The 55871-nt window shown below is 68.0% G+C and carries 66 protein-coding genes (1 of these 66 running past the window's edge); 51 read left to right on the top strand and 15 right to left on the bottom strand.

Going from position 1 to position 55871, the window contains the following annotated elements; translation table 11 throughout:
* Positions 1-399: the end of a phage major capsid protein gene (locus tag AC5P1B_RS32375; protein ID WP_493891565.1), read on the top strand. It extends 684 nt beyond the left edge of the window; the window shows 399 of its 1083 coding nt (coding positions 685-1083); its start codon lies beyond the left edge, outside the window; its stop codon occupies positions 397-399.
* An 85-nt stretch (positions 400-484) separates the two neighbouring features.
* Here AC5P1B_RS32375 and AC5P1B_RS32370 read toward each other — a convergent pair whose 3' ends face one another.
* Complete coding sequence (locus tag AC5P1B_RS32370) at positions 485-1039, bottom strand: hypothetical protein (protein ID WP_493891564.1); 555 nt, start codon at positions 1037-1039, stop codon at positions 485-487.
* A 134-nt stretch (positions 1040-1173) separates the two neighbouring features.
* Here AC5P1B_RS32370 and AC5P1B_RS32365 point away from each other — a divergent pair, with 134 nt between their 5' ends.
* The 18 genes from AC5P1B_RS32365 to AC5P1B_RS32280 all read left to right on the top strand — a co-directional run bounded on the left by AC5P1B_RS32365 (position 1174) and on the right by AC5P1B_RS32280 (position 15865).
* On the top strand, positions 1174-1632 hold the full coding sequence (locus AC5P1B_RS32365; RefSeq protein WP_493891563.1) for a hypothetical protein: 459 nt from the start codon (positions 1174-1176) through the stop codon (positions 1630-1632).
* Entirely contained in the window at positions 1629-1964 is a 336-nt protein-coding gene (locus tag AC5P1B_RS32360) for a phage head completion protein (protein WP_493891562.1), read from the top strand. The genes AC5P1B_RS32365 and AC5P1B_RS32360 overlap by 4 nt, the downstream gene beginning before the upstream one ends.
* Positions 1964-2347, top strand: coding sequence for a DUF5403 family protein (locus tag AC5P1B_RS32355; RefSeq protein ID WP_493891561.1), 384 nt, complete (start codon positions 1964-1966; stop codon positions 2345-2347). The genes AC5P1B_RS32360 and AC5P1B_RS32355 overlap by 1 nt, the downstream gene beginning before the upstream one ends.
* A 137-nt stretch (positions 2348-2484) precedes the next feature.
* Positions 2485-2847: a hypothetical protein gene (locus tag AC5P1B_RS32350; protein WP_493891560.1), complete on the top strand. Its 363-nt coding sequence runs from the start codon at positions 2485-2487 to the stop codon at positions 2845-2847.
* Positions 2848-2924: 77 nt separating this feature from the next.
* Positions 2925-3665, top strand: coding sequence for a phage tail tube protein (locus AC5P1B_RS32345; protein WP_493891559.1), 741 nt, complete (start codon positions 2925-2927; stop codon positions 3663-3665).
* Positions 3666-3767: 102 nt separating this feature from the next.
* Positions 3768-4106, top strand: a complete 339-nt coding sequence (locus AC5P1B_RS32340) for a phage tail assembly protein (protein ID WP_493891558.1) — start codon at positions 3768-3770, stop codon at positions 4104-4106.
* A gap of 65 nt (positions 4107-4171) precedes the next feature.
* Entirely contained in the window at positions 4172-4483 is a 312-nt protein-coding gene (locus tag AC5P1B_RS32335; RefSeq protein ID WP_493891557.1) for a hypothetical protein, read from the top strand.
* 3 nt (positions 4484-4486) lie between these two features.
* Positions 4487-8581: a phage tail protein gene (locus AC5P1B_RS32330; RefSeq protein ID WP_493891556.1), complete on the top strand. Its 4095-nt coding sequence runs from the start codon at positions 4487-4489 to the stop codon at positions 8579-8581.
* 4 nt (positions 8582-8585) lie between these two features.
* Positions 8586-9434: a phage distal tail protein gene (locus AC5P1B_RS32325; RefSeq protein ID WP_493891555.1), complete on the top strand. Its 849-nt coding sequence runs from the start codon at positions 8586-8588 to the stop codon at positions 9432-9434.
* Entirely contained in the window at positions 9435-10640 is a 1206-nt protein-coding gene (locus AC5P1B_RS32320; protein ID WP_493891574.1) for a siphovirus ReqiPepy6 Gp37-like family protein, read from the top strand.
* On the top strand, positions 10640-10945 hold the full coding sequence (locus AC5P1B_RS32315) for a hypothetical protein (RefSeq protein WP_493891554.1): 306 nt from the start codon (positions 10640-10642) through the stop codon (positions 10943-10945). The genes AC5P1B_RS32320 and AC5P1B_RS32315 overlap by 1 nt, the downstream gene beginning before the upstream one ends.
* The gene (locus AC5P1B_RS32310; protein WP_493891553.1) at positions 10945-11847 is read left to right on the top strand and encodes a hypothetical protein; all 903 of its coding nucleotides are present in this window, start codon (positions 10945-10947) and stop codon (positions 11845-11847) included. Before AC5P1B_RS32315 ends, AC5P1B_RS32310 begins: the two co-directional genes overlap by 1 nt.
* A 13-nt stretch (positions 11848-11860) precedes the next feature.
* Entirely contained in the window at positions 11861-12091 is a 231-nt protein-coding gene (locus AC5P1B_RS32305; RefSeq protein WP_493891552.1) for a hypothetical protein, read from the top strand.
* Positions 12092-12172: 81 nt separating this feature from the next.
* Positions 12173-13435, top strand: coding sequence for a tail fiber domain-containing protein (locus tag AC5P1B_RS32300; protein WP_493891551.1), 1263 nt, complete (start codon positions 12173-12175; stop codon positions 13433-13435).
* Positions 13432-13755 (top strand): DUF2746 domain-containing protein, encoded by a 324-nt coding sequence (locus AC5P1B_RS32295; RefSeq protein ID WP_493891550.1) that lies wholly within the window; start codon positions 13432-13434, stop codon positions 13753-13755. Before AC5P1B_RS32300 ends, AC5P1B_RS32295 begins: the two co-directional genes overlap by 4 nt.
* 66 nt (positions 13756-13821) lie before the next feature.
* Positions 13822-14697 (top strand): peptidoglycan recognition protein family protein, encoded by an 876-nt coding sequence (locus tag AC5P1B_RS32290; protein ID WP_493891549.1) that lies wholly within the window; start codon positions 13822-13824, stop codon positions 14695-14697.
* Positions 14694-14921, top strand: coding sequence for a DUF7439 family protein (locus AC5P1B_RS32285; protein ID WP_493891548.1), 228 nt, complete (start codon positions 14694-14696; stop codon positions 14919-14921). The genes AC5P1B_RS32290 and AC5P1B_RS32285 overlap by 4 nt, the downstream gene beginning before the upstream one ends.
* Positions 14922-15391: 470 nt before the next feature.
* A complete protein-coding gene (locus AC5P1B_RS32280) occupies positions 15392-15865 on the top strand; it encodes a hypothetical protein (protein WP_493891547.1) in 474 nt (157 codons plus the stop codon).
* An 83-nt stretch (positions 15866-15948) separates the two neighbouring features.
* Here AC5P1B_RS32280 and AC5P1B_RS32275 read toward each other — a convergent pair whose 3' ends face one another.
* Both AC5P1B_RS32275 and AC5P1B_RS32270 read right to left on the bottom strand, forming a co-directional pair.
* On the bottom strand, positions 15949-16737 hold the full coding sequence (locus AC5P1B_RS32275) for an IclR family transcriptional regulator (protein ID WP_493891546.1): 789 nt from the start codon (positions 16735-16737) through the stop codon (positions 15949-15951).
* 104 nt (positions 16738-16841) lie between these two features.
* Positions 16842-17789 (bottom strand): quinone oxidoreductase family protein, encoded by a 948-nt coding sequence (locus AC5P1B_RS32270; RefSeq protein ID WP_493891545.1) that lies wholly within the window; start codon positions 17787-17789, stop codon positions 16842-16844.
* A gap of 296 nt (positions 17790-18085) precedes the next feature.
* Between AC5P1B_RS32270 and AC5P1B_RS32265 the strand changes: the two genes are divergently transcribed.
* The 21 genes from AC5P1B_RS32265 to AC5P1B_RS32165 all read left to right on the top strand — a co-directional run bounded on the left by AC5P1B_RS32265 (position 18086) and on the right by AC5P1B_RS32165 (position 30810).
* Positions 18086-18352, top strand: coding sequence for a hypothetical protein (locus AC5P1B_RS32265; protein WP_493891544.1), 267 nt, complete (start codon positions 18086-18088; stop codon positions 18350-18352).
* 15 nt (positions 18353-18367) lie between these two features.
* Positions 18368-19291, top strand: coding sequence for a hypothetical protein (locus tag AC5P1B_RS32260; RefSeq protein ID WP_493891543.1), 924 nt, complete (start codon positions 18368-18370; stop codon positions 19289-19291).
* A 182-nt stretch (positions 19292-19473) separates the two neighbouring features.
* Positions 19474-19773 (top strand): hypothetical protein, encoded by a 300-nt coding sequence (locus tag AC5P1B_RS32255; protein ID WP_493891542.1) that lies wholly within the window; start codon positions 19474-19476, stop codon positions 19771-19773.
* A 118-nt stretch (positions 19774-19891) separates the two neighbouring features.
* Positions 19892-20329 carry a hypothetical protein gene (locus AC5P1B_RS32250; RefSeq protein ID WP_493891541.1) on the top strand — a complete coding sequence of 146 codons (438 nt, stop codon included), beginning with the start codon at positions 19892-19894 and terminating at the stop codon, positions 20327-20329.
* Positions 20330-20407: 78 nt separating this feature from the next.
* Complete coding sequence (locus tag AC5P1B_RS32245; RefSeq protein WP_493891540.1) at positions 20408-21277, top strand: AAA family ATPase; 870 nt, start codon at positions 20408-20410, stop codon at positions 21275-21277.
* A 12-nt stretch (positions 21278-21289) separates the two neighbouring features.
* Positions 21290-21667 (top strand): hypothetical protein, encoded by a 378-nt coding sequence (locus AC5P1B_RS32240; protein ID WP_493891539.1) that lies wholly within the window; start codon positions 21290-21292, stop codon positions 21665-21667.
* Positions 21664-21810, top strand: coding sequence for a hypothetical protein (locus AC5P1B_RS32235; RefSeq protein ID WP_493891538.1), 147 nt, complete (start codon positions 21664-21666; stop codon positions 21808-21810). The genes AC5P1B_RS32240 and AC5P1B_RS32235 overlap by 4 nt, the downstream gene beginning before the upstream one ends.
* Positions 21807-22229, top strand: coding sequence for a CHC2 zinc finger domain-containing protein (locus tag AC5P1B_RS32230; protein ID WP_493891537.1), 423 nt, complete (start codon positions 21807-21809; stop codon positions 22227-22229). The genes AC5P1B_RS32235 and AC5P1B_RS32230 overlap by 4 nt, the downstream gene beginning before the upstream one ends.
* Positions 22111-22722, top strand: a complete 612-nt coding sequence (locus tag AC5P1B_RS32225) for a toprim domain-containing protein (protein WP_493891573.1) — start codon at positions 22111-22113, stop codon at positions 22720-22722. The genes AC5P1B_RS32230 and AC5P1B_RS32225 overlap by 119 nt, the downstream gene beginning before the upstream one ends.
* Complete coding sequence (locus AC5P1B_RS32220; protein ID WP_493891536.1) at positions 22719-22949, top strand: hypothetical protein; 231 nt, start codon at positions 22719-22721, stop codon at positions 22947-22949. The genes AC5P1B_RS32225 and AC5P1B_RS32220 overlap by 4 nt, the downstream gene beginning before the upstream one ends.
* Positions 22946-24142 (top strand): hypothetical protein, encoded by a 1197-nt coding sequence (locus AC5P1B_RS32215; RefSeq protein ID WP_493891535.1) that lies wholly within the window; start codon positions 22946-22948, stop codon positions 24140-24142. The genes AC5P1B_RS32220 and AC5P1B_RS32215 overlap by 4 nt, the downstream gene beginning before the upstream one ends.
* On the top strand, positions 24139-24486 hold the full coding sequence (locus AC5P1B_RS32210; protein WP_493891534.1) for a hypothetical protein: 348 nt from the start codon (positions 24139-24141) through the stop codon (positions 24484-24486). Before AC5P1B_RS32215 ends, AC5P1B_RS32210 begins: the two co-directional genes overlap by 4 nt.
* On the top strand, positions 24483-24866 hold the full coding sequence (locus AC5P1B_RS32205) for a hypothetical protein (protein ID WP_493891533.1): 384 nt from the start codon (positions 24483-24485) through the stop codon (positions 24864-24866). The genes AC5P1B_RS32210 and AC5P1B_RS32205 overlap by 4 nt, the downstream gene beginning before the upstream one ends.
* A 139-nt stretch (positions 24867-25005) precedes the next feature.
* Positions 25006-26250 carry a helix-turn-helix domain-containing protein gene (locus tag AC5P1B_RS32200; protein ID WP_493891532.1) on the top strand — a complete coding sequence of 415 codons (1245 nt, stop codon included), beginning with the start codon at positions 25006-25008 and terminating at the stop codon, positions 26248-26250.
* Between the two features lie 154 nt (positions 26251-26404).
* A complete protein-coding gene (locus AC5P1B_RS32195; protein ID WP_493891531.1) occupies positions 26405-26842 on the top strand; it encodes a hypothetical protein in 438 nt (145 codons plus the stop codon).
* A 110-nt stretch (positions 26843-26952) separates the two neighbouring features.
* Positions 26953-27342 (top strand): ATP-binding protein, encoded by a 390-nt coding sequence (locus AC5P1B_RS32190; RefSeq protein ID WP_493891530.1) that lies wholly within the window; start codon positions 26953-26955, stop codon positions 27340-27342.
* Between the two features lie 140 nt (positions 27343-27482).
* Complete coding sequence (locus AC5P1B_RS32185) at positions 27483-27887, top strand: DUF6415 family natural product biosynthesis protein (RefSeq protein ID WP_493891529.1); 405 nt, start codon at positions 27483-27485, stop codon at positions 27885-27887.
* Positions 27884-28570, top strand: a complete 687-nt coding sequence (locus tag AC5P1B_RS32180; protein ID WP_493891528.1) for a hypothetical protein — start codon at positions 27884-27886, stop codon at positions 28568-28570. Before AC5P1B_RS32185 ends, AC5P1B_RS32180 begins: the two co-directional genes overlap by 4 nt.
* Positions 28571-28677: 107 nt before the next feature.
* Entirely contained in the window at positions 28678-28947 is a 270-nt protein-coding gene (locus AC5P1B_RS32175) for a hypothetical protein (protein ID WP_493891527.1), read from the top strand.
* Positions 28948-29071: 124 nt separating this feature from the next.
* Positions 29072-29983 (top strand): radical SAM/SPASM domain-containing protein, encoded by a 912-nt coding sequence (locus AC5P1B_RS32170; RefSeq protein WP_493891526.1) that lies wholly within the window; start codon positions 29072-29074, stop codon positions 29981-29983.
* A gap of 20 nt (positions 29984-30003) precedes the next feature.
* Positions 30004-30810 carry a protein kinase gene (locus tag AC5P1B_RS32165; protein ID WP_493891525.1) on the top strand — a complete coding sequence of 269 codons (807 nt, stop codon included), beginning with the start codon at positions 30004-30006 and terminating at the stop codon, positions 30808-30810.
* A 440-nt stretch (positions 30811-31250) separates the two neighbouring features.
* Here the strand turns inward: AC5P1B_RS32165 and AC5P1B_RS32160 are convergent, their stop codons facing one another.
* The gene (locus AC5P1B_RS32160; protein ID WP_493891572.1) at positions 31251-33095 is read right to left on the bottom strand and encodes a beta-N-acetylhexosaminidase; all 1845 of its coding nucleotides are present in this window, start codon (positions 33093-33095) and stop codon (positions 31251-31253) included.
* Between the two features lie 520 nt (positions 33096-33615).
* Between AC5P1B_RS32160 and AC5P1B_RS32155 the strand changes: the two genes are divergently transcribed.
* The 5 genes from AC5P1B_RS32155 (at position 33616) to AC5P1B_RS32135 (ending at position 37927) form a co-directional block, all read left to right on the top strand.
* Complete coding sequence (locus AC5P1B_RS32155; protein ID WP_493891571.1) at positions 33616-34266, top strand: 2-oxo-4-hydroxy-4-carboxy-5-ureidoimidazoline decarboxylase; 651 nt, start codon at positions 33616-33618, stop codon at positions 34264-34266.
* A gap of 262 nt (positions 34267-34528) precedes the next feature.
* Positions 34529-34909, top strand: a complete 381-nt coding sequence (gene sdhC / locus AC5P1B_RS32150; RefSeq protein ID WP_493891524.1) for a succinate dehydrogenase, cytochrome b556 subunit — start codon at positions 34529-34531, stop codon at positions 34907-34909.
* A 2-nt stretch (positions 34910-34911) separates the two neighbouring features.
* Positions 34912-35379 (top strand): succinate dehydrogenase hydrophobic membrane anchor subunit, encoded by a 468-nt coding sequence (locus AC5P1B_RS32145; protein WP_493891523.1) that lies wholly within the window; start codon positions 34912-34914, stop codon positions 35377-35379.
* Positions 35380-35396: 17 nt separating this feature from the next.
* Positions 35397-37151, top strand: a complete 1755-nt coding sequence (gene sdhA, locus AC5P1B_RS32140) for a succinate dehydrogenase flavoprotein subunit (protein ID WP_493891522.1) — start codon at positions 35397-35399, stop codon at positions 37149-37151.
* Positions 37151-37927 (top strand): succinate dehydrogenase iron-sulfur subunit, encoded by a 777-nt coding sequence (locus tag AC5P1B_RS32135; RefSeq protein ID WP_493891521.1) that lies wholly within the window; start codon positions 37151-37153, stop codon positions 37925-37927. The genes sdhA and AC5P1B_RS32135 overlap by 1 nt, the downstream gene beginning before the upstream one ends.
* 152 nt (positions 37928-38079) lie before the next feature.
* On the opposite strand, the gene AC5P1B_RS32130 is transcribed toward AC5P1B_RS32135, so the two are convergent.
* The gene (locus AC5P1B_RS32130) at positions 38080-38508 is read right to left on the bottom strand and encodes a MerR family transcriptional regulator (protein ID WP_493891520.1); all 429 of its coding nucleotides are present in this window, start codon (positions 38506-38508) and stop codon (positions 38080-38082) included.
* A gap of 203 nt (positions 38509-38711) precedes the next feature.
* Here AC5P1B_RS32130 and AC5P1B_RS32125 point away from each other — a divergent pair, with 203 nt between their 5' ends.
* Positions 38712-39509 carry an alpha/beta fold hydrolase gene (locus tag AC5P1B_RS32125; RefSeq protein ID WP_493891519.1) on the top strand — a complete coding sequence of 266 codons (798 nt, stop codon included), beginning with the start codon at positions 38712-38714 and terminating at the stop codon, positions 39507-39509.
* Positions 39510-39623: 114 nt separating this feature from the next.
* Here the strand turns inward: AC5P1B_RS32125 and AC5P1B_RS32120 are convergent, their stop codons facing one another.
* Complete coding sequence (locus AC5P1B_RS32120) at positions 39624-41195, bottom strand: ABC transporter substrate-binding protein (protein ID WP_493891518.1); 1572 nt, start codon at positions 41193-41195, stop codon at positions 39624-39626.
* 265 nt (positions 41196-41460) lie between these two features.
* Between AC5P1B_RS32120 and AC5P1B_RS32115 the strand changes: the two genes are divergently transcribed.
* Positions 41461-42441: a helix-turn-helix domain-containing protein gene (locus AC5P1B_RS32115; RefSeq protein WP_493891517.1), complete on the top strand. Its 981-nt coding sequence runs from the start codon at positions 41461-41463 to the stop codon at positions 42439-42441.
* Here the strand turns inward: AC5P1B_RS32115 and AC5P1B_RS32110 are convergent.
* From AC5P1B_RS32110 to AC5P1B_RS32100, 3 genes are all read right to left on the bottom strand, one after another.
* Positions 42402-42905, bottom strand: a complete 504-nt coding sequence (locus AC5P1B_RS32110; RefSeq protein WP_493891516.1) for an ATP-binding protein — start codon at positions 42903-42905, stop codon at positions 42402-42404. The genes AC5P1B_RS32115 and AC5P1B_RS32110 overlap by 40 nt on opposite strands.
* Before the next feature lie 349 nt (positions 42906-43254).
* Entirely contained in the window at positions 43255-44682 is a 1428-nt protein-coding gene (locus AC5P1B_RS32105) for a metallophosphoesterase (protein ID WP_493891515.1), read from the bottom strand.
* 15 nt (positions 44683-44697) lie between these two features.
* Positions 44698-44949 (bottom strand): SCO4848 family membrane protein, encoded by a 252-nt coding sequence (locus AC5P1B_RS32100; RefSeq protein WP_493891514.1) that lies wholly within the window; start codon positions 44947-44949, stop codon positions 44698-44700.
* Between AC5P1B_RS32100 and AC5P1B_RS32095 the strand changes: the two genes are divergently transcribed.
* Positions 44948-46402, top strand: a complete 1455-nt coding sequence (locus AC5P1B_RS32095) for a D-alanyl-D-alanine carboxypeptidase family protein (protein ID WP_493891513.1) — start codon at positions 44948-44950, stop codon at positions 46400-46402. The genes AC5P1B_RS32100 and AC5P1B_RS32095 overlap by 2 nt on opposite strands.
* On the opposite strand, the gene AC5P1B_RS32090 is transcribed toward AC5P1B_RS32095, so the two are convergent.
* The 4 genes from AC5P1B_RS32090 to trpS form a co-directional block, all read right to left on the bottom strand.
* Complete coding sequence (locus tag AC5P1B_RS32090; protein WP_493891512.1) at positions 46305-47360, bottom strand: YihY/virulence factor BrkB family protein; 1056 nt, start codon at positions 47358-47360, stop codon at positions 46305-46307. The two genes, AC5P1B_RS32095 and AC5P1B_RS32090, sit on opposite strands and share 98 nt — an antisense overlap.
* Before the next feature lie 157 nt (positions 47361-47517).
* Positions 47518-48219 carry a TetR/AcrR family transcriptional regulator gene (locus AC5P1B_RS32085; protein WP_493891511.1) on the bottom strand — a complete coding sequence of 234 codons (702 nt, stop codon included), beginning with the start codon at positions 48217-48219 and terminating at the stop codon, positions 47518-47520.
* A 55-nt stretch (positions 48220-48274) separates the two neighbouring features.
* Entirely contained in the window at positions 48275-48886 is a 612-nt protein-coding gene (locus tag AC5P1B_RS32080; RefSeq protein ID WP_493891510.1) for a 2'-5' RNA ligase family protein, read from the bottom strand.
* Positions 48887-49142: 256 nt separating this feature from the next.
* Positions 49143-50156, bottom strand: coding sequence for a tryptophan--tRNA ligase (gene trpS / locus AC5P1B_RS32075; protein WP_493891509.1), 1014 nt, complete (start codon positions 50154-50156; stop codon positions 49143-49145).
* A gap of 359 nt (positions 50157-50515) precedes the next feature.
* On the opposite strand from trpS, the gene rocD reads away from it, so the two are divergent.
* On the top strand, positions 50516-51718 hold the full coding sequence (rocD, locus tag AC5P1B_RS32070; RefSeq protein WP_493891570.1) for an ornithine--oxo-acid transaminase: 1203 nt from the start codon (positions 50516-50518) through the stop codon (positions 51716-51718).
* Positions 51719-51951: 233 nt separating this feature from the next.
* On the opposite strand, the gene AC5P1B_RS32065 is transcribed toward rocD, so the two are convergent.
* Both AC5P1B_RS32065 and pdxR read right to left on the bottom strand, forming a co-directional pair.
* Positions 51952-52803 carry a carbon-nitrogen hydrolase family protein gene (locus AC5P1B_RS32065; protein ID WP_493891508.1) on the bottom strand — a complete coding sequence of 284 codons (852 nt, stop codon included), beginning with the start codon at positions 52801-52803 and terminating at the stop codon, positions 51952-51954.
* Between the two features lie 84 nt (positions 52804-52887).
* On the bottom strand, positions 52888-54384 hold the full coding sequence (gene pdxR / locus AC5P1B_RS32060) for a MocR-like pyridoxine biosynthesis transcription factor PdxR (protein ID WP_493891507.1): 1497 nt from the start codon (positions 54382-54384) through the stop codon (positions 52888-52890).
* A gap of 47 nt (positions 54385-54431) precedes the next feature.
* Between pdxR and AC5P1B_RS32055 the strand changes: the two genes are divergently transcribed.
* Together AC5P1B_RS32055 and AC5P1B_RS32050 are read left to right on the top strand one after the other, a co-directional pair.
* Positions 54432-54917 (top strand): carboxymuconolactone decarboxylase family protein, encoded by a 486-nt coding sequence (locus AC5P1B_RS32055; protein WP_493891506.1) that lies wholly within the window; start codon positions 54432-54434, stop codon positions 54915-54917.
* On the top strand, positions 54917-55675 hold the full coding sequence (locus AC5P1B_RS32050) for an isocitrate lyase/PEP mutase family protein (protein WP_493891505.1): 759 nt from the start codon (positions 54917-54919) through the stop codon (positions 55673-55675). The genes AC5P1B_RS32055 and AC5P1B_RS32050 overlap by 1 nt, the downstream gene beginning before the upstream one ends.
* Positions 55676-55871: the final 196 nt, after the last annotated feature.

Genomic DNA, 55871 nt, shown 5'->3' with positions numbered 1-55871 from the left:
GACGCGGCCTACGCGTTCGCGCAGTCCGGCTTCATCTTCGCCTCGGCGGCACCGTCCGTGCCGCAGTCCGTCCCGTTCGGCGCCACCACGAGCTTCGAGGGCCTGGCCCTTCGCTGGCTGCGGGACTACGACAGCGAATACTTCCAGGACCGCAGCATCGTCAACTGTTATCAGGGCTTCCGCTCGGTGTCTGACGTGCTGGTCGGCTGGGACCCCGTCAAGGAGAAGGAAGTGATCTCCACTCAGGAGCACTTCGTGCGCGGCATCAAGCTCCAGCTCGACGGCAAGAGCGACTATCCCGAGGCTGCCTCCGAGCTCGCGAAGATCACGGGCGTCTCGGACGCGAAGGTCTGGACTCCGGTCGGCCTGAAGCCGGAGGACGACCCGGCCAACGCCTGATCGTGACACGGCGGGCCGCGTGACCTGGGATAGACCAGGAGCGCGGCCCGTTGCACCCTGCCGGAGCATGAAAGGCGAAGTTTCTTCATCGCCCCCTTGTCATGATGATGCGCCACACTTCCTGCGCTGCAATGAGCGCAGGAGCGGCGGGCGGCATCTCGTCCTGTCGCTGCCATGCACCCACACACTCCAGGGCGTGCTTGATAATTTGCCGCATGTAGTAACGGTCCATGATCGCCGCCTTTTGATGGTTCAGCAAAATCCACTTTTCAAGCAGTTCGAGGATTCCTAGCTCACGGCGCCGAACATCTTCATCGCGCAGGATACGTGCGGCAACTTCAGCGGGCACAATGAGGTTTTCCAGCGTCGCATGCCACTCACTCTGAATAGCCTCCACGAAAACTTGGGTGGCTGCTGTTGAGTCTTCATTTTGTCGGTTAACCAATGCATCTGGCAATGCGTCCACATGTTGGCGAACCCGAATCAATTCGGCGGCCAGGGTGGCTGCCGCCGACTTCTCAGCAGCATTCTTTTCTGCCTCTGTCGACTTGTGCTGTTGCCAAGCAGCCCCCAGAATCGAAGCTCCAGCACCAAGAATCGCTCCGACCAGGCCGAAGGCGGCTGTAATCCATTCAGTCACCTCTCCATTATCAGCCAACGGGGCCCTTTCAAACGCACGGCTGGGCGAGTGTCGGTTTCTCCGCTGTGCGACCTGCCGCCTGCTGCATGTAGTCAATTGCCGCCCACACCTAACAACGAAAGGGAGGTCGAGGCTTGGCCTATGCCACCCTCGACGAGCTGAAGGCCCGTCTCGACTGGGAACTCGACGACGACGAGCTGCGCATCGCGGCCGGGGCCCTGGAGGACGCGTCTGACCTGGCTGCCGCCTACGGCCGCGACTGGCCGGAGGAGCGCCCGCCCCGGCTGGTACGCACGCTCGTGCTCAAGGCCGCGGGTCGCTATGTCCGCAACCCTCACGGCTACACCCAGTCGAGAGCCGGTGACGAGACGCTGGCCTGGTCGGACGCTCACGGCCGCGACGCCGGTTCTGTGTATTTCGCCCGCGAGGAGATCAAGCTCCTCGAAGGACTGGCCGGCACCCGGCCGACCCTTACGAGCGTGGTCGTCTCCGCCTGGGGGTCGCGCGATCGCCCCGTGGGCGCGGGCCTCGTGCCAGTGGACTACGGCGGTGCCCCGTTCCCGTTGTTCTCCGATGGCGGAGGGCCGTGGTGAGCGTGCAACGCAGGCGCGGCCAAAGGGCCCGGGTCTGGAAGACCGTCGAGGTCACCGACTCGCGCGGGAACACCGTGACCATGGCCGACCCGGCGGGCCCGATCGAAGTCCGGGCCGCATTCATCCCCCAGCGCAGCGCCAGAGCCGAAGTCCCAGGCCAGCAGCAGATCAACGTCACCAGAATGGTCGTGGACGCACACCTCGACGGCGTCTCTCTCTGGTCCCGCGTGGAGTACGCGGGCCGACAGTGGGACGTGGTCAGCCCTCCCGCGTACCACCACGGGGACAGGCGCACCCGACATTGGTCGGTCGACATTCGGGAGCGGCCCTGATGGCAAAGGTGTACCGAAGCGTCGGCGGGCGAAAGCTCACCAAGGTCCTGGCCCGACTTGACGTCGTGCAGGCCGTATTGGAGGCACGTACCTTCGAGATCGCTGTTCGCGCTGAAGAGATTCTCCAGCAGCACCGCGCGGACGGGCACGCGGAGATCATCGTCGAAGAGGGCGGAGTGGACAAGTACGTCGTCCTCTCGGACGATCGTGGCCAGCGGGCCGCAATGTCTATTGAGTACGGCCGCCAGGCGTCCGTCGTTGTCCGTGAGGACAAGCACGGTAACGAATACCTCGACGTGATCCCGGAAATGGACGGCCTCTACGTGCTCGCCACCGCGTCGAATCTGCCCAAGAAGAGAAAGGGCAAGGTAAAGCTCGACTAGTGGCCGGTATACCTCCTCACATCAAGGCCCTGGCCGAACTTTCCCCCGTCGAGGACCTGCTGCTCGCGATCCTGCGAAAGCGGCTTCCGGGGGTACGCGTCAAATCCCTCATTGATCGGCACGAGAGATTCCCTCTGGTGCTCGTTCGCCGAGACCCGACTTTTGGCGCGTGGACTGCGGACCCGCGCTTCACGGACGCGGCGCGCGTCGTCGTGAACTGCTTCGCGGAGGACCCGGACGGCGACTCCGACGCTGCAATCCTCTCTGAAGCCGTGCGCGTAGTCCTGCGGGACTCCTGGCTCAACCACGAAGTCATCCCAGGCCGGGGCCACATCACCCGCGTCGACATGAACTCCTCACCGCGCCGGGCCTCGGACTGGGCGACCGCCACCGGGCCCGTGCAGTACGCGGATCTGCCCACGGGCGTATGGCGCTACGAGTCGATCTACGACATCCAGATCCGCAAACCGCGGCAGCGCCCCTTTCCCCTCCCCCACTAAGCACCGCAGACGAAAGGCCCGACCCCTTTCGGGGTGCGGGCCCTTTTTTATGCCCGGATGAAGGAACGTTTCTCTTCTTGGCGCTCAACGACAATGCAACTCTTGTCGTCGGCTCCGGCAATTACCTGACCGCCCCGGTCGGTACCGCCATGCCCGACGACCTCCTTGTGCCTACCTCTCCGTGGCAGAACGTCGGCCACACCAGCCTGGAAGACGTCTTCGGAATCACCTCCGAAGGCGGCGAGGCGACCACGATCGGCACGCTACAGAACAAGAGCCTCCGGACGAAATACTCGGCCCGCACGGAGACGATGACTTTCACCTTGCAGCAGTTTGATACCGCTGCGCTGCGGCTCTACTTCGGCGCCAACGCCCCGATTCTTCCGGACGGTTCTATTGGTGTCCCGGCTGACCCGCAGCCCACCCAGTCGGCATTCCTCGCCATTTTCATCGACGGCGAGTCGCATTTCGCGTTCTACGCGCCGAAGACTGAAATCTACCGCGCGGACGACATGGCGATTGCCGACACCGAGAGCCTCGCCGGTCTGCCCCTCGGCGTGAAGCCCATGGTCCACGGCAACAACACCTGGACCTACGCCGTGACCCCGCTCGGCGGAACGGTCGCGACCGGCGCCAGCGCGGGAACGCCCGGCTCCTTCACCCCTGCCGGCGCCGTGGCCCCGGCCGAACTCGCCGCGCTCGCCTCCGTGATCGCCACCCCCACCGCGAAGTGGGCGGCGGGCGAGCACGTCGCCCTCGGCGACAGCTCGAAGGCGGCCTGGGACGGCACCAAGTGGGTCGCCGGTACGGCCGTCTGACCTGCCCCCCCTCTTCCCGGCGCGAGCGCGCGGACCCGCTCGCGCCGGGCCTTCCCTCTGGGTCCGCCCCCCTTGCACTTCAACCCGGAGGTTCACACCCCCTTGGCTTCTTTCTCCCTCGACGCCATCCGCACCGCCGCCGAGGCGAAGTACGGCTCCACCGACATTGAGCTGGGCGACGGAACGACTCGCCTGCTCAACCCGCTCCGCCTGCCCAAGGCGACGCGGACCGAGCTGTCCCAGCTTCAGGACCGCATGGGCGGCGACGACGCCGACCAGGAGGAGCTGCTGTCCGAGGCGATCCGTCTGGTGGCCGAGCACCCGAAGGCGGCCGACAAGCTCCTGACTGCCGTGAACGGCGACCTGGCCGTACTCGCCGAGATCTTCGACCGCTACGGCAAGGGCACGCAGGCGGGGGAAGCCTCGGCCTCGCGCGACTGACCGACGACTTCGGCGAGGGCCTGTACGCGGACCTGCGGTACTACTACGGCGTTGATCTCGCCGAGGTGATCGCAGGCCGCGGGCCCTCGCCCGCGCTCGTCCTCCTCCTCGTCGCGAGGCTGCCTGACACTTCCCTGACTGTCGCCCTCGCGTCCGGCGGCCGGGACCACTTCGGCTGGGGCCAGGACCGCCACCTGGCGGCCGATCTCTACGACGCGATCAACAGCAACACCCGGGCCACAGGCCAGTGGGGCAAGGGCAAAGCTCCCAAGATCCCCTCCTTCCCCCGACCGCAGTCCAAGGCCAAGGCGAAGAAGAAGGTCGGCAAGCGACCCGCCACAGTCGCCGCGCTCTACCAGCAGCTCTCTCGGAGGTAGCCCTTGTCAGCGGGCCAGATCATCGGCCGCGTCGCCGTCAAGGTACTGCCGGACACGTCGGACTTCCGCAAGCGCGCGGAGACAGAGCTGAAACGGATCGAGTCACAGCTCTCGATCCGGGTGTCGACGAAGATCGACATGTCGGGTGTCTCAGCGGCTGCCCTCGAAGAGATACGGAAGATCAACAAGCGGAACCGGCAGGTTGACGCCCGCAAGATCCGCTTCTACACGACCATCTCAACCGACGGCATGGCGAACGCAGTGCGGAATGCCGCCCGCGAGCTCCAGCACCGGGCCAACAGCCAGAAGGTTGACTTCAAGGTCGACGACCTCAAGGCCACGGGCCTGGTCGAGCTGGAGCTCGACGAGCAGTCCGCAGACCGGGTGAAGCGCAAGCTCAGGGACTGGGCCGACGACATCAGCCCTCTCAAGATCCAGGTCGAGCCGGACATCGCGAACGGCTCCGGAGCTGCACTGTCCGCGCGGCTCCAGATGCTGACGCGCCCGCGTACGGTGCCGATCGTCCCCGAGCTGGACAACACCGCCGTCACGAAGGTCGCCACCGCGCTCGCCGCGCTCAGTGGCGCGCGGGTGCTGAACAACATCTTCGAGAAGCTCGGCAACACCCTCAAGAACCTCGACAAGTCCGTCCCCGTCATCGGCTCGCTGGCCCTGGCCATCGCGGGCCTGGCCGGGTGGGGCCTATCGGCGGCCTCGAATCTGGCCGCCCTGTCCTCGTCGATAGCGTCCATCGGCGCCACCGCACTGCTCCTGCCGGGCCTGCTCGGCGGCATGGCGGTCGGCCTCGGCGTCACGATCGCCGCGTTCAAGGACTTCAACAAGGTTCTGCCCGAGGTCAAGACGGCGCTGTCGGGTCTTCAGGACACGATCAGCGAGAACTTCTGGGCCAAGGCCGCCGAGCCCATCCGCACGATGGTCGACGAGCTCCTCCCGGAGTTCACGGCCGGTGTCTCCAAGACCGCCACCCAGCTTGGCGGCTTCTTCGGCGGTCTCGCCAAGTCGCTTCAGGGCGCGCTCGATCCGGCCCTGAACCAGATGTTCACCGACCTCTCGTCGTCGATCGACATCGCGACGACGGGCACGGGCGCCTTCGCGAACATCATTGCCGTCCTCGGCAAGGTCGGCACCAGCTACCTGCCGTCGCTGGCTCAGTGGTTCGTCGACATCAGCGAGCGGTTCTCCGACTTCCTCACCAAGAGCGAGGGGAACGGCAAGCTCAAGGGCTGGATCGGCGAGGGAATCCAGTCCCTGAAGGATCTGGGCTCGGTCCTCTACAACGTCGGCGGCATCTTCGCCGGCATCTCTCGCGCGGCCGAGGCCGCGGGCGGCTCCTCCCTGGGGATGCTGGCCGACACCCTCGAACAGGTCCACAGGACCGTGGACAGCGAGGGCTTCCAGACCGGCCTGACCAACGTCTTCACCGCCGCCCACACGGCGATGAACGCCATCGCTACCCAGTCGGGCCCGGCGGTCAAGAACCTGTTCACGGAGCTGGGTCAGCTCCTGACCGATGTTCTGCCGCAGGTCGGCGAGATCATCGGCACCGCCCTGGATGCGGTCGCATCGGCGCTCGCGCAGCCCGCCGTGACCGAGGGCGTCAAGGCCATGTTCGACGGCATCCAGACCGCCGTCACCGCCCTCGCCCCGGCGATGGCACCGCTCGGCCGGGCGCTCGGCGCGCTCATGCAGGTCATCGCAGCGTTCGCCGCCATGCTCGGCCCGCTGATCGCAGCCACGCTCGTACCGCTGGCGAACGCCTTCACCGCACTCGCGCCTTCGATCACGCCGATCATCAAGCTCCTCGGCGGTGCGCTGACTCAGGCGATCCAAACGATCGCCCCGATCTTGGCGCAGCTCGTCCCCGTGGTCGGCCAGGCGCTCAATAGCGCCTTCCAGTCGCTGAGCAGCGTTCTGCCGACGATCAGTGAGGCGTTCGGCCAGATCGTCACCGCGCTGGCGCCGGTCATCGCGCAGCTTGTCGGGGCGCTCGCTCCGATCTTGCCGATCATCGCCCAGCTCTTCGCTCAGATCTTCTCCGCACTGGCACCGCTGGTCACCACGCTGGCGTCCGCCCTGGCGCCGATCCTGCCGGTGCTCTCGGCAGCTCTGCAACAGGTACTCACGGCGCTCCAGCCGATCATCCAGGTCGCGCTTCAGATCATCACGGCGGTCATTCAGCCGCTTCTGCCGATGCTGAGCGAGGTCATCCAGTCGGTTCTTCCCCCGCTGGCTGACGCGATTCAGCGACTGCTCGAAGCGATCCTGCCAGTGCTTGACGCGTTGCTGAAGGTCGTCAACGTGCTGATGCCGGTGCTGGTGCCGGTCATCCAGTTCATCGTCGAGCTGCTGGCTAACACGCTGGTCGATGCGATCAACGGCGTCGCGCTCACCTTCGAGGGCCTCGTCGAGATCGTGAAGGGCGTCTGGGACACGATCGTCGGTGTCCTGAAGATCGCCTGGGGCTTGATCAAGGGCATCTTTACGGGCAACTGCGACACGCTCAAGAAGGGCTGGACTCAGTTCTGGTCCGGCCTGTGGAGCTTCGTCAAGGGCATCTGGGACACGATCCTCGGCGCCTTCAAGACGTTCCTGAGCGTCGGCATTCTCGGCGCGGCCACCAAGGGACTGAAGGCCATCGGCGGCGCCTTCAAGTCCGGGTGGCAGGCGGTCAAGGGTTTCGGCGAGAGCGCCTGGAACGCCATCAAGTCGGGCTTCAGCTCGTTCGGCTCGTATCTCGCGGGCCTGGGCCGGTCAATGATGTCCGGGCTCGGCTCGCTCTTCTCAGCAGGCTGGCGCGCGATCACCACGGCTGCGGGCAACGCGATGCGGGCCCTTGGCCGTGCGATCTCGACCGGCATCACCGAGGCGATCAGGGCCGTCAAGGAACTGCCCGGCAAGGCCAAGGAAGCCCTGAGCAACCTCGGTTCAACGCTCGTCAGCGCCGGTAAGGCATTGATCGGCGGCCTCATTGACGGCATCAAGTCCAAGTTCGGTGCGGTCAAGAGCAAGCTGGGCGAGCTGACCTCGAAACTGACCGACTGGAAGGGCCCGCCGAAGAAAGACGCGGTCCTCCTGTACGACGCCGGACGGCTCATCATCCGCAGCCTCATCAAGGGCCTGGAGAGCCAGTTCGACAACGTGAAGGCGGCACTGACCGGCCTGACGGCAAAGATCCCGAGGGACGCCAGCAAGGGACTGAAGGACCGGGTCAACCGGGACCGCACCGCGCTGCTGAAGCTCGCGGCCCAGTGGGACACCGGGTCGAAAAGACTCGAAGCAGCGCGGGACAAGCTCGACAAGCTGCGGGATCAGGCCAGCGATTACGCAGGCCGGGTCGCGGACCGGATCGTCGACACAGGCGACGTGACCAAGGCCAAGGACACCTCCTTCGCCGGGATCGTCGCCGATCTCACTCAGGCAGTCGATCAGGCGAAACGATTCGCTGCGGCGCTCGCGACGCTGAAGGCCAAGGGCCTGGGCCAGACAGCGATCGACCAGATCGCCAGCGCGGGCCCGGAAGCAGGGCTAGCTGCGGCCGAGTCGATCGCGGCGGCTGGCAAGGACGGCATCGCCCAGGTCAACAAGCTCCAAGACGAGCTGGCCAAGTATGCCAAGCAGGCAGGCAAGACGGCCTCTGTCGCAATGTACGCCAACGGCATCCACATGGCCGAGGGCTTGGTCCGGGGCCTGGAGCTGAAGCAGAAGCTCATCGAGAAGCAGATGTTGACGATCGCTGACGCCATGGTGGCGGCGATTAAGCGAAGCCTCGGCATCCGGTCGCCCAGCAGGGTGTTTGCCCAACTCGGCAGCTACGTCGGCCAGGGCTTTGCTCAGGGCATCGAGGGCGAGTCGGGCCGGGTGGCCAAGGTGGTCGATGCCATCACCGCACGCCCCCGTGCCGCCGACTACACGAGTGCTGCGCGGTCGGCGTCGGCCGCCATCACGAGTGGTCTTGGCCCAGCCGGAAGTGGCGGGGTGACGAAGGTTCTCAATTACTACGCGGCCCCCGGGGCGTCGATCAGCTCCCATGAGGAGCTGTTCGCGGCGGCCCACCGCGCACGAATGGTGGGGTGGTGAGTGAGTGACTGCACTCCTGTTGGAGACCGAGCGTGATGCGCTCGACCTCAACGGGGTGGCAGCCGACGGGTTCGGATACCAGGCCACGGCCGGGGCAACCGGCTTCGGCCTGCCGTCCGTGAACGCACAGTGGCTGGAGGGCGCCGGAGACGGCTCCCGATGGCGCGGGCAGCGAGTCCTGTCCCGCGAGATCGACATGCCGCTGGACATCGTGGGCCGGGACCGGCAGCACCTCAGTCAGCTCGTGTCCCGGCTCGCTCGGGCCGTGGCGGGCGAGATGCGCCTCGTCCTGGTAGACGACTCCGGTCGGCGCTGGTCCACGCTGGTCTACCGGACAGGCGGCGGTGAGATCGACCTCGGGTCTGGAGGCTCGGACATTCAGACCGTCCTCTCCCTTCGGGCGCCGGACCCGTACTTCACCGCATCGGGGGTCTCCTCACAGACGGTCGGAGGCGATCCGGGAACCACTCCGTTCCTGTCGTCCCTGGCCTCGATACCTCTCGCGGCATCACAGGCCATCGGCGAGATGACGCTGACCAACAACGGTGATGCCGACGCCTATCCCGTGTGGGAGGTGCACGGGCCCGGCCAGGACCTCACGGTGAAGTCGCCGACTGGTGAGACGCTGCGCTGGACCGGCTCTCTCACCGCCTCGGAGTGCCTGATCATCGACACCCGCAACGGGTCGGTGACGGACGCCACGGGAGCCAACCGGTACGCCCAGCTCGCACCGGCACCCCGCTTCTGGACGATTCCACCGGGCGTCTCGACTGCTGACGTGACCTTGATCGACACCACCGCGGCTTCCCGCATCGTCTGCTCCTGGCGCCCACGCCGATGGATGGTGATCTAGCTGAAGCTCACTGATCTCACCGTCGAGGTACGGGACCGGACACTGACTCGCGTCGGACTGATCCGCCCCGAGGATCTATCACTGGAGCTGGAAGACACCTTCAACAACGTCGGTACCTGGAAGGCGACGCTCCCCAGCGAGCACCCCCTCGCGGACGAGCTACGCCTTCCCGGTGCCGGCCTGATCATCACCGGCCCCGGCGACGTGCTGATGTCCGGCCCGGTTACCTCGTCCGAGTACGCGGCCACACCGGAGGACCGCCACGGAAGCATCGTCTTCGAAGGCGTCTCCGACTCGGTGACCCTCCTCGACATGCTCGCCTGGCCCGAGCCGTCGAACCCGGACGTGACCACGCAGTCGACCGGCCACGACGAGCGCACCGGCCCGGCCGAGACCCTGATGCACGCGTACGTCAACGCGAACTGCGGGCCGGGCGCCCCAGCACCCCGACGCCGCGTGGGCCTGGTCATGGGCCCCAACGGCGCGCGTGGCCCCGTGCTCTCGAAAAGTGCCCGCTTCCCCACCCTGGGCGAGCTGCTGACTGCCATCGCGGTCGTTGCCGACCTCGGCTTCCGGATCGTGCAGCGCGGCAACCAGCTCGTCTTCGAAACCTTCCAGGTCGCCTCCCGCACGCGGGAGGTACGCCTCGACGTACTGGCCGGCACGCTCGCCGGTCAGCGCGTTTCGGTCTCCACGCCCGGCGCGACCCGGGTCATCGTCGCAGGCCAGGGGGAGCAGGAGGCCCGCACCTTCGTCCCCGTCGACAGCCCGGCCTCTGTCGAGGCCGAGGGGGACTGGGGTCGCCGCATCGAGCGCTTCGTCGACCAGCGCAACACCAACGATGCCAAGGAGCTCAGGCAGGCGGGCGACGAACTGCTGGCAGACACCGGATTCACTAAGACCGCTGTGCAGGCCGTACCGGTCGAGGACAGCGCGATGGAGTTCGGCGTCGACTGGGGGCTGGGCGACCGGGTGAGCGTCGTCACGGGCGGCCAGGAGCTCACCGCGCCCGTTACCGGTCTGGTTCTCAAGGCGGGCGACCAGGGCTTCCAGGTCGGCACCCTCCTCGGCGACCCGACCGGCTTCGACCCCAGGGCCGCAGCCGCCCAGCGTTCGCAGATCACCGAGCGCCGCGTCTCCGCCCTGGAACGCAATGCAGAAGGAGGCGGGGCAGATCCCGTCATGAGTCTCATGGGAGCGTGGTAGTGGCCAGTACGCCGAAGGCTTTCTTCCGGGCGGCGGCGCCCGCCGGGATGGCGACGGTCTACACCGTCCCCGCTGCGGGGCTCGCAGTCGTGACGAACATCGTCGCCACGAACCCTTCGTCCACGACGAGCGCGAGCGTCACCGTCCGGATCGGCGGCGTGCCTCTGCTCTCGGGCGTCGGCATAGCGCCGAGCGGTGTCCTCACCCTCGACCTCCGGCAGGTGCTGACCGATGGCGACACGATCGAGATCCAGGGCAGCGGCGCCCAGGCCCACATCCATATCAGCGGCGTGGAGGTGGTCTGATGAGTCTGAGCGTCTGGCCCGCTCCAGAGGACAAGGGCATCGTCGGCCCCACTGGCGCCCAGGGGCCGATAGGTGGCACCGGTGCCACCGGGCCGCAGGGCCCCAAGGGAGACGCCGGGCCCACCGGCCCCGCCGGACCAACCGGACCGCAGGGAGCGGCCGGACCGCTGGGCCCGGCGGGGGCGGCGGGGGTCGTTCAGTCCGTGTGCGGCATCAGTGCCGCCTCCATCACGCTCACTGCGGCCAACGTCGGCGCGCTTGCCGCCTCGGCGCGCGGGGCCGCGAACGGCGTCGCGGCGCTGGATGCCTCCGGCCGTGTGCCGGCCGCCCAGCTCACGGAAGTAAACGAGTGGCGGCCCGAAGACCACCAGCTCATCACCTGGGCTTTCGACCCCGCAGTGGCCAACTCCACCGGTCTGTACCCCGGTGCGGGCCCGATCCGCGTCACAGCCGTACGCCTCCGCCAGTCCGCGCAGGTGAGCCGCATCGTCTGGCACGCCACCGGCTACGCGGGCGGGCTGACCTCCGGCTCCTGGGCCGCGATCTACGACGCGAACGGCAACCGCGTGGGAGCCACGGGGGACATGTCGACGGCGACGTATGAACCAGCGGAGGTACACAACGCGGGTGGCGCGGCCATCAGCTCGCCCCTCACCTCCGCCACCGCGCTCGCCGCCGGGACGTATTACGTCGCCTGGCGCATGCAGTACAACACGTCGACCGGCGATGGCCCGGTGCTCTTGGCCGCCGAGTCGAGCGCAGGTGCCCCACCGAACTTCTTCGGCCTCAACGGGCTGCGGCGCTTCGGCTACTACGCCTCCGGGGGCACCACCGCCCCTCCGTCCATCTCCGTCACCTCCATGCTCAACGGCGCAAACCGCTTCTGGGTGGCCGTGGCATGACGAAAGGCCCTGCGTGAAAGCGATTTCTGCCACCGTCCCCTTCCACCGGACGGGCGAGTTCCAGAAGGTGTACGGCTCGGTGGAGGTCGTGATTGGCGAACCGCTCGCCTCGTACCCCGATCTGACTCCCGACGAGCGGGAAACGATCCTGCGGGTCGCCGTCGCTGCGGTCCGCAGTGCTCTGCCGAGGGACCTGGAGTCGATGTTCCCCTCGCTGCGCTTCGCCGAGGACACGAGTATCTGACTCTGACCCGCCCCCCTGACCTCCGGCCTCCTCCGCGACATGCGCGGGGGCCTTTCCACTGCCACAGGAAGGACCCGTTCAGTGGCGAAGAGCTCGTATCCCTTCGATGGGCAGGCTGCGACCGAGTCTCAGTACAGCCGCCTCTTTCGCGAATTTCAGGACTCGGGAGTCGTCGGCACGGCTGACGGCCTAGACCTCAAGGTCTCCGCGGACGGGTCCGGCATGAAGGTCTTCGTGCGGCCGGGCTTCGCGATCCTGCGCGGGCACGCCTTCTTCTCAACGGCGGTCGAGACGCTGAGCGTTGCGGCGGCCGACAGCGCCGAACGCCGCGACCGTGTGGTACTGCGGCTGGACCCCACAGCGAACAGCATCAGCCTGGCCATCCTGAAGGGGGTGGCCGGTGGTGATGCGATCGACGTGACGCAGACCGATACCGACATCTTCGAGCTGCCCCTCGCGCTGGTCCGGGTGTCACCCGGCGTCACGAACATCGACGCGGACGCGGCGACCGATGTACGGCGCTACTCCGGTTCGCGTGTCGGGACGTGGACGACGAACACTCGGCCGACCGCGCCGCGCATCGCCCAGCTCGGCCTTAATCGCAGCACGAAGGCGTGGGAATACTGGGACGGCGCGGCCTGGGCGGATCTGGCACCCACCGTCACGTGGTCGAACATCTCCGGCCGTCCGGCCACGTTCGCACCGGCCGCCCACACTCACGCTTGGGCCGAGGTCACCGGCAAGCCGACAACTTTCCCTCCATCCAGCCACACACACGACTGGGGATCGATTTCGGGCAGGCCCTCGACATTCACCCCGGCCACGCACTCTCACACGTGGTCGTCGATCACGAGCAAGCCCTCGACGTTTCCGCCGTCCTCGCACTCCCACTCCTCCTATCTGGAGGCCGGGGACACGATCGCCTGGGCCAACGGCTCGAAGCAGCCCCACAACAACAGCGCTTCCGGCTCGGGGACCTGGTACGCGGTGTGGGTTGAAGGGAACGGGCGGTTCTGCCGCAACACGTCGAGCATCCGGTTCAAGGAGAACGTCCGCGACTACGGGGTCCGGCCGGAAGACGTACTGGCCCTGCGGCCGGTGATCTACGACCGCAAGGCGACCGAGGAGCGGCCCAATCCGCGGAAGGGTGAGGTCGGCCTGATCGCGGAAGAGGTCGAGGAGACCCTCCCGTGGCTCGTGAACTACTTGGACGGCGAGGTCGACGGCCTCCGCTATGACTTGCTCGGCGTGGCGCTCCTGCCGGTCGTGCAGGACCAGGAGGCGCGGATCAACGCTCTCGAAGAGCGCGTGTCAGCCCTCGAAGGTCAGGTGAGCGGCACGTGAGCACCTCGACCTCGGCTGCTCTGATCTCGGCCGCTGGAACGGTGGCCGTGACCTTCATCGGTGCGCTCGTCGAGCTGCTGCGACGCCAGCACCGCGTCATGGGCGAAGTCCGCGATCAGGTCTCCAACACTCACTCCACCAACCTCCGCGACGACGTGGATCGCGTGATCACCGGCCTCGGCCAAGTGCTCGACGGCCAGGCGCAGCACACGCGGGAGATGGCCGGCATCCGCGATGACCTGACCCACGAGCGGACCGAGCGCCTGGCGGTGGCCGAACGTCTTGACCGCCATGTCTCCGCCACGCCCGAACACAACTGACCCAACCCCCTTCAAGCCCCGCTCAATCCGGCGGGGCCTTTGTCATGCCCAAGGAGGCAGCACTTCTTGACCGCGCACATCTACCCGAAGGCCGACCCCAGCTCGCAGTGGTACGGCAAGACGTACCCCGGCGACACGATGCCGCACCCGAACGTGATCGTCCTGCACACCACCGAGGGCAACTCGTTCCCAACGTACGGCGGCGGCGGCTCGGCGCCGAACTTCACGATCAAGGGCGGCGTCGTTCGCCAGCACTTCTACGCCAACCACAGCGCGCGGGCCCTGGTGAACAAGTCGGGTGGAGTCCAGACCAACACCTTGAACTGTGTTCAGATCGAACTCGTGGGCACGTGCGACAAGGGCGGCCCCGGCCTGTACTGGCCGAACGCGTCGGACGCTGACCTCGCGGCCCTGGTCGACCTGGTGAAGTGGCTGACCGACACCTACCCGATCCCGCTGGTCTCCACTTCGAAGCCGTGGCTGTCCTACCCCAGCTCGTACGCCTCGCGGAGCGGTCAGCGCATGTCGTTCGCCGAGTGGAACGACTTCCGGGGCATCGCTGGTCACCAGCACGTTCCCGAGAACGATCACGGCGATCCGGGCAACTTCCCGATCAAGCGCCTGATCGAGCTGGTGAAGGCGAAGAAGGCCGGCACGCAGCCCGAGCCGTCGCAGCCCGCGTCCTCGATCATCGCCCTGAAGTCGGGGGTGAAGCCGGGTGCCACCCATGGCCAGGTCGCTGACCTTCAGCAGCTCCTCATCAAGGCCGGGTGCGGACCGATCCACGGTGCCGTCACCAACCTGTACGGCCCGGAGACGCAGCGGGCGGTGGCCCGATTCCACGACGCCAATCCGCGGTACCGCTCGGCGGGCGTGGCCCACGATCCGAACATCGGCCCGTCCGGATTCGTCGCACTCCAGAAGCTGGCGGGCCGTCGATGAGCAAGATGAAGACGCCCGGCTTCAAGCCGATCAGCCTCGTCGCCCTACTGCCTGTGCGCTACCGCTCCCGCGTCGGTGCGTTCCTCGCCGCGCTGGGTGTGGTGGTCTCCATCGCGTCCATCGTCTACGCCGACAGTCCGGAGGTGGCCGTGATCGTGCAGATCCTCACCGCCCTCGGCGTGGTCGCCCCGAGCGACGACGACCCTGGAGAGGAGCCCCAGTAACCGAGTCCCCCCGCTGGCCCGTGTGGTCGGCGGGGGGCTTTCCGCGTTTCAGGACCTTTCTTTCGCCTTCGCCTTGTTGATCTCGTCGACCGTCGTCACCCGCGTACGCCTGCGGGGACGACCGGTTGACTTCTCAGACTGGGAGGCCGGGCTCGGGCGCTCGGTTGCCGGGTCGGCGTTATCGCTGGAGGGCCCCGGCGTGTCCTGGGTCAGCGCCGCCTCAAAGGGCTCGGCATGGTCGCCGCAGCGGTCGGTTTCCGCTCTGCGGCCGTCCTCCGTCGTAATGGTGTACCTGACTACGGGCACACCGAGGCGCTGGCACACGTCACAGACCTTTGCTTCAACTAGCACAACCCTTGGCCCCTTCTGATCGTCTTGACTGGTTCAACCATTACATGCCACTGTAGTGGTGCGCGTGCGACGACGGGGCCGCACGCCATAAAGGAGGACGAAGCGAGGGAAGGGCCGCCATGCCGCCGAGGAGCAAAGTACAGAATCACGACGAAGCTAAGCGCTGGCTCCTGGAAGGCAAGTCCTACGACTGGATGGTCCAGAAGTACCGGGAAAAGTACAACATCACGACCACTCCTGGGTACTGGGCCACGTACGCCAATCGAGCTGACCTCCCCCTCCGCCTCACCCGCGACACCGAGCTCATTCCCTGGAAGATCGCCGAGCAGCACCGCTGGGACTACAACCTTGTAATGCTGCGCTGCGAGGCACGCAAGCGTGCGGGGAAAGAGCTGAATGACGAGGAAGCCTCCAAGCTGGAAAGCTGGAAGAGCTGGCTCAAGGAAGAGAACCTCGTCATCTACTACGACCCCGAGACCGATGACGGGTTCTTCGCGGTCCCCCGAGAAGAGCGGGACACAGATCTCGTGCGGGTGCCGGAAAATCCGGCGCTCCTTCGCAGCAAGACGACACGCACCAAGAGCGCCAAGTAGCCTGTCCGCTCTGCTGGATGCCACGTGTTCGGAGATACAGAAAGGCCGCTTCCCCTTAGCTGTGGGAAGCGGCCTTTTGCTTATTAGGCCACCGATGCCGGAGACCACGGCATCGAGGCGAGGCGGCTCAGCATTTCTGCGGCCGTCATCGCCATGGCTACGAGCTGGCTCGGGTCCTCGGGCATTTTGTCGACATGCTTCCACAGCAGAAGCGAGCCGTGAATCATGTCGTCCCACATGACGGGAACGGCCACTGAGTCCCAGCCGGTCATGCATTCCTGCCGCCCGATGGCGAACCCCATCGCGCGGATGTCCGTGAGGGACTCGATCAAATCTTCGTTATCGCGGATCACCCCGGGGCCAACGCCGTCAGGCACAGGTTCGGCCAGAACCCGCTCCTGGATGGACACCGGCATGTGGGCGAGGATCACCCGGCCAGACGCCCCCGTGCGCAGGGAACGGCTGTACCGGACCAACTCGAAGGGGTCGATGCCGATGCTGCGGGGATCGAAATCTCCGATCGCATACTCGGTGCAGATCCGGCGAGCGCCGACGACGGCGTAGTACGCCACCAGACCGCCCGTCGCGCGCTGCAACCGTTCGAGGACCGCCTGAGTGGCGTCGGGGTCGGGGGTCTGCGAGAGCGCCTGCATGGAGAGTCGGAGGGCTCCCGGCCCCAGCCGGTACCGGCCGCTACCGACCTGCACGAACGTCCGGTCGGCCAGGCCGTCCTGGAGAATGCGGTAGACAGTGGCTACATCAAGATCTATTTGTTTGGCGATTGCTGTGGGGCCGTGACTATCCCCCTCAAGATCAGCGAATGCACGCTGAACCAAGAAGACCCTTTTGCCGTGCGCCGTTCCCTTGGTCATAAGCTTCCCTGAACCATCCGCCGTACCGCCAAGCGGCGGCACAGCCGGAATCCCATTTCTTAGCTACGCACGCTTCCCCGCAGGCGTGACCGAAAGAGAGGTTACTACCGAGTTACCTTGATCGTTACCTTGCCTACCGTCTTGCGGCTTTTAAGATCGAAATGAGCCTGTGCGGCGTTGCTCAGCGCATAGCACGGCCCTATGACGGGCTGAAGATCGCCCCGCACCGTGGCCTCGAACAGGGCTTTCATCGAATCCCTCAGCGCGTACCGCACTCCATAGAGGTTGGGCAGCCAGAAGCCCGACACCATCTTCGAGGACTGCATGAGCTGCTCCACGGGCACCTCACGCCGGTCACCCGAAACGCAGCCGTAGACGGCCATGCGCCCCCGAGAAGCGAGCGCCTTCAGCGTGGCGTCGAACACCTCGCCGCCAGTCATCTCCAGTGCTGCGGAGACCGGGCCCTCGTTGGCGTCGAGGATGCGTGCGGTCAGATCGCTCGTGGTGGACGAGTCGAGGACGGCGTCAGCGCCTAGGCTGCGAACGAGCTCCGCCTTCTCTGGACTGCCGGCCATCGCGATCACGCGAGCTCCCACGCTCTTGGCGAGCTGCACGGCGAGTGAGCCCACACCGCCTGCTGCGGCAGGGATCAGGATCGAGTCGCCCTTCGTGAGCTGGAGCACCGTATGCAGCAGGTGCCAAGCCGAGTTGCCCTGGAGGGTCAGAGCAACTGCCTGCTCGTCGCTGACCTCATCGGGCACATCCCACGTCAGGGCGCGGTGCACCAGGGCCTGTTCGGCATATCCGCCGCCGCGGCTGAGGGCGACGACTCGGCGGCCGTCCGCGAGCGTCCCCATCACCTCATTGCCAGGCGTAACGGGGTACTCCACGGGTGCCAAATAGCCATTCTCCCGGAGGTGCACGTCCGCGTAATTCACTCCAGCTCTTGAGACCTTCACCACATGGTGTCCGGCGATGGGGGCCGGCTCCGGCACTTCCTGAGCCTGGAGCACCTCCGGGCCGCCGGGCCGGGCTATCACAATCGCGCGCATGATCAATTCCTTGAAAGGTTGCGTGGATGCACCACTCTAGATCTCCCAGGACACCTCTCCGCACCTCTTTTCACCTCGCGAAATGATCAGGAATGGCTGGAGTGAACCGGCAGATCAGGCACCGTTTCGCGGCCATTTCGCGACGCGAAATCTGACCAAGTGGGCCCTGTTACTCCGGATACGGTTTGAAAGGGTTGACCCGCCGATACACGCCAGGCAAGATCCTGGAGGTATTCGTACTGACGTTCTGTCGACTGGCGCAAGGGGTGCCGGTCCGGGGAGAGGGGAGCCGGTGCATGTCGCACGGCCAGCGGGTGGCCACCATCGATGACGAGCCGATCAAGACGGTGGAGCTCGTCACGCTGCCGGGGGTGATGCTGTATGTGGACCACGGCGAGTGGGACTACCACATCACAGTGAGCCCCGAGCACACTCCTGGTCACCTCCGGCGGATTCTGGAGGCTGCGGAGCTCCGTGGCCTTGATCTGCTCGACCAGGACGCGTGCGTACCCACTCTTCTCGCTGACGATTCGGTCCGCCTCTACCTTCAGTCCGTCGCCTGACCTATGGAGTCTTGCTTGCCCATCAACCTCGTCGACCTGCCCGCCTCAATCCCTGCCGTGCCCCGGGATCGCTGGGGGCGCCCGCTCGTTGTCCCGCAGGGTGGCGGTAAGCCCCGGGGGCTGACCCGGACCACCACCTTCATCGATTGCATCGAGGACAAGAGCGCTTTGACCGCCTGGGGGAAGCGCATGACGCTGCTCGGCGCGGCGCGTGAGCCCTCGCTGCTGAACCACTTGAAATACTTGAACCCTGAAACGCGGGAAGGCAAGGCGGCCCTCAACGAACTTGCGGAGCGGGCGGTTACCGCCGCTGGAGCCCACGTTAAGCGGGAGCGAGGGACGCACCTACACGCGCTGTCGGAGCTAGTCGACGACGCCAGGGAACTGCCGCCGGGCACAACATCAGCGGATGCTGCGGATATGGCGGCATACGCAGCCGCGACCGCGGATTTCGACGTGGTGGCGATGGAGCAGTTCGTCGTGGTCGACGAGCTGAGCGTCGGGGGAACCTTCGACCGACTGCTGCGGTATGCCGGCCCCGGCCCGGACGGGCGACACATTGAAGGGCTGATGATCGGCGACCTGAAGACCGGCTCCGTGCAGTACGGCGGCCTCAAGATGGCGTCTCAGCTTGCCGTATACGCACACGGCGAGTTGTACGACCACACCAAGTTCCCGGTTGACGGAGCGGATGCCAAGGAACTGGCGGCCTGGAAGCGGCGGGAAGTGCCAGCGGGCGTCGCCGCGGCTGCATACTCCCGAACCCCTGGGGTGAACCAGGACTGGGGGTTGATCATCCATTTGCCTGCGGGTTCAGCCCGCTGCACCCTCTACTGGGCTGACCTCCGCGTCGGCTGGGAGGCTGCGCGACTGGCGCTGGACATCCGCCGCGCAAGGGCCACCAAGGGCGCACTGGTTCCGTTCCACCGAAACGATTGATATAGTGGTACCAACGTTGGACAGGACACCCATTGCACCGAAAGAAGGGGTTCACATTGACCGGCGAAGTCGCTATCGCCATACCGCCCGAAGAGCCGCAGGTCACCTTTCGTGGGGCGGTTGGCGAGGTTCGCGAAGAGATCGTCACCTCGCTCGGATTCGATCGTAAGAGTGTATCTGGATTGACTCTGTACGAGCTCGCCGCAGAAGCCAGCCGACATGCACGGAGCACCTCGACCGTCATGCGCGGCTTCCCCGGCGCCCGCATCGTCCCGCAGGGCGAGCACGGGAGCGAGAACGCCGAGGGCAGCACCCCTCCGGCAGTTCAGCAGGACCCGTCGAATTCGCTCCCCGAACAGATCGCGGCGTGCATCACCGCCGAGGAGCTTCGTCGCCTGTGGGCCACCAACCAGGACGCCTTCTCCGACCCCGTGGTCATGGAGGCGTGGAAGGCCCGGGGCCGGGCCCTGGCGGGTTCGTGATGAAGAACCGCCTTCTCGGCGCGGCCCTCGCCGTAGCCATCGCAGCGGGCTCCCTCAAGGGCCGCGCCCCAGTCCACCGCACCCCGTACACCGTTCACCGACAGAGTGGAGATCAGTAGTGCCGCTTAACCTCAAGGACATTCCTACCGCCAACGGCGGATGGTTCAAGCCCGTGGAAGCCGCCAGTGCCGTGGCGATCCTCGTGGAGGTCAAGGACTGGGAGCGCCAGAGGCCCACGCCCAACGGCCCCAAGGACAGCGCGCTGTGCGATGTCACCGTCTTCAAGACCCCGGAGAAGCTTGACCGGCTCACGCCCGAGGTCTCGAAGGGGCAGCGCATCGAACAGACGGTCCTGGCCCGGGACCTGGCGACCCTCGTAGGCGACGCCGTCCTCGTCACCGTGACCCAGGTCCCCGCGACCAAGCCCGGCGCCCACCCGGCATGGGTGTGGAAGCAGGTCACCGACATGGGCATCCGCAACAAGGTCATCGCGTACGCCGAGCAGCGTGACGCGGCAGTCGACGCGGCCGTGGCTGCCGCCCCGTCCTTCGACTGACCGTTACCCGACCTCCGCTTGACGGGGGCGGCCATAGCGGTCGCCCCCGTCCGGCGGGTGATGAGGAGGAACTCACGCTTGCTCACCCCCGCACGATCTCTGACCCTGCACGCGGAGTCCGGCAAGGAACTGCCCCGGATTGACGCCTTCGAGTCCCTCTACAACCTCGGTTGCCGTCCCCGGCACGGCGAAGTCGTGATGATTGCCGGCAGATCGGGGACGCAGAAGAGTGGCCTGGCCTTGTACTGGATCGCCCAGATGAACCTGCCCACCTTGTACTTCAGCGCGGACATGTCCGCCTTCACGGCGTCGAGCCGGTTGGCGAGCATGATGACCGGCGACACCACAACGATGGTGGAGGCCGGCATGACCGCTGGCGGTCGGTACCGCGAGGAGTACCTAGACGCACTCTCCGGCTTGAACCTCACCTTCTCCTTCGGCTCCCCGATCACCTGGAAGGCGGTCGACGAGGAGCTCGAAGCGTGGGTGGAGCTGTGGGACGAGTACCCGGCCGTGATCGTCGTCGACAACCTCATGGATTTCGAGAACGCCGAATCGGAATACACCGAGCAGATGGCCGTGATGTCCGGTCTTACCGAGTTGGCCCGTGCAACCGGGGCGACCGTGATAGTCCTGCACCACGCGAGCGACAAGAGCTGGGAAGCCAAGAGCGATCCATGGTCGCCGCCTTCCCGCGACCAGGTCAAGGGCGGGCTCAGCGAGAAGCCGGAGTTGTCGCTGTCCGTCGCACTGGACCCCACGTCGATGGAGTTCAGGATCGCGGTGATCAAGCAGCGGATGGGGCCGTGTGATCCGACCGCGAAGCGGTACGCGACGCTGCGGTGCCACCCGGAGTACACCAGGTTCACCAAGCTCGAACCCCGTATCTCCCCTCTCCCCCAGCCCGCGCCACGGCAGTGGTCGCCGCTCGATGCCCTGAAGCAGTGAGGATTGTAAGAGTTGAACGATATTGCGGCGCGGAACCGCAGGAACAAGCGGCGAGGAGCCGACTGGGAGACCGAACTCCGCGATGAACTGCGAGGCTCCGGCCTCGACGTTGAGCGCCTCCGCCTCACCGGCAAGGACGACGAGGGAGACCTCGTGATCCGCCGGGGCGACGGCCGCTTCCTGATCGTCGAAGCGAAGAACGCGAAGTTCGAGCCGGGGACCTTCATCGGCGAGGCCGAGAAGGAGCGCGCCAACTTCGCGCAGCACCGGGGACTTGACCCCGCTGCGGTCGACTCGGTGGTCATCGTGCGGCGCAGGGGCGCGAGCTGGCGCCGGGCGTACGTCCTGACCACGGTCGAGGCGTTCTTCGAGCTGGAGGCCGCCCCGTGAGGCAGTACGAGGAGGCGCAAGAGCACGAGCGGCTCGCGTGCGAGCTGAGCGAGTTGTTCGACGACACGGCGGAGCCGCAGGGACTCAGCGCCCTCGGATACGACGCGCGCGCCCGCCATTTCAGGGGACGGAGGATCGCGTGATCTTCGGCGCAGTCGTCCGACATGACTTCGACGACGCCGTACGCGAGAAACCCGCCCTGGAGGCCGTGCTCGATCACTACGGCGCCAACGTTGACTGCCACCGGGCCACGGGGATGACCCGCTGCCCACTCCACGAAGACAACACTCCGTCGCTCTCCTACAACACGGACCGGCAGGTCTGGAAGTGCCACTCCTGCGGTCGGGGCGGCGACTCATTCACTTTGATCATGGAAAAGGAAGGCACCGACTTTGCCGGAGCGCGAGCCTTTGCGGCCTCTGTCGCCCTCACAACGCGAGATGTTGGAGGAGGCCACGACCACCTATCAGGCAGCGCTTACGGGTCACGCCGCACGGTATCTCCTCGATCGCGGGATCGGGCCCGACGAGGTGGATACATTCCGGCTTGGCGTCGTCAATGACCCCTTGCCAGGCCACGAGCGCTACCGAGGGATGCTCGCCATCCCCTACCTCGGCCACAGGCGCCAACCGCTCACCATCCGATTCCGCTGCATCGAGGAGCACGACCACCGCGCCCTCGGACACGGGAAGTACAACACCGTCGCGGGCGACATCCCCCGGATGTACGGCGTCGACTCCGCCCACGCGGCCAGCGACGAAATCCACCTCACAGAGGGCGAGTTCGATTGCATCATCCACCGGAAGATCGGCTGGCACTCGGTCGCCGTTCCAGGGGTCGAGATGTGGTTCGCCCGCCACCGCCGGATGCTCGCGGGCTTCTCTCGCGTCTGGATCTGGAGCGACCCGGACGAGGCCGGAAGCAAGCTCACGACGACGGTCTGCCGCTCGCTGCGGTCAGCCAAGCCGGTCCGCCTCCGGGCTGGCGATGTCACCGAGACCTACATGGCCGGAGGCGCACAAGCCCTTCTCGACGCGAAGGAGGCCGCGGCTTGACCGGCGGAGTCAGCAACACCCTGCCGGGCAACCCCGGCCCACGCCTTCAAGCAATCTGGGAAGCCCTCGACGAACGCGAGCGTGAAGCATTCGAGCGGCACCTCCTCCAGGACACAGCGGCGGAAGACCTGGTCTGGATCTTGGGCCGCTTCGGGCACCGGGTCTCCGCCTCCACCATCCGCACGTACCGGCGCCGCCTGCGCCAGGAAGAGAGCGTCAGCCCTTGACCGATTCACTGCTCGACGAGCTCCTGTCCAAACCCGTGGGCCCCTCCATACCGGCCCGGCAGACTGATCCGGACCGCGACTTCACCCGCCAAATCGAAGTCTCCGGAGACGCCGCCGAGGTAACCGTGCGCGGCCCTGCCGAGGCTGTGGACGAGGACGCGGCGACCGCGTACCTGCGGGCACAGGGCCTCGACCCTGCGGAGTGGTCGGCGAAGGGTTTCCGCTCCTCGGAGTGGACCATGCCGAACGGTGAGACGGGCCTTTCGACGCGCTTCACCTTCGCCCGCAAGGCCGCCACCGTGGAGGCACAGCGGCCGGATCTCTCCGAGCTGCTGGCGGCCGTCGAGGCATACACCCCGTGGTGGCCTGTCCACGGCCCCGAGAAAGGCGACCACACCTTCTTGGTCGTGCTCGGAGACATGCAATTCGGCAAGTCGGACGGGGATGGTGTGGTCGGCACGCTGAAGCGCACGATCGAATGCCTGAACAAAGCGGCTGAACTGCTGGAGACGTACCGCGAGCGGTTCGGCATCGGGCACGTCCACATTGCTTGGCTCGGCGATCACATCGAAGGCTTCCAGTCTCAGGGCGGCGCCAACTCATGGCGTACCGACCTGACGCTCACCGAGCAGATCCGCCTGACGCGACGCGTGATGCTCCACGCAGCCCTGACCTTCGCCCCGCTCGCCGACCGCGTGACCATGGCGGCGGTACCGGGCAACCATGGCGAGGCCGTACGGATCAACGGCCGCGGAGTCACCCGCTACGACGACTCGCACGACACCGAAGCCCTGATCGCGGTCCGCGACGCTCTGGAGCTGAACCCGGAGCTGTTCGAGCACGTCGAGTGTTTCGTGCCGGACACCGACGAGCTGACAGTCGTTGTCGAGTGCTCGGGCACCGTAGTCGCGCACGCCCACGGCCACCAGTGGCGACCGGGCAAGCACTTCGACTGGTGGAAGGGCCAGGCGTTCAACAAGCAGTCCGCCATGCACCAGGCAGACCTTCTGCTGGCCGGACACCTGCACCACGAGTTCGTGGACACGGATGGCCCAAGGACGTTCATCCAGCCTCCGGCCATGGAGAGCGAGTCGACCTGGTGGCGGCACGCGAAGGGCACGGCAGGTGCCCCCGGCCTGGTGGTCGCTGTAACGAAGGACGGCCAGGTGCCGGTGAAAGAGGTGGTCCGATGAGAATCCAGCTCGTCGACATCGAGGAGCCCCAAGCCGCGACCGAGGCGGACTGGAACATCCTGTCCGACCCGCAGGTGGAGAGCGTCGCACGGGCGGTGGCTCGCGGATTTGCCCGTGACTACGGCCTGACGCTGGAGTATGAGGACGCGTACCAGGAGACGGTCATCATCGCCGCCGAGCGGGCCGCCTACGTGCGCCAGCTCCTCGCCGATGCCGGGGCCGGACTGCTGCACCGCTGGCTCTCACAGCGGCTTCGGGACCGGTGGCTGACCGAGGCGAAGCACCGCTCCGCCCACGTCTCGTACGAGGCCGCACGTAACGCGGCTACTGGGAGCGGCCGGTGACGGCGTACGACCGGCGCCTGGTCGAGCACCTCCTCCCGGCGGTGTGGGACGCCGAGACGGCGTACGGCACCCACAACCCCCAGGCCCCGGACGCCGACATGCCCAAGGGCAGCGTCGACCCCAAAACCGCAAGCCTGCTGTTCGCCCACCTCGCAGACATCCGGGGCGGCTGGGAGGCGTGCGAGCTGTCCCTCGGCGAGCGGCGGGCCCTGTTCCTGCGGTATTCCCTCGACTGGCCCGACGAACTGATTGCGGCATATGACGGGGTAACAGACAGGGCCGTGCGCTACCGCTTGGAGCGAGGGGTGGGCAAGGTCGCCGCCCATTTGAATGGACACCAGTACATCGACGGATACGACGGACTGACCGATGCCGTCTGAGTGAACGCTCTTCCAGCGCCCCTGGTCAGACGGCCGGGGGCGCTTCCGTGCCTTACTGCCTCCCTGATCGTCGTTCGCCGCTTAACTAAAGACGGGTACCGTCGTGACAGGCCATCTCACGACAGGAGTTGAGGCCACGATGAAGCAGTGGAGTGACTACAGCACGGGCGAGCGACTGCAAATTCTTCGAGGTAGGGAGGTCACCCAGGAGCAGCTAGCCGAGCGTACTGGCCTGTCTGTCGCCACCATCCGTGCGGCCGAGCAGGATCGCCGACTTACCCTTCCGACTCTCATGCGATTTTCCAGTGCGCTTGGGGCTGACATCTCTGTTATCCAGGGTCAGCAAGCTCCGCGACGTGCGATGGTCGCAGATGACCGGCGAATGGTGCGCGCGCTCTCCTCCGCCGTGCACGACACTGCGGCCGGCATCCTTCCCGGCAACGCCGAGCCGATGACGCTGGAGGAACTGCACGGCACGATCGACCGGTGCTGGTCCCTCTACTGGGGGGGCAGCTACTCGGAGGCCGGAGCCCTCATCGCGCCAGCGTTGATCAGCGCATCCGCCACGCTCCGCGACCAGCCCGCGGATTCCGATGCGGAAGCGTGGGGGGTCCTGTCCGATACATACCGCATCGCCGCCTATGTAGCCAACCTCGTTGGCGTACGCGACCTTGCATATGCAGCGATCGGACACGCCAAAAATGCCGCAGCCAAGGCGGCAGATGACATGCGCGCGGCTCTCGTGAGTTCCGGTCGTGCGTGGGTGTACTTGCGAGACGCACGTCTGTCCGAGGCTCTGTCATTGGCGGAGAGGGCCGCGACAGACATCGAGCCACGCTTCTCCACAGCCACGGCTGACCAGCTCACGGTCTATGGTTCACACATCAACTTCGCGGCTGTTGTGGCCAGCAGGATGGGTAACGAGGTCAGGGCGGCTGACTATCTCTCCCAGTCCCACGCCACAGGGGCTCGGATGGGAAGGGAAGTGCGCGTCCATGGCACTTTGTTTGGTCCCGTATCCGCCACTACGCAGGCGGTAGGCATCAACGTGTCCTTGGGTCAGACGGGCAAGGCCATGACTCTGATCAAGTCCTTGACCGATGATGATCTGGAGAAGCTGACCGACGCCGCCCAGAACCGGTTCAAGATGGACAAGGCCCTGGCGCAGGCGGACGCGAAGATGTACGACGCTTCGCTGGAGACGCTCGAAATGGCACTTCGCAAGGCCCCGGAGTGGGCAAGGCATCAGACGCTCCCGACCGTGATCGCCGAGAAGGTCGGGCGGCAGTCGAACGCGCGCTTGCGTCGAGTCTCGAAGCTCATCGGTATCCGCACGCCCGTCGATAATGGATTCGCTTCCGCCACCGAAAGTTCAGCCCTGTAGTTCACTCACAGCGAGAGTGCTACGCCTCGTAGCACTCCTCGACGTTCATTCGTCAACTGTCCTACGGGTGGGCTTGGTTGGGCCGTCGTGGGACTCGGCGAGTGTTATGGCCTCGGCCTTTTAGGACCGTCAACGGCGCGGCACTCTGCTGTATATGACGCCACGCACCGACCAACAGGCACGTCGGCGGCGCAGTATCGCCGATTCCGCGAGCGGCTTTCCCGAGCGCAACCGGGTCGTTCTCTATGTCAATCACGACGGCGACAGTGTCCCGGGCTCCGTCCTGAGTGACCTTCGCGCGGACGCCGAGGCTCGGGACTGGGTTGTGACGGCCGTCCTGGTGGACCGGGGTCCTGTCTCGCGGTCACGCCGTGAGCGGCAGGGGTGGTTTGAGGTATCCCGCATGTTGCGGAACGGCGACGTGGAAGGTGTCGTCGCGCCGACCGAGGCTCAGATTGCCTCCACGCCCCGAGAACAGGCTGACTTTCGCGCCTGGCTCGCATCGATTCACAGGTTCGCGCATTACCTCGTCCAGCCGGGCAACGAGTCCCCTGCCGTGGCTGTCGTCGAACCCGAGGGTGCTGAGGCATGACTCAGCCCTCCGCTTCCAGCACCACCGCGCTAGCAGCTCCGCGCCTGCGGTTACCGTCCACCCCCGCATCCGCGCGCACGGGTACCGAGCCGAAAGTTGGAAAGTCCGCGATGACGGCTGACCGCATGGTGATGTCATTCCCACCAGAGGCAAGACGTGTTGCGCAAATGCGGCGCCTCACAGCCGCACATCTCGAACGCATCGGCCAGGTCGCTCCGGAAGTGATCTACACAGTTCAGCTTCTCGTCAGTGAGATCGTGACCAACGCGGTCCATTACGGGGGCGAGGAGCCCGTGACCTTCGCACTCTCTTACGACCCGACGGGCGAGGTGTGCATCGAGGTCGACGACCACTCGGCCGGCGCCCCCGAGGTCAAAGATGCAGGCCCCGATGATGAGGGTGGGCGTGGGATGCAGCTCGTTGCAGCCCTCGCGCAAGAGTGGGGGCGGAAGGGCACCTGCACGTGGTGCACCGTTCCGGTGAGGGCGGTGACTGCCTGATGGCCCGCCACGCGCGGTGTAGGCGCTTCTCCCTCACGGTCCACGGTCGGCCTTCCCCCAGTGAGGCCATTCCGCTCGTCGAGCGACGAGAGCCGGGTTCCGCATGTAGACACCAGCCGGTCAGCCTGACGTCTGCCGCGTTGGAAGCGACCGACGATGGAACGCTCCGACGCTTCCTAGAGGCCCTGCGGCAGTGGCAGGCGGAGGAACCGGGAGAGCCGGTCATTGTCACACCTGAAACGGTACGCAGGACAACGGACTACGTATTGAGTCACCACTTCGATGAGGCGCCGGACAGTGGTCTCGGGGCCACTGTCGACACGTTGCGGGAGTACCTGAGCGCCCTCGCCGAAGCGGCAGAGCACGAGTTGGACACCGGGCGAGCTGTAGTGCGGGAAATGGTCGTGAGGGCACGGGCCGTCTCGGACGACGAGCAGCAGCCATCGCTGAAGATTGCCCGGCATGCCGCCAGAACGGTGCGGGACCTGCTCACTCTTCTCGATCGCGAGGGCTGGCAGGGCACTCCTGTGAAGGCGGCATCGTGACTATTCCAGCAGCGTTCTTCAGCAAGAACATTGAGCGGCCGTACGGGCTGCACGCACCTCACCCGGTCACTGGTCAGCGATCCTTGGTTCCGTACGTCACCGCGTGGGACAGCGAAACAGGAGTCCCCGAATCAATGCTCAGGGTCGAGTTCGCGCCCAAGCCGAGGCTCGCCTACAAGGGGCGCCCACTCCCCACCGACCGAGACGGGGCTGGGGCTCTTTGGGCGCGAATCAAGTCCTCCCCTGGCGTGGGTGAGCCGCAGTACGACAGCATGCACCCCTCCCGTCAGTACGTATGCATGTACTCCATGAAATGCCAGATCTGTAAGTCTCCAGCAAGCCGCAACGAGGACGGTTGGCTTTTCTTCAATTGGCGCAATGTGCTGGACCCCCCGACCTGGCCCGAGGGCGCGCTTACGAATCAGCCGCCGCTGTGTGAAGTACATGCGGCACTCTCCGAGAAGCTGTGCCCCCGCTTGTGCAAGGGCCGCTTCGCCGTGCTGCGAGTCAAATCGCCTCGCCTCTGGGGCGTAGGCGGCACCCATTACCGCCTGACGAAGGACGGCTGGCGAGCCCACGAAAGCAGTCTGTGGTTACGCAACAGCGATGAGGGACTGCGCGCGATGCTCGTGTCACAAATGATCCGCGAACTGCGCAACGTCACGGTCGTTGGCATGCGGTAAGTGCCACCGGCCACATCCCCATGAAACCCCCGGCCCCTCTCTCGTGACGAAACCCCCTGGGGAGCGGGGTGCCGGGTTCAAAACTCAAGCAAAGGACAGGTTAGGTCGTGGACGCATTGTCGAACCGCGAGCGCAACATCCGGCGGCTCCTCAACCCGCCGCGCCCGACGCTGCTCGACCGACTGCGTTCGGGCTGCTACGAAGCGGAAGAGTGGTGGTGCCGGCACGTCACCGAGCGGGAGCTGTACCGGCACCTCGACGCTATGGGCCGAGCGTTCCGGGCACAGCTTCCGCTCGACTGGGACACACCGGAGTTCGCGGAGAGACAGCTTCGCCACCTCGCCGAGAGGGTGGCCACCCAGCCTCCGCCCGAGTAAGGGCTTCTACCGACACTTCCCCACGCCGTTTCTCAGGCTGCGTTGACTGATTCAACTCACGGCAACCAGCCCCGTTCCGGCCGTACGGCCCGCTCCCGACAAGCGAGCGGCAACCGCATCAACCATGGGAGGAATCACTGTGACAGCGATCATCGCGGAACCATCGGCCCATCGACGGCCCACCAAGTTCCTCTGGCTGGACCTAACGCGCAAGTGTCAGCTCCAGTGCGCGCACTGTTACAACGCATCCGGGCCGAACGGAACGCACGGCACCATGACTCGCGACGACTGGTTCAACGTCTTAGACCAGGCCGCCGCGCTCGACGTCCGGCACGTTCAGTTTATTGGGGGAGAACCCACGCTGTATCCCGGCTTCGAGGCTCTGGTGACACACGCGCTGGGCCTCGGCCTCCAGACGGAGGTCTACAGCAATCTGGTGCACGTCCCGCCCACTCGCTGGGAGCTATTCCAGCGCAACGGCCTATCCCTGGCCACGTCCTACTACTCGGCCAGGGCGCAAGAGCATGACGCGATGACCGGTCGGCCCTCCCACCGTCGCACCCGGGCCAACATCGAAAAGGCCGTACAGCTCGGCATTCCGCTGCGCGCCGGCATCGTCGCCGAGACTGACGAGCAGATCGCCGAAGCACGCCGTGACCTGGAAACGCTGGGCGTCAAGCGGATCGGCGCGGACCGTGTCCGGCCCTTTGGCCGGGGCGCGAAGGGGAAAGCACCGGAGCTGGCTGGTCTGTGCGGTCGCTGTGGCAACGGGGCGGCTGCCATTGGCCCCGATGGGGCGGTCTCCCCGTGTGTGTTCTCCACGTGGATCAAGGCCGGAAACGTGCAGGACGCCGCCTTGGGGGATGTGCTCACCAGTCCCGCCATGTCTGATGTCGCTGCGGCCATTCGCAAGGTCCGCGGGGCTAAGGTCTGCAATCCTGACTGCGTTCCCAACAACCCCTGTGACCCAAGGTGCGAACCGGCCTCTGCCTGCGATCCGGGAACGCCGCCCAGTGATTGCGACCCGCGAAGGTAAAGCACCTGAAAGGACCCGATGTGGCTGACTTGCCGGACTCTCATTTTCGGGAGCTGATCCGCCCGCACACCGGCCAGGTCAGCCACGTTCGAATTCCGGAGCGTGGGTTCAGCTCGGACTTCGCCGCAGTGATCACCAGCGAGAAGGGCGAGTTCTTCGTCAAGGCCATGTTCAACCATCCAGGGGGCCGCCGGGAGTCCATCATCCGGGAAAAGCTGATCAACTCCTACGTGCAGCCTCTTTCCCCTGCCCTGCTGTGGAGTGCCGAGGACGGGTGGATCGTCCTCGGATTCGAGGCCGTCGCCGGGAGGGCATCCAGCTTCAAGCCGGATTCGCCAGACCTGCCCGCGATCACCGGCAGCCTGGGCCGCATCGCGGCAATCGACCTTCCCGACGTGGCTCGGGACTGGCCAGAGACGCGGTGGGACGCCTACGCGACGGATGCCTCGGACGTGGAACTGTTCCGGGGGAGCGCGCTGATTCACGCCGACATCAACCCGAGCAACGTCATGGTCGGTGAGGACATGGTGTGGCTGGTGGACTGGTCATGGCCTACCCGGGGCGCTGGCTTCATCAGTGCGGCCTGTCTGGTTGTGCAGCTCGTATCGGCCGGGCACAGTGCTGAGGGCGCCGAATCCTGGGTGGCTGGATGCAAGGGCTGGGCGGAAGCTGACCCGGCAGCAATCGACGCCTTCGCCGCCGCTATGTGCCGCATGAACCAGTCGCTTGCTGATCGCCATCCTGACGCGGAGTGGCTCGAAGGCATGGCCACTGCCGCACGGACCTGGGCCAGTCATCGAGGCGTGGCTGAGAGCCCAGCCACATAGAACCTCGTTGGACACATGACCAACGCGTGACCAACAGCGGCCAGAAACAGTCGGAAACACCTGGATAGAGGCCGCACGCGGAACAAGCGACGAGCCCCTGACCAGATGACAAAACACCTGGTCAGGGGCCCTTTCCTGGACTACTCAGGCCAGGGGTGGCGGCCCCGACCGTCTTTTTCTCGCTTACGCGATCCGTGCGGACTTCTTCGCGTCCGTACCGCGGCGCACGCGTCTTTCTTCACGTGCCCCTCCGGTGCGCCGCACGCACTGCTTGTCCGCGGCTCGCCTGATCCTCGCTCGCTGTTCACCTCGGCGCGCGGCCAAGTGTCCACCTCCTGAGACGCCGCCACGGACGGGACAGCACGGAGCCGCGGAAAGCGGAGCCGCAGAAGGCGGTCCACAGAAAGCGGAGCCGCGGAAAGCTGTGGAGATGACGGCCTTCACCGCCGCGCGGTGACCTTGTCGGCCAGCGCGGTGAAGTCCGCCCAGGGCCTGGACGGCTCGCGCGGGTCCCACAGCCGCTGGGCCAGCGCGCGCAGCGGTGTCCTGATGCCGCGCGCCACCTGCCGGGGGGTCTGCGCGTCGGCGAGGTCGCACCACACGGCGAAGCGCGCGCCGAGCACCTTGTCCGGACCGCCGAGTCGCCTCGGTACGGGCCGCGTACCGCGCAGCACGCGGGGCGACCACTCCTCGTAGACGCGGCGCCCGGTCGGATAGGTGAAGTCGTTCGGCTCGCCCAGCACGTAGTAGAGGTATTCGTCATTGACGTTGATCACCGGGCGTCCCTCGCGCAGATACTCCTCCGGCGGCCGGGCGCCGATCTCCTTGCCCGTCCAGTACTCGACCTCCCGGTCCGCGTGGGCCCGCACGGTCCCGCCCCGGAAGAAGCCGTCGTTCCACGCCTTGACCCGGTTGCCGGACTTCCGGACCACCGCCGCCCGGTCGTTGAGCCAGCCGGTGGCGAGGTCCTGGACGCGCGCCTTCGGGCCGTACTTCTTGCGGGCCAGCGCGGCGAGCCGCGGATAGCTCGCCTCCGGGTCACTCACCGTCAGGGCCTGGTACTCGTCCCCGCCCAGATGCCAGTACGGGCCGCCGCCGCCCTTCCCGGCGAAGAGCGGCGTGAGTTCCCGTACGAGGTCGTCCAGGATGCGGGCGGAGCGCGGGTTGGCGATGTCGATGGCGCCGGGGGTGGCCCTGCCGTCGGCGGAACGGAGCTGGAGGGAGGGGTGGGCGCGGATCACCGCGCCGAGGTGCCCCGGCGAGTCGATCTCCGGGATGACGGCGATATGCAGCCCGTTGGCCAGCCGTACGACCCGCCGCACCTCCGCCTTCGACAGATGCCGCTTCGAGACGATCTCCGGGTGGGACGAGCTCTCCACCCGGAAGCCCTGGTCGTCGGAGAAGTGCAGCCCGATCTGGTTGAGCTTGAGATCGGCCGCCTCCCGCACCCGGGCCTCGATCCAGCGGGCCGTGAAGTGCTTCCGGGCGGTGTCGATCATGAGGCCGCGCTGCGGGCGGTCGGGCCGGTCGCGCACGACCCCGGCGGAGAGGCGGCCGTCACCGGAGCGCAGCGCCTGGAGCACGGTGCGGGTGCCGTAGAAAACGCCCGCGTCGTCGCTGCCGGTGATCAGCGCCTGCCCGTCACGCACCGTCAGCACATAGGCCTCGCGGTTCTGTCGCGCCGCTTCACCGTCCGGGGCGCCGTTCGCTTCGCGGGCGTCTGCGGCTTCTCCGGCCTGTTGCGCACCTCGGGCGCCACCGGTCTCGCGGGACTTCTGCGCCTGGCGGGACTCCTGACCCTCGTGGGACTCCCGCTCTCCCCGGCTCCCGCTCTGCCCCTCGGGCCGTAGCGCCAGGGCGATGTCCCCGCGCCGGGCGGGTCCGTCGGCGACAGGGAGGTCGAGCGCGCCGGCGAGCCGCTTGGCCTCGTCGGCGAGCGGCCCCTCGCGGTCGGTGACGACGCGGCTGCGGGGGCCGGGCCGCCAGCCGGGCCCGCCTTCGGGCTTGTACGAGCGGACGGCGGGGACCGTACGGGGCGCCGGTGGCGGGGGCGCCGAGCCCAGCGGGCGCGGCGACCTGCTGTCGAGCGGGACGCTGTCCGGCGAGGGCGAGGGGGATGACGACGACGGCGACCGGGGGGACGAGGGCCCGGAGTGGGCGGGCGGGCGCTTGGGCCCGGAGTCGTCGCCGCCGGGGAGGCTCACCAGGGCGAAGATGATGGCGACGGCGACCACGACCGCGGTGGCGCCGACGATGACCGTGGCCTTGGAGACTTCGCGAGGCATCCTCATGGAGCAAAACTCCCATTCAGGGGCGAATGCGGTGTGCCGAGCGGTGCTTATGGACCATCAAGCGCGCGAAAACTCTCTCGTCCGGGTGAAATCACCACCGTCGCCGGGCAATGCCGGAGTCGCGTCGTTACGGTGACGGCTCACCTCTCCCTCCACTCCCCTCTCCGCTCATCCATCTCCGCGGCCTCTGCTTCTTCCTCTTCTTCCTCCGCCGCTTCCCTACTCCTGCTTCTGTCCGCTGCTTCGTCCGCTCTTTCGCCCACCGCTTCGCCCGCTGATTCCTTCCGTCTCAGGTCCCGAGTCTTTCCGCCGTCTCGCGCTCCGCGCCCCGCCTTCCGCTCTTGCTCCACATTCCCGTCGCCCTCTCTCCGTCCTTCTCGTTTTCTCTTCTTCATCGCGCGCCTTCGCCGCTTCCACCGCCCCACGCTGCTCTTTCTTCACCTCCTCCCCCCACCGCCACTGCCGTTCCGCTGGTCCCGAGGAGGCCACGCTGTCCAGCGACATCCCGGACGTCCTGCCCGGTCAGCCGTCCGCCCCAGCGCACCGCAGAGGACCGGCCCAGCCCCGGCCTCCGGCCGCGCTTCAGGCCAAGACCGCCGCCACCGCGCCGTCCGCGCCCGCCAACCCGCCCGTCGCCGCCCCTCCCCCGCCCGTCTGCGGGCTTGACCGGCTGAACGCCGCCCCGGCCGGTGCCGCCGAAGCCGCGCTGCTCGCCTGCTGCGGCAGTCGCCGCTGGGCGCGCCGGATCGCCGCCCACCGCCCGTATCCCGATCTGGACTCGCTGCTCGCCGCCGCGGACGAGGCCAGCTACGACCTCACCCTCAGCGACCTCGTCGAGGCGCTCGCCGACGAGTCGGCGGTGCAGCACCCGCCCTCGGGCTCGCGGGGGCCGGGCACCCTGGCGGCGCATACCGCGCTGCGGGCGGCCCACGCGGCGTACGAGTCGAAGTTCGGGCATGTCTTCGTGATGTGCGTGGACTCCTTCCCGCCTGGCCAAGTCCTCGATGAGGTGCTGGCCGCCATCCGCGTACGGCTGGGCAACGAGCCCGAAAAGGAGCTGGCGGTGGCCGCCGAGGAGCTGCGGCGTACCGCCCGGGGCCGCCTCGCCCACCTGGCGAACGGGCGTCGCGTGGAGGGCGGTGGTCCGCTTGAGGCGAGCAGGTGAAGCACGGCGGACACGCCCGGCCCCCGCCACCCGGGTCACAAGCCGGCTGTTATCCGTCCGCACCCGCCGCAACACCACGTAACTGGACGTCATACGCGCATGTCAGCTAGCCCGTCCGTGGCTGATTGATCACACCTAACGACCCCGGGTCGGGGAACCGACAACACGTCGCTACGATGGCCAGGGCCGGTGGACCGTACCCGGCCGGGCCCGACCGACAGTCAAGCCGGTGGCCCCAGTCCCCGCTCCCGGAGGGTTTACCGTGCCGGCTGGAACGCTGTACCGCGGCCGGGAAGGCATGTGGTCCTGGGTGGCTCATCGAGTCACCGGCGTGACCATTTTCTTCTTCCTGCTCGTCCATGTTCTGGACACCGCGCTCGTCCGCGTCTCTCCTGAGGCGTACGACGACACGATCGCTATCTACAAGAACCCCGTAGTGAATCTCATGGAGTACGGCCTCGCCGCCGCCGTGCTCTTCCACGCGCTCAACGGCCTGCGGGTCATCGCCGTGGACTTCTGGTCGAAGGGTCCGAGGTACCAGAAGCAGATGCTCTGGGCCTCGGTGGGTATCTGGGTCGTCCTGATGGCAGGCGCCTTCTACCCGATCATGCAGCACACCCTGCGCGAACTGTTCGGGAGCTGATGATGGCGACTGACACGACCTCTCCGGTCGACAACACGGTCACATACGACGTCGACCACCCGGCTCCGGTCATCGAGCCGCCCCGCGCTCGTACCGCGAAGTCGCCGAGGGCCACCCGAACGAACTTCGAGATGCACGGCTGGCTGTTCATGCGGCTGTCCGGCATCGTGCTCACGGTCCTGGTCCTCGGGCACCTGCTGATCCAGCTCGTCATCGACGGCGGTGTCTCCCGACTGGGCTTCGCCTTCGTCGCGGGCCGCTGGGCCTCGCCGTTCTGGCAGGCGTGGGACCTCGTCATGCTCTGGCTCGCCATGCTGCACGGCGCCAACGGGCTGCGCACGATCATCAACGACTACGCGGAGCGCGACAACACCCGCTTCTGGCTGAAGATGGTGCTCTACTTCGCCACCGTGTGGACCATCCTGCTGGGCACGCTGGTGATCTTCACCTTCGACCCGAACATCCGCTAGACCGGGGCTGACGAGACATGCAGATCCACAAGTACGACACCGTCATCGTCGGCGCCGGTGGCGCCGGGATGCGCGCGGCCATCGAGTCGACCAAGCGCAGCCGGACCGCTGTCCTGACGAAGCTGTACCCGACCCGCTCCCACACCGGCGCCGCCCAGGGCGGCATGGCCGCCGCCCTCGCGAACGTCGAGGAGGACAACTGGGAGTGGCACACCTTCGACACGATCAAGGGTGGCGACTACCTGGTCGACCAGGACGCCGCCGAGATCCTGGCGAAGGAGGCCATCGACTCCGTTCTCGACCTGGAGAAGATGGGCCTGCCGTTCAACCGGACGCCCGACGGCACCATCGACCAGCGCCGGTTCGGTGGCCACAGCCGCAACCACGGTGAGGCCCCCGTCCGCCGGTCCTGCTACGCCTCGGACCGCACGGGCCACATGATCCTCCAGACGCTGTACCAGAACTGCGTCAAGGAGGGCGTGGAGTTCTTCAACGAGTTCTACGTCCTCGACCTGCTCCTCAGCGACGTCGACGGGGTCAGGAAGTCCGCGGGCGTCGTCGCGTACGAGCTGGCGACCGGCGAGATCCACGTCTTCCAGGCGAAGTCCGTGATCTTCGCGTCCGGCGGCACCGGCAAGTTCTTCAAGGTGACCTCCAACGCGCACACCCTGACCGGTGACGGCCAGGCGGCCGCGTACCGCCGCGGGCTGCCGCTGGAGGACATGGAGTTCTTCCAGTTCCACCCGACAGGCATCTGGCGCATGGGCATCCTCCTCACCGAGGGCGCGCGCGGTGAGGGCGGCATCCTCCGCAACAAGGACGGTGAGCGCTTCATGGAGAAGTACGCGCCCGTCATGAAGGACCTCGCCTCGCGTGACGTCGTCTCCCGCTCGATCTACACCGAGATCCGCGAGGGCCGCGGCTGCGGCCCCGACGGCGACCACGTCTTCCTGGACCTGACGCACCTGCCGCCGGAGCAGCTGGACGCCAAGCTGCCGGACATCACCGAGTTCGCGCGGACGTACCTGGGCATCGAGCCGTACACGGACCCGATCCCGATCCAGCCGACCGCGCACTACGCCATGGGCGGCATCCCGACCAACGTCCAGGGCGAGGTGCTGGCCGACAACGACACCGTCGTGCCGGGCCTGTACGCCGCGGGTGAGGTCGCCTGCGTGTCCGTGCACGGTGCCAACCGGCTCGGGACCAACTCGCTGCTCGACATCAACGTCTTCGGCAAGCGGGCCGGCATCGCCGCCGCCGAGTACTCGGCCAAGCACGACTTCGTCGAGCTCCCCGAGAACCCGGCATCGCAGGTCATCGAGCAGGTCGAGCGGCTGCGCGACGCGACAGGCACGGAGCGGGTCACCGAGATCCGCAAGGCGCTGCAGGAGACCATGGACGCCAACGTGATGGTCTTCCGTACGGAGCAGACCATCAAGACGGCGGTCGAGGAGATCGGCGCGCTGCGCGAGCGGTACCTCAACGTCTCCGTCCAGGACAAGGGCAAGCGGTTCAACACCGACCTGCTGGAGGCCATCGAGCTGGGCAACCTGCTCGACCTGGCCGAGGTCATGGCCGTGTCGGCGCTCGCCCGCAAGGAGTCACGCGGCGGTCACTACCGCGAGGACTACCCGACCCGCGATGACGTCAATTTCATGCGGCACACCATGGCGTACCGCGAGGTGGGCGACGACGGCACCGAGTCGATCCGGCTCGACTACAAGCCGGTCGTACAGACCCGCTACGAGCCGATGGAGCGTAAGTACTGATGAGCAGCGCGACCCTAGAGAAGAACTCACCGGCGTCCGGTGACGCCGAGTCCGCGCAGGCCTCGCACCTGATCTCGGTCACGTTCCGGATTCGCCGGTTCAACCCGGAGATCTCGGACCAGGTGGTCTGGGAGGACTTCCCGATCGAGATCGATCCCAAGGAGCGTGTCCTCGACGCCCTCCACAAGATCAAGTGGGAGGTGGACGGCACCCTCACCTTCCGGCGCTCCTGCGCGCACGGCATCTGCGGCTCCGACGCGATGCGCATCAACGGCCGCAACCGGCTCGCGTGCAAGACGCTGATCAAGGACATCAACCCGCACAAGCCGATCACGGTCGAGCCCATCAAGGGCCTGACGGCCCTGAAGGACCTCGTGGTCGACATGGAGCCGTTCTTCCAGGCGTTCCGCGACGTGATGCCGTTCCTGATCACGAAGGGCAACGAGCCGACGCGCGAGCGCCGCCAGTCCGCCGAGGACCGCGAGCGCTTCGACGACACGACCAAGTGCATCCTGTGCGCCGCGTGCACGTCCTCGTGCCCGGTGTTCTGGAACGACGGCCAGTACTTCGGCCCGGCGGCGATCGTCAACGCGCACCGCTTCATCTTCGACTCGCGTGACGAGGGCGGCGAGCAGCGGCTGGAGATCCTGAACGACAAGGACGGTGTGTGGCGCTGCCGTACGACGTTCAACTGCACCGAGGCCTGCCCGCGTGGCATCGAGGTCACCAAGGCCATCCAGGAAGTGAAGCGCGCGCTGATCACCCGCCGCTTCTGACCTGACGGCCGACCACTCGGCGCGTACGGAACGAGAGCCCCGCCCCTGGCTACAGCTGGGGGCGGGGCTCTCGGTTTGGTGACCGTCTCGGTGCGGTGACCAGTCCCGATGCGGTGACCAGTCCTGGTGTGGTGGCTCGTGCGTGCGCCCGCTCAGCGCGCGACCGCGGCCGCCTGGCGTACGGCCGGGCCGCCGGTCATCGGTGGGGCGGTCGATGGCGCGCCGGCCACCGGGACGTCCGACAGCGCCGCGTACTCCGTCAGGGCCGTGCGGCGGCGCTGGAGTTCGGCGATCTCGCCGTCCAGCCGGGACAGCTGGCCGCCGAGGACCTCGGAGGAGTGCTCGCACGAGAGCAGTCCCGGCTGGTCGTCGTGGGCGCACGGCAGCAGCTCACGGATCGCCTCGGTGGTCAGGCCGGTCGCGAGGAGTTCGCGAATGCGGAGGACGGTGCGCTCCGCGCCGGGCTGGTAGCGGCGGTAGTCGTTGCTGTCCCGCTCGGCCCGCAGCAGACCCTGCTCCTCGTAGTAGCGCAGCAGTCTCGTGCTGACACCCGTCCGCTGCGACAGCTCGCCGATCCGCATCGCGTTCCCTCCGTTGTTCCGTGCTGTTCTACGTCGTTCTACGACGCTCTACGTCGATCCACGCGGTTCTGCGTCGTCCTGTATCGACCTGCGTAGATCTGCGCCGATCTTTGGTGTTCCGGGTCGTTCACGCACGTCGTCCCGAGCTGGGTCTCCGTACCGGCTTGACCTTCACACTGATGTCAATTGCCAACCTGTCGGCCATGACACAGATTCCCGCACCGCTTACCGCTTCCCTCTCCACCACCGTCACCGGCTCAGGGCCCGGTCTGCTCCTCGCGCACGGTGCGAGCGGCAGCATCGAGGGCAACTACGCGCCGCTCGTCCCGGCCCTCGCCCAAGGTCACACCGTCGTCGCGCCCGACTACCCGGGCTCGGGCAAGTCCCCGCGCGCCAGGGAGCCGCTGACGCTCGACGGTCTCGCCGACGCGGTCGTCGCCGAGGCGGTCGCCGCGGGCGTGGAGACCTTCACCCTCGTCGGCTACTCGCTCGGCACCGCGGTCTCCGTACGGGCCGCTACCCGGCACCGGGACCGGGTGAAGGGGCTTGTGCTGACCGCCGGTCTGATCCGGCCCGACAACCGGGCGCGTACCTCGGTCGACCTGTGGCTGCGGCTGCTCGCGCAGGCCGACCTGACGGCGTTCGCGCAGTTCGTGGCGGTCACCGCTTACAGCCGCGCGGCCTACGAGGCCATCCCCGCCGACGAGCTCGGCGCGACCATCGAGGCCATCGCCGCGCATGTCCCCGTCGGCACCCCCGAGCAGGCCGCACTGGTCCTTGAGGTGGACACCACCGCCGAACTCCAGCGGATCGAGGTCCCCACGCTCGTCATCGCGACCACCGAGGACCTGCTCATCTCGCCCGAGAACTCGCGGGCGCTGGCCGCCGCGATCCCCGGCGCGGAGTACGCGGAGCTGGCCAGCGGCCACCTGCCGATGGTGGAGCGGCCGACGGAGTGGCTGGCACTGATCACGGCGTTCCTGGAGCGGCACGCGCTGTGACGGAAGGGGCGTTCCGGGCGGGCGGGGCGGCGGCCCCGCCCGCGACGGGCCTGTCCCGCCGAACAGGGCCCGCTCCCTCCCACGGACGGGCCCCGCCGCGCGCCGCCGCCTCCCTCAGAGCCGGTCAAGCTCCCACAGCCGCCAGGTGCCCGTGCCTTCGGAGAGGAACTGGGTGCCCGAGATGGAGTCCTTGCTGACCACGGTGTCCTTGCCCTGCCACAGCGGCAGCAGCGGCACCTCGTCGGCCACGAGCCGCTGGATCTCCTGGAAGTCCTTGACCACCCGCTCGCGCTCCGGGCTCTTCTGCGTGTCGCGGATCAGCTGCTCCACCCGGGAGCTGCGGTAGCCGCTGTGCAGCGTCGAGTCGGCGCCGAGCAGTGGGCTGACGAAGGTGTCGGCGTCGAGGAAGTCCGGGTACCAGGTGATCCCGTACGCGTCGAAGTCGCCCTTGGCGAAGCCCGTCTGGAACGCGTCCCACTCGTACTGCTTGAACGTCACCTTGAACAGGCCGGTCTTCTCCAGCTGCGCCCGCAGCTCCTCCCCCTCCGCCTTGGCGGACGGGCCCGGAGGGTAGGCGAGGTCGAAACTCACCGGCTTGTCGATGCCCGCCTTGTGCAGCAGCTCGCGGGCGCGGTCCGCGCTGGGCTCCGGGTACATGTCGTAGAAGGCCGTGTTGTGGCCCGTGATGCCGCTGGGAACGATCGAGTAGAGCGGGTCGACGGTGCCGCTGTGCGCCTTGCGTATCAGCGCCTCGCGATCCACGGCGGCGGCGATGGCCTGGCGTACGGGCATCTTCTTCATCGGTGAGTCGCCGCGCACGTTGAAGACCAGGTTCGACGCGGAGGCGCCCTGGTTGTCCATCACCTTCACCGAGGAGTCGGCCGCCGAGAGGGTCTTCAGGTACTTGGCGGGCAGCGAGCGCGCCGCGACGTCCACGTCCTTCGCCGTCCAGGCGTCGCGCAGCTTCTCCGCGGTCTTGAAGTACCGGACGTTCACCGGCTTGCCGGTGTCCTTCAGGGCGCCTTTGTAGTCGGAGTTGGGCCTGAGTTCTGCCACTTTGGCCGACTTGTACTTCTTGAGGACGTACGGACCAGAGCCGTCGACCTCGTCGTCCGTGCGCAACTTGTTGCCGCTGTACCGCTCACGGTTGAGGATGGAACCGGCGCCAGTGGCGATCTTGTACGGGAAGGTCGCGTCCGCAGAACCGAGATGGAAGACGACCTTGTTTTTCCCCGCGACCTCGACCGACTTCAGCGTGCTGAGCAGCGGACTCGGCCCCTGCGGGTCATGGATGGTGGCGATGCGGTCGAAGGAGAACTTCACGTCCAGCGGGGTGACCTCCCGGCCGCCCGCGAAGCGCAGCCCAGGCCGCAGCTCGCAGACGTACGTACGCAGCCCCTCACCCTCGAAATCACACTTCTCGGCGGCGTCGGGCACGGGCTTGAGCGACCCGGGCTTGAAGGTCATCAGAGACTGGAAGACGTTGCTGTACAGCCCCCAGGAGCCCGCGTCGTACGCCCCCGCCGGGTCGAGGTTGCTCACCTCGTCGGCCGTCCCCACCGTGATCGGCTCGCTGTCCTCCTCCGAGGACGAGAGCAGTCCGCATCCGCTGACACCCACGCTCGCCACTGCGGCGGTCGCGAGCACCAGCCCGATGACAACGCCCCGCTTGCCGACCCATCGCATTTACGCGCCCCCTCCGGCACCCGACATCACAGTTGAAAACACGCGGGTGCACGCCGGAACGCGTAGACAAACGCGGCCACACGGCTCCCCACCCGTTAACGCGCATCACCCAATCACACGGTTGACTGGTTTACCACCGACCGACATTTGCCGTTCGGAATTTGGCTTCTTTACGTACGCGTACACCGCACTCACGCCACGACCCGGCGGGAGCGGGTCGGCGGACAAAAACAAGTGGCTGGCCACAGAAAGGAAAGGGGCCAACGTGCCGGAGTATGAATTGCCGGACCAACTGGAACATCTGGGACTGGAACAGCGGTATGCCACCGTATATGCCGCCATTCTCCGCACCGGGTCGAGCACGACGGAGGAACTGGTCGAGGAGCTGAAATGGGAGCCGGACGTCGTCGACGAAGCGGTGAACCGGCTCATCGAACTGGGCCTGGCCGCCAGCGTAGGCCGTGCTCAGGCGGCGGTCGCCGCCATCGAACCGACGTTGGCCATCGAGCATCTGGCCAGTATGCGGACGACGCAACTCCACCGTGCGCGGCTGGACGCGATGAACGCCTACCGGGCCTACCGGCGCACGCGGCCGCAGACCACCGACGACATCGTGGAGGTCGTTACCGGACCGCAGATCGTCGAACGCATCGAGCACATCGAAAAGGCCGCGGAACACGCGGTGCTGCGTTTCGACTCCCCGCCCTATCACACCGGCGGCGGCCCCAACCCGATGGAACTCAGCAACCTCGAACGCGGTGTGAAGTACCGGTGCCTCTACTCCAAAGCGGCCGTGGAGAACACCGACTACTACGCGAGCAACATCAAGCCATGCATCGCCGCGGGCGAGCAGGCCAAGGTGCACGAGACCGTCCCCGTAAAACTGACGATTTTCGACCACCGACTCGCCATCGTGTCGCTGTCGTACGTCGAAGCGGAAGCCAACGATTCCCTACTCGTCGTCCATCCGTCGAGTCTGCTCTCCGCACTCACCGGCCTGTTCGAGACGTCGTGGCGGTCCGCCTATCCGCTGCATCTCGGGGACCGGCTGCCCTCGGTGCTGAAGCCCGTACAGCGCAACATCCTGCAACTGCTCGCCACCGGGGTCGCCGACGAGGCCATGGCGGAACTCATCGGCGTCAGCAGGCGCACCCTGTCCCGGCACATGCAGGAGCTCTACGCGCTGGCCGGGGCCACCACCCGCTTTCAGCTGGCGCTGACCGCGGCCCGCAAGGGCTGGCTGTGAGCCAGGTCCCGGATCGCGAACATCTCGGTGTGCACCCCGCCCTGGAGGGGGACCGCCCGCGGTGACCACACGAGCGCCGCGGGCACCTCAAGCACGGCCCAGCAGCGCTTGGCTCCCCAGAGCTGTTCACAGCCGTGCGCGAGCGCCAGCGCCTCGACGACGGCCAGCCCCCGCCCGCCCTCGTCGAGGCGGTCGGCGTGCTGCGCCACCGGCTGCGCGCCGCTGTCGTCGAAGACCTCGATGATCAGCCGATCGACGTCCAGATCGAGGCCGAGCACCCGCTTTCCGCCGCCGTGCACGACCGCGTTCGTCAGCAGTTCCGAGCACACCAGCGCCACCTCGTCGGCGAACACCTCGTCCGCCAGCATCCCCCACCGGCCCAGCGTGTCCAGGACGCGACGGCGCGCCGGACCGACGGCGGACGGCGCGGGCGCTACGGGAAAGCGGAGGGTGGTGGGCGACATGGCGGTACCGCCTTCGTTCGGAAAGGGCTGCCCCTTACTTCTACTCGGCCGGGGCCGACGTAAGTGGCGCGCTTTGGCCACTGTCCAAGAAGGGCACCAGTGATGGCCCTGTCACACTGTGTTGCACCGTGCCATGCTTGGCCCCATTCGGCCGGATATATCGGGATCTCGCCGCACTCGGTATGCCGCCCGGCTGGACGCCATGTTCGATTCCCGCCGCACCGGCCGGCGCCTCGCCGACCGACGCCTCGCCAGCCGATTGGGCGGCTGGCCGATGGGCTGGCCGGGCTGGCTGACCGGACTGGCTGGACCGGCTGGGCTGACTGGACCGGCTGGGCCGGCTCGACGGTCAGGCCTGCGTCGACGCCAGCTGGACGACGGTGATGTCCGGCGGCGCCCCCACCCGCACCGGTGGGCCCCAGGCGCCCGCGCCCCGCGTGACGTAGAGCTGGGTGTCCCCGTACCGCTCAAGGCCCGCCACCGTCGGGTTGGCCAGCTCGGCGACGTAGTTGCCGGGCCAGAGCTGGCCGCCGTGGGTGTGCCCGGAGAGCTGGAGGCCGACGCCGTGCTTCACCGCGTCGTGGATCACCACGGGCTGGTGCGCGAGCAGTACCGAGGCGCGGGACCGGTCCCGGTCGCCCAGCGCCCGCCGGAAGTCGGGGCCCTGCCCTTCGTCCTCGCCCGCGACGTCGTTGACCCCGGCGAGATCGAAGCCGGGCAGCTCCGTGCGCTCGTTCTCCAGGGGCCGCAGGCCCAGCTCCCGTACGTGGTCGACCCAGGCCTCGGCGCCTGAGAAGTACTCGTGGTTGCCGGTCACGAAGAACGATCCGTGCCGCGCCCGCAGATGCCGCAGCGGCTCGGCGGCCGGTCCCAGGTCGGCCACGCTTCCGTCCACCAGGTCGCCGACGACGGCGATCAGGTCGGGGTTGACGCGGTTGATCGTCTCCACGATCCGCTGGGTGTGCGCCCGGCCGAGGACCGGCCCCAGGTGGATGTCGCTGACCACAGCGATCCGGTAACCGTGCGCCTGCCGGGGAAGCTTGGCGAGCGGCACGGTGACCCGCTTGACGCGCGGCCCGCGCAGGACGCTGTAGGTGCCGTAGCCGACGGTGGCCGCGGCGACGGCAGTCGCCCCGACAGCGACGGTCCGCGCGACGAACAGCCGCCGCGAGGACTCGGCCGCGGCGTCGGCGGGGGCGGCGGTGTCGGCGGTGTCGGCGGTGTCGGACTTGTGCGCGCCGGCGCCGGTGACGGCTGTGGCACCGGTGGTGGCCGCGGCCTGGGTGGCGGGCGTGGCGGCGTCTGGGGCCGCCGCGGTCTTGTTGGCGGCCGTATCAGCCGTGAGCACCGTCGCGGCGGGGCTGGGCGTGCGAGCGATACCGGGAACGGAAGCGGGGTCGGGCGCGGAGTCGGGGGCGGGGGCGGGCGCGGGACCGGTTTCCGCGCGCTGCCGGGCCCGGCGTTCCAGCCAGCGCCGCAGCAGCGGCCGGACCGCCTCGCCGACCAGCAGCGCGAGCGTCACGTAGAGCAGGACCGCCAGCCACATGTACCCAGGCCAGGCGATGACCCGTTCGATCGCGAAGGGTGCCCCGGCCCGGCCGCTGACCATGGCCCCGACGCTGAGCAGCGGCAGTACGACCAGCGCCCACGTGCCGACGCGCCGCGCCCACCCACCGGCTGCCGTCGTGTCCTTGATCAGCCGCCGCCACACGTACCAGTGGACGACGACAAGCAGTGCGACGACCAGCAACGCGACGAGCGCGAAGACAGCGACCATCCCCCGTACCTCCCCTTAGGCCGAAGAGTCTTCCCGCCGATGGGCGCGCACTCCACGGAACCCGAGCACGCCGATCGCCGTCCCCAAGAGAAACGAGGTGATCGCGAGCAGTAGATGCACCCAAAAGTACGCGGTGGGGTCACCGGAGTCGCTGAAGGCAAGCCCACTTGAGTCTTTCCACAGGTTTTTCACAAAGGTGAACCAAATGAACCAGCTCCAGACCCCGAACGCGAGCAGGAACCAGGACGCGGGGCGGCTGAGCTTCATGTCTTCCAGTATGCGAAACCGCGCGGCCGCTCCTCCGGCAGGGTCATGCTTTCGTGAGGCGTCAGCGCGGCCGGGACCGGCTACCGATACGTTCATCAGTGTGCCGACGACTCTCTGTGTATCCCCCGCCACCCGCCCGAGCGGGCGACGGCGCGCGGCCACGGCCGTGACGGCCGCCGCGCTGCTGCCCTGCCTGCTGTCCAGCGCCGTCCCCGCGTTCGCGGACGACGGGGGTGCCAAGGAGCAGGAACCGCAGCCGCCCGCGGCCATGTCCACCGTGGGCGGCGATCTGCTGGGCAAGCCCGGCACGCAGGTCCGGCTCGGCCCTGGCGCGCCCGCGCTGCCGAATGGGCTGACCGGCCGGTCGTGGATCGTCTCGGACGCGGTGACCGGTGACGTGCTCGCCTCGCACAACGCCCACTGGCGGCTTCCCCCGGCCAGCACCCTGAAGATGCTGTTCGCCGACACCGTGCTGCCGAAGTTCCCGAAGGACCAGACCCACAAGGTGCTGCCCTCCGACCTCACCGGAATGGGCGAAGGCAGCAGCCTGGTCGGGGTCAAGGAGAACTACACGTACTCCGTGCACGACCTGTGGCTCGGTGTCTTCCTGCGCTCCGGCAACGACGCCGTGCACGTGCTGTCCGCGATGAACGGCGGCAAGCCGAAGACCGTACGGGACATGCAGGCGCACGCCAACAAACTCAACGCGCGGGACACGCACGTCGTCAGCCCCGACGGCTACGACGAGGAGGGCCAGGTCAGCAGTGCGTACGACCTCACGCTCTTCGCCCGGTCAGGGCTGAAGAAGCCGGACTTCCAGGAGTACGCGGCGACGGTGCGGGCGAAGTTCCCCGGGGAGATGAAGAAGCCGAAGAAGGGAGAGAAGGGCGAGAAGGACAAGAAGGGGAAGAAGGGGAAGAAGGGGAAGAGCAGCAAGCCCGAGCGCGAGTACTTCGAGATCCAGAACACGGACCGTCTGCTGACCGGGGACACGGACCTCCCTCCGTACCAGGGGCTGGCGGGGGTGAAGAACGGCTCCACGACGCACGCCGGGGCCACGTTCACCGGTGTGGCGCAACGGGGCGACCGGAAGTTGCTCGTCACCGTGATGAACCCGCAGAGCGATGAGAGCAACGCGGTCTACCGGGAGACCGCGAAGCTCCTCGACTGGGGCTTCGAGGCGGCCGGCTCCGTCGAGCCGGTCGGCAAGCTCGTCGCACCGGGCCCAGAGGGAGCCGCCGGCTCCGGCCAGGACAGCGGCGCGGCCGGAAGCGGCAAGAACGGCCACCAGCAGGCTCAGGCGACCGTCGCCGGGGACGGGGACGACGCGAGCGGCGCCTGGAAGACCGCCGGGATCATGGGCGGCTCGCTGGCTGTTCTGGCGGCCGCGGTGTACGCGGTGCACCGCCGTCGGCCGCTTCCCGAGCTGATGCGCCGTCGGCCGCGGGACTGACCCCCGCGTCCGAGGTGCCCGGTGCGGAGGAGGCCCCCGCCTCCGCACCGGAGGCCTCCCCGCCGGACATCTCCGCACCGGGCACCTCCGCTCCGCCCGCCTCCGCGCTCTTCTTGCTCGGGGTCGCGGTCCACGCGGCGCAGTACAGCGACAGCTTCGAGGTGAAGTTGATCCACAGAAGCAGTGCGATGGGCGTGCCGAACGCCCCGTACATGCTCTTCGCCGCCACCCCCTTCAGATAGCCGCTGAGCAGCGTCTTGAGCAGCTCGAAGCCGATCGCCCCGATCAGCGCGGCGACCACGACCGCGCGGCGCGGCGGGGACACGCCGGGCAGCCACGTCAGCACGTAGCACAGGAGCAGGAAGTCGGCTCCGACCGCGGCGGCGAACGCGGCGAGCCGCAGCAACCAGCCGCCCACCCCTCCCTCGTCGATGCGGAGTTGGTCGGCCGCCCAGCCGACGGCGGTGACGGCGAACGCCGAGACCGCGAAGGAGCCGAGGGCGACTCCGCCAAGGCCCAGCAGCACCCCGCCGTCCTTGAGCTTGCGCAGGACCGGGTTGCCCTCCTCGTCGTCCAGCTCCCAGACTGCGCGCAGGCACTCGCGCAGCGAGCCGACCCAGCCGATGCCGGTGAACAACAGGGCCGCGCCCGCGACGACCCCGACGGTCCCCGCGTTGTCGACCAGGGAGCTGAGATCGAGCTGCCCCGAGATGCCCGGCACCTGATCCGCGAGCTTGCCCTCCACCTCGCGCAGCTTGGCGTCGCTCAGCACCGCCGCGCCGATCGCGGTTCCCACGGTGATCAGAGGGAAGAGGGCGAGGAAGCTGATGAACGTGATCGCGGCGGCGAGCCGCGTCCAGTGCACCCGCTCCAGCGTCTCGTACGCGCGCCACGCGTGCGTACGCATCAGCCGCGCGATACCGGGGCCGATCCACGGCAGTCGGGTCAACCAGTCCATGAACGTTTTCTACCCGTACCTGTGCGTTCATGCCTGATCGGTGACCGCCCCCCTGGCGGCTTCCCTGGCTGCTCCGGCATGAGGGCACTCCGGCGCCCCGCCCCGGCGGTCGGGCGAACTCGGCTCGCCGCGAGCCCGCACGGCGGACGTGGCCAGGTCAGTAGTGACTCGACAGGCCGGAGCCCAGCACCGTGAAGGCGTGGTCGGCGGCGGCGACCGCTGTCGGATAGACGGCGTCGGCGCTCTCGCCGTCGGCTATCCGGCGCCAGTTGTCCAGCGCCAGTATGCGCTGGGTCGCGATCACCTGGCTGGCAGCCAGCCGGTCCGTGAGCGCGCCCAGTTCCGCGGGGGCCGGGCGGCCGGTGGACTCGGCCGCCGCGGCGCGCAGGCTCTCCGCCAGGGCCTCCTCGGCCCGCGTCGTGTACTCGTAGAGCCTGGCCACCAGGCTGGGCGTCCCGTACAGCAGGCGGTGGAAGGCCAGCACCGAGTCGTCGTCGTTGAGTCCGGTCACGGGGTCGCGCCGGTCCAGGCCGGAGCGGAAGTGAGCGTGCAGGGCGTCCAGCGGGGACTCGCCGGGGGCGCGCTGGCGGACCACCCGGCTCGGCTCTTCCTCATGGTCGGCGAACCGGTAGAGAGCGAGGTCCTCCTTGGACGGGAAGTACCGGAACAGCGTCGGCTTCGAGACCATGGCGGCGGCGGCCACCTCGGCGACGGAGACCTGGTCGAAGCCCTGCTGAAGGAAGAGCGATATGGCGGCGTCGGAGATCGCCTCATACGTCCGCTGCTTCTTGCGCTCGCGAAGACCCGGCTGACTGTGCCCCCGCTGACTGTCCAGAGCGCGACCCGGCTGACTGTCCATGGCGCCAGACTAGCAAAAACGTGACCCAGTTAAAAGCGCGGCCGCGAAAATTCTCTTACTCAGTTGCGTTGAGTCGGGTGCCCAGCACCGGAGTGTGGCTCGCCTGGCGCGGGACTGCCGGGGTCTGCCGCCCCAGACTGCCCGCAGGCCCGAAAGGGTATTCGCGCTCCAGCCTCCAGACCCCGTCGTCACCCTGCTGATAGAGCGCGAACCCGGAGATCGTCCAGGCGGCCTCGTAGTCCTTCAGCTCGGCGTACGCCTGGTCCATCGCCTCTTCGGAGATGCCGTGCGCGACGGTGACGTGCGGGTGGTACGGGAACTGCAGCTCACGCGCGCACGGCCCGGAGGCGGCCCGTACGAGCTCCTGGAGCGACGTGCACTCCTCGACGCCCTCGGCGAGCTTGACGAAGACCACCGGGGACAGCGGACGGAAGGTGTCCGTACCCGACAGCCGCATGGGAAAGGCCCGGCGTCCCGCCGCCACCTGCGCGAGATGGCGCTCGATCCCCGGCAGCGCCACCGCGTCCACCTCGGTCGGCGGCAGCAGCGTGACATGCGTCGGGATGCCGTACGCGGCAGGGTCCCCGAAGCCCGCGCGCCGCTCCTGGAGGAAGCTGCCGTACGGCTCCGGGACCGCGATCGAAACGCCGATCGTTACGGTCCCCACTGCGTTCTCCCTTCCGCACCGCTGTCTCGTCTCGCTGTCCGTCACACCCTGTGCCCTCATGCTCCGTGCCGCGCGCCCGTGTCAGTGTGACGGCTCAGCCGCCGTCACGGCTAGGTTCCTCAGTCCCCAGGGCGCGGGCCCATCGGCCCGTACGGCCCCGCGCCCCAGGTGAGAGGCGCGGAAATCCGCACGGCCTGCGGAATCATTCATTCGGCGCTGCTCGGCTTCCGCACCGCCCGGCGCCCTCGCCCGTTGGTCAGCGTCTGGCGGGCAGCAGGCCCACCTTGTCGTAGGCCAGTGCCAGCGTCTCCGAGGCGACGGCGCGCGCCTTGTCCGCGCCCTTGGCCAGGATGCTGTCCAGCGTCTCCGGGTCGTCCAGGTATTCCTGCGTACGGGTCCGGAACGGCGTCACCCAGTCGACCATGACCTCAGCCAGGTCGGTCTTCAGCGCGCCGTAGCCCTTGCCTTCGTACTTTCGTTCCAGCTCGTCGATGCCGATGCCGGTGAGCGTGGCGTAGATGGTGAGCAGGTTGCTCACGCCGGGCTTCTTCTCCTCATCGAACCGGACCACCGTGTCGAGGTCCGTCACCGCGCTCTTGATCTTCTTCGCGGAGACCTTGGGCTCGTCGAGGAGGCTGACGATGCCCTTCGGCGTCGAGGACGACTTGCTCATCTTGATCGTCGGGTCCTGGAGATCGTAGATCTTCCCGGTCTCCTTGACGATGTGCGCCGACGGCACGGTGAAGGCGTGGCCGTAGCGGCTGTTGAACCGCTCGGCGAGGTCCCGGGTCAGCTCGATGTGCTGCCGCTGGTCCTCACCCACCGGCACCTGGTTGGCCTGGTAGAGCAGGATGTCGGCGACCTGGAGGACGGGGTACGTGAACAGCCCGACGGTGGCCCGGTCGGCACCCTGCTTGGCCGACTTGTCCTTGAACTGGGTCATCCGCGACGCCTCGCCGAAACCGGTGAGGCAGTTCATCACCCAGCCGAGCTGCGCGTGCTCCGGCACATGGCTCTGGACGAAGAGCGTGCACCGCTCCGGGTCGAGCCCGGCGGCGAGCAGCTGGGCGGCGGCGACCCGGGTGTTGGCACGCAGCTCCTTCGGGTCCTGCGGAACGGTGATCGCGTGCAGGTCGACCACCATGTAGAAGGCGTCGTGGGTCTCCTGCAGGGCGACGTACTGGCGGATCGCGCCGAGGTAGTTCCCGAGGTGGAACGAGCCTGCTGTGGGCTGGATACCGGAGAGCGCGCGGGGACGGTCAAGGGCCATGCGCCCCATTCTCTCAGGTGCGCGGCACGGCCATGGCCCCCGGTGGGGGATGGACGGCCGGTCATGGCCACCACCAGCGGCTGCCCCGCGCGATGATGCTGCGGAAGGGAGGCGGAGGAAGACGGAGGGGAGGCGGAGGCGCGTGGGGCGGGGATGAGCCGGGGCCGACGGTCGGTGACCGACGGATCAAGAACGGGTGTCCCGCTGCCGAATCCACGACACCTTCCACGACACGATCGCGACACGTGAGCCCTCCACCGTGACCAATGTGAAATTTTTCTTCGCAATCCGCCCAAGCGGCGATAGAAATGATCCTGAGCCTGCCCTGACTCCGTAAGGATGGAGCGCACGTGACCGCTATGGAACGCAGCATCGCCGCCGCCGAGGCACACAGCGCGCACAACTATCACCCGCTGCCTGTCGTCGTCGCTACCGCCGAGGGCGCCTGGATGACCGACGTCGAGGGGCGCCGCTACCTCGACATGCTCGCCGGATACTCCGCGCTCAACTTCGGACACGGCAACCGGAGGCTGATCGACGCCGCGAAGGCCCAACTGGAGCGGGTCACCCTCACCTCCCGGGCGTTCCACCACGACCGGTTCGCCGAGTTCTGCACCGAGCTGGCCGCGCTGTGCGGCAAGGACATGGTGCTGCCGATGAACACCGGCGCCGAAGCCGTCGAGACCGCGGTGAAGACCGTTCGCAAGTGGGGCTACCGGGTCAAGGGGGTGCCCGACGGCCAGGCGAAGATCGTCGTGGCCGACAACAACTTCCACGGCCGCACCACCACCATCGTCAGCTTCTCCACCGACCCGGAGGCGCGCGCCGACTACGGCCCGTACACGCCGGGCTTCGAGATCGTCCCCTACGGTGACCTGGCCGCGCTGGAAGCCGCCGTGGACGACAACACCGTCGCCGTCCTCATGGAGCCGATCCAGGGCGAGGCGGGCGTACTGGTCCCGCCGCAGGGCTACTGGGCCGGGGTCCGCGAGCTGACCACGGCGCGGAACGTGCTGTTCATCGCGGACGAGATCCAGTCGGGCCTGGGGCGTACGGGCAAGACGTTCGCCAGCGAACATGAGGGCGTCGTCCCCGACATGTACGTCCTCGGCAAGGCGCTCGGCGGTGGCGTGGTGCCGGTCTCCGCCGTCGTCGCGAACTCCGACGTCCTGGGCGTCCACCGCCCGGGCGAGCACGGCTCCACCTTCGGCGGCAACCCACTGGCCTGCGCCGTCGCGCTTGAGGTCATCGCGATGCTGCGCACCGGCGAGTACCAGCAGCGGGCGACGGAGCTGGGCGAGCACCTGCACCACGAGCTGGGGCTGCTCGTCGGCGGCCCGGGCAGCGCGGTGGAGGCCGTCCGCGGGCGCGGGCTGTGGGCCGGGGTGGACATCAGCCCGTCGCGCGGCACCGGCCGGGAGATCTCCGAGAAGCTGATGGATCGCGGCGTGCTGGTCAAGGACACCCACGGCAGCACGATTCGGATCGCGCCGCCGCTGGTCATCAGCAAGGAGGACCTTGACTGGGGGCTTGAGCAACTGCGGGCGGTCCTTGAGGGCTAGCCGAATCCGGCGGTAGCCGGGCAGGGGGCCGGTCCTGGCCTGGTCCCTGCGGCCCCTTACCCAGCTACCGCTGGGCTGCCCTCAATCGCCGGACGGGCTTGTTTTGGGACCCCGCCCCTCTACGCGAGGGCAGGTGTCCTCAAACGCCGGACGGGCTTGATTTAGGAGCCCGCGAACGCCGGACAGGCTCGGTTCAACAGGCTTGGTTGAGGAGTCCGGTAGCGACGGCCGCCTCAAGCGACAGCGGTGCGTCCGCGGGGCGCGGTCGGGGCGTTGAGGGAGGGGTCCGTCAGGACCGGGTCGGCGGTGCGGGCGTGGGTCAGGGTTTGGGGGTCGAGGCGGGCGGTGGCCAGGCCGGGGGTGGTGGTGCCCGCGTCGGTGAGGAGGGTGCCGTCCGGGTTCCAGATCGCGCTGTGGCCGTAGCCGTCGTACGGGCCGCTGGGGCCGCTGTGGTTGGCCAGAACGACGTAGCTGGTGTTGTCCAGGGCTCGGGCCGGGAAGACCGTGGCGCGCTGGTGGGCGCCGGAGCCCCGGCCGAACATCGCGCCCACGAGGTAGGCGTGGCAGCCGTCGAGGGCGGCGGCGCGGGCGTGTTCGGGGTAGCCGGAGTCCCAGCAGATGCCGAGGCCGAGACGCCATCCGTCGAGGGTGAGGGTGCGGCCGCGGGTGCCGGGGCTGAAACCGGCGGCGCGCTCGCCCGGTGTGACGTGCTGCTTGTCGTAGCGGGCGGCGTACCGGCCGTCGCGCCCCAGGACCAAGGCGGAGATGTGCAGCCGCCCGGACTCGCGCGTGGGGGCTCCGGCCACCACCGCGGTGCGGGTCTCGGCGCAGACGGCGCCCAGCGCGTCCAGCCGGGCGTCCGCGGAGTCCAGGGTGAGGCTCCCTGGGTCGGCCGCTATGCCCGGCAGCTCGTAGCCGGTGAGAAAGAGCTCCGGGAGGACCAGCAGGTCCGCTCCCTGGTCGGCGGCGCGGCGGACCAGGTCGGCGGCGACGGCGACGTTCGCTGGGATGTCCAGCGCGGCGCAGGTCGCCTGCCCCGCCGAGACGGTGAGCGTTCCAGCGGGCACGGCATGAAGATCGTTCATGCCGCTCAAACTACCCCGGGCCGGGAAGGCCCTTCCGGCACGGGTGCCCGGCCCGGGACCGCCGGTTCGCCGCTGCCCCGGCGCCTACGGCAGCGCCCGGCACAGGGCGTTCAGCGCGCCCGCGTACGCGTGGTCGGGCGGCGTGCCGTAGCCGATCACCAGGGCGTCGCCGACGACGTCGTCGTACGGGGCGTCGCCGCCGCCGGTGCCGGCGCCGAGCCGGTAGCGCCGCAGCCCGTCGAGGGCGAGGCCCTGCCAGGCGGCGCCGCTGACCACCGACTGCTCGGTCCCCGGCGGGAGTTCGAGCACCGCGTGCAGGCCCGCCGCGATGCCGCTGACCCTGATGTGGGGGGCGCGTTCGGCGAGCGCGGTGATGAGCTGGTCGCGGCGGCGCTGGTAGCGCTGACGCATGCCGCGTACGTGTCGGTCGTACGCGCCTGAGGTGATGAACTCCGCGAGGGTGAGCTGGTCGAGCCCGCCGGTCTGCGAGCCGGGCTTGCGCTTGAGTTCGGCGACGGCGGCGAACAGCCGCTCGGGGAGGACCATCCAGCCGAGGCGCAGCGCGGGCGACAGGCTCTTGCTCGCTGTGCCCATGTAGACGACGTGTTCGGGGTCGAGTCCCTGGACGGCGCCGACGCGCTGGCCGTCGTAGCGGAACTCACCGTCGTAGTCGTCCTCAAGCACCACGCCGCCCGTCTCGCACGCCCACTTGACGACGGCGGCCCGCCGCTCGGGCGGCAGGGCCACGCCGAACGGGAACTGGTGCGCCGGGGTGAGCAGCACCGCTCTGGCGTTGGTGGCCGCCAACTCCTCGACGCGCGGGCCGTGTTCGTCGAAACCGATGGCGACGGTACGCAGCCCGCAACCGGTGAGCAGGTCGCGGTGGACGTCGAGGCCGAACGACTCGACGGCGACCAGGTCGGCGTCGGGGGCGGCCTGGGGCAGTGCGGCGGTCGCTCCCAGCACCTCGCCGACGAGTCGCAGGCCCTCGGACAGTCCCGAGCAGATGAGGATGCGTTCGGGGGCGGCCCGTACGCCTCTGGCGCGGGCCAGGTAGTCGGCGAGGGCGCGGCGCAGCTCGGGGCGGCCCGCCACGTGCATCCCATAGCCGAAGGCGTCGTTGGGCGCGTTGGTGAGCGCCTTGCGGGCCGCCGTCAGCCAGGCGGCGCGCGGGAAGGACGAGACGTCGGGGGAGCCCGGCATCAGGTCGTATATGGGCGTGGGGGCCGGGCGCGCCGCCGAGCGCGCACGCGGGGGCCCCGGCGCGGGCTCGGGCGGCACGGCGCGTTCGGCGACGCGGGTGCCGGAGCCCTGGCGGGCGGTGAGCCAGCCTTCGGCGACGAGCTCGGCGTAGGCGTCGGCGACCGTGTTGCGCGCGATGTCGAGGTCGGTGGCCAGGGATCGGGAGGAGGGCAGGCGGGTGCCGGGGGCGAGCCGGCCCGACCGTACGGCGTCACGGAGCGCGCTCGTCAGCGACGCCCTGACACCACCGGTCGCGCTCAGGTCCAGATGGAGATCGCTGCCAACGGCGAAGTCGGCGGGGTCTTCACGTGCCACCTCAGTGGCCCAAGAATCTGCCATGGAAATGGACCATACCCGTGGGCTACTGCGGTCGTAGCGTAAAAGCCATGCCGACGAGCGAGACCGCCCCGCAACGCAGACTGAGGATGGCCTTACCCAACCTCGCACCTGAGTTTTACAAGGCCATGATCAACCTGGATGCGGCGGCCAGGAGGGGACTCGATCCCACCCTGGTCGAGCTGGTGAAGATACGCGCGTCGCAGATCAACCACTGTGCTTTTTGTATCAACATGTATACCCGGGACGCGCGGATGGAGGGCGAGACCGAGGAACGGATCTACTTGCTGAGCGCGTGGGAGGAATCGCCCTCATACTTCACCGCCAAGGAGCAGGCGGCGCTCGCGCTGACCGAGGCGGTCACCGTCCTCACCGACGGGTTCGTGCCGGACAAGGTCTACGACCGTGCCGCCGAGCACTTCGCCGACGCCGAGCTCGCCCAGCTCGTCAGCCTGATCATCACCATTAACGCGTGGAACCGCATCAGCGTCACCAGCCGTATGTCCCCTGGCAACCCGCCCTCCGAGGAGCTGTGATGTCGCCCGAGTCCTCCGCCAACACCGTCGAGGCGTTCCGGGCCCTGCACCAGGGCCGCGCCGCCGGCGACCCGCTGATCCTCCCCGGGCCATGGGACGCGGCCAGCGCGCGGATCTTCGCCGATGTCGGCTTCCCGGCACTGGCGACGCCGAGCGCGGGCATCGCCGCCTCGCTCGGTTACGAGGACGGCGGCGGCACGCCGGTGGACGAGATGTTCGCCGCGATCGCCCGGATCACCAGGGTGGTGGACATCCCGGTCTCCGCCGATGTCGAAGACGGTTACGGGCTGGCCCCCGCCGAGCTGGTGGACCGCCTCCTCACGGCGGGCGTGGTCGGCTGCAACCTGGAGGACACCGACCTCACGGCCAAGAAGCTCAAGGACCCGCAGGAGCACGCCGACTGGCTGGCGCAGGTCCGGCAGGAGGCCGGTGACCGGCTGCTGATCAACGCGCGGGTGGACACCTTCCTGCGGGGCGACACCACCGCGGGCCCGGCGATCGAGCGCGCCAGGCTCTATGTGGGGGCGGGCGCCGACGTGGTGTATCCGATCCTCGCCCCGGCCGAGCTGATCAAGGAGCTGGCCCAGAGCATCGACGCCCCGGTGAACGTGGCGTTCATGCCGGGCGGCCCGGGCCCGACGGAGCTGGGCGAGCTGGGCGCGACGCGTGTCACCTTCGGGCCGGGGCTGTTCCACGAGGCGATGGAGGCCCTACGGGCCCACGCGGAGCGGCTGCGCTCCGTCCAGCTGGGCCGGTAAGCCGGTAACCCAAGACTGGGGGCGCCAGACACGGGGGTTTTGGCGCCCCTCCCTCGCCCCCGCCGCGCTCCCCCGTGGCGGGGGCGCCACACGCGGGGGCGAGGGGCTGTACCCGGGGCGGGGGGGGGGGGGGGGGGGGGGGGGGGGGGGGGGGGGGGGGGGGGGGGGGGGGGGGGGGGGGGGGGGGGGGGGGGGG

Source organism: Streptomyces sp. A01, assembly GCF_059026195.1.
Note: the sequence above shows the minus strand (reverse complement) of the source record. Positions and strands in the feature narration are given on the sequence as shown.

Excerpts from the sequence above, each read along its gene's own strand:
- AC5P1B_RS32195 (WP_493891531.1), top strand. The coding sequence starts at position 26,405 with ATGACGCCACGCACCGACCAACAGGCACGTCGGCGGCGCAGTATCGCC.
- sdhA (WP_493891522.1), top strand. The coding sequence starts at position 35,397 with ATGCAGATCCACAAGTACGACACCGTCATCGTCGGCGCCGGTGGCGCC.
- trpS (WP_493891509.1), bottom strand. The coding sequence starts at position 50,156 with ATGGCCCTTGACCGTCCCCGCGCGCTCTCCGGTATCCAGCCCACAGCA.
- AC5P1B_RS32050 (WP_493891505.1), top strand. The coding sequence starts at position 54,917 with ATGTCGCCCGAGTCCTCCGCCAACACCGTCGAGGCGTTCCGGGCCCTG.
- AC5P1B_RS32280 (WP_493891547.1), top strand. The coding sequence starts at position 15,392 with ATGCCGCCGAGGAGCAAAGTACAGAATCACGACGAAGCTAAGCGCTGG.
- AC5P1B_RS32065 (WP_493891508.1), bottom strand. The coding sequence starts at position 52,803 with ATGAACGATCTTCATGCCGTGCCCGCTGGAACGCTCACCGTCTCGGCG.
- AC5P1B_RS32200 (WP_493891532.1), top strand. The coding sequence starts at position 25,006 with ATGAAGCAGTGGAGTGACTACAGCACGGGCGAGCGACTGCAAATTCTT.
- AC5P1B_RS32355 (WP_493891561.1), top strand. The coding sequence starts at position 1,964 with ATGGCAAAGGTGTACCGAAGCGTCGGCGGGCGAAAGCTCACCAAGGTC.
- pdxR (WP_493891507.1), bottom strand. The coding sequence starts at position 54,384 with ATGGCAGATTCTTGGGCCACTGAGGTGGCACGTGAAGACCCCGCCGAC.
- AC5P1B_RS32090 (WP_493891512.1), bottom strand. The coding sequence starts at position 47,360 with ATGGACTGGTTGACCCGACTGCCGTGGATCGGCCCCGGTATCGCGCGG.
- AC5P1B_RS32270 (WP_493891545.1), bottom strand. The coding sequence starts at position 17,789 with ATGCGCGCGATTGTGATAGCCCGGCCCGGCGGCCCGGAGGTGCTCCAG.
- rocD (WP_493891570.1), top strand. The coding sequence starts at position 50,516 with ATGGAACGCAGCATCGCCGCCGCCGAGGCACACAGCGCGCACAACTAT.
- AC5P1B_RS32285 (WP_493891548.1), top strand. The coding sequence starts at position 14,694 with ATGAGCAAGATGAAGACGCCCGGCTTCAAGCCGATCAGCCTCGTCGCC.
- AC5P1B_RS32095 (WP_493891513.1), top strand. The coding sequence starts at position 44,948 with ATGTCTTCCAGTATGCGAAACCGCGCGGCCGCTCCTCCGGCAGGGTCA.
- AC5P1B_RS32105 (WP_493891515.1), bottom strand. The coding sequence starts at position 44,682 with ATGGTCGCTGTCTTCGCGCTCGTCGCGTTGCTGGTCGTCGCACTGCTT.
- AC5P1B_RS32120 (WP_493891518.1), bottom strand. The coding sequence starts at position 41,195 with ATGCGATGGGTCGGCAAGCGGGGCGTTGTCATCGGGCTGGTGCTCGCG.
- AC5P1B_RS32265 (WP_493891544.1), top strand. The coding sequence starts at position 18,086 with ATGTCGCACGGCCAGCGGGTGGCCACCATCGATGACGAGCCGATCAAG.
- AC5P1B_RS32190 (WP_493891530.1), top strand. The coding sequence starts at position 26,953 with ATGACGGCTGACCGCATGGTGATGTCATTCCCACCAGAGGCAAGACGT.
- AC5P1B_RS32085 (WP_493891511.1), bottom strand. The coding sequence starts at position 48,219 with ATGGACAGTCAGCCGGGTCGCGCTCTGGACAGTCAGCGGGGGCACAGT.
- AC5P1B_RS32310 (WP_493891553.1), top strand. The coding sequence starts at position 10,945 with ATGAGTCTGAGCGTCTGGCCCGCTCCAGAGGACAAGGGCATCGTCGGC.
- AC5P1B_RS32125 (WP_493891519.1), top strand. The coding sequence starts at position 38,712 with ATGACACAGATTCCCGCACCGCTTACCGCTTCCCTCTCCACCACCGTC.
- AC5P1B_RS32210 (WP_493891534.1), top strand. The coding sequence starts at position 24,139 with ATGAGAATCCAGCTCGTCGACATCGAGGAGCCCCAAGCCGCGACCGAG.
- AC5P1B_RS32110 (WP_493891516.1), bottom strand. The coding sequence starts at position 42,905 with ATGTCGCCCACCACCCTCCGCTTTCCCGTAGCGCCCGCGCCGTCCGCC.
- AC5P1B_RS32100 (WP_493891514.1), bottom strand. The coding sequence starts at position 44,949 with ATGAAGCTCAGCCGCCCCGCGTCCTGGTTCCTGCTCGCGTTCGGGGTC.
- AC5P1B_RS32275 (WP_493891546.1), bottom strand. The coding sequence starts at position 16,737 with ATGACCAAGGGAACGGCGCACGGCAAAAGGGTCTTCTTGGTTCAGCGT.
- AC5P1B_RS32145 (WP_493891523.1), top strand. The coding sequence starts at position 34,912 with ATGGCGACTGACACGACCTCTCCGGTCGACAACACGGTCACATACGAC.
- AC5P1B_RS32170 (WP_493891526.1), top strand. The coding sequence starts at position 29,072 with ATGGGAGGAATCACTGTGACAGCGATCATCGCGGAACCATCGGCCCAT.
- AC5P1B_RS32055 (WP_493891506.1), top strand. The coding sequence starts at position 54,432 with ATGCCGACGAGCGAGACCGCCCCGCAACGCAGACTGAGGATGGCCTTA.
- AC5P1B_RS32160 (WP_493891572.1), bottom strand. The coding sequence starts at position 33,095 with ATGCCTCGCGAAGTCTCCAAGGCCACGGTCATCGTCGGCGCCACCGCG.
- AC5P1B_RS32135 (WP_493891521.1), top strand. The coding sequence starts at position 37,151 with ATGAGCAGCGCGACCCTAGAGAAGAACTCACCGGCGTCCGGTGACGCC.
- AC5P1B_RS32130 (WP_493891520.1), bottom strand. The coding sequence starts at position 38,508 with ATGCGGATCGGCGAGCTGTCGCAGCGGACGGGTGTCAGCACGAGACTG.